We start from the raw sequence: 57671 nt of genomic DNA on the forward strand, positions 1-57671 counted from the left end.
ACTTCGTTCGATTCGAGCGCTGCGGCCGGTTCGCAAGGCGGCCCGCTGCTCGGCGACTCGATGCTCGACGCGATCCAGAACGGCCTGGGCAATATCGTCAGTGGCGGTATTAAGGGAGCCGCGGCCGGCACGACGCTCGCCTCGCTCGGCATCACGCTGAATCAGGACGGCACAATGTCGGTCGACACTACCGCGCTGACCGCCGCCGTGCAGTACAACCCGAACCAGGTGGCGGCCGTGTTCAACACGAGCACTGGGATCGCGGCGCAGTTGAACAGCACCATCAGCGCGTACACGACCACGGGCGGCATCATCGATGTACGCACCGACGCAATCACGACCGACCTGGACAGTATCAAGGACCAGTCGAACACGTTGACGGCGTACCAGGCGCAGCTTACCTCGCAGTACAACAACGAATTCACCGCGCTGAACACACTGATGGCAACCACCACCAGCAACTCGAACTATCTGACGCAGTTGTTCGGCGGCACGAACAGCTCGGGTTCGATGTCGGACAACAAGGCTTGATAGAAGCAAGGAATCCGGAAGATGACTGAAGCACGTCCCGAAATTGATCAGAACCGGCTTGTCGAGCAGGTGCTTGCACTGACCGAGGAAATCGACCATGCCGCGCGTATCGCCGACTGGCAACGGGCGGCGCTTCTGTCGGAGCAGCGTTCTCCGTTGCTGATGTCGTTCGCGCCGCAGCAATCACCTGAAGCGCTCGCACTGATCCGCCGGATTCAGGCACTCGACGACGTCACGCTGCGCGGGGCACAAACCGCGCAGTCGGAACTGGTGACCGACTACCGCTCCGCAATGGACCGCACCAACGCCGCGAACCGCTACAACAGCGTCGCGCTGATGCGATAAATGCAGCTACGAGCGAAATAACGCAATTTCGAGCAAACATAAGAAGAACAGGCCGGCCAAGCCGGAGCGGTTGTTCACAAGGCCCGCCATGCGCGGGCTTTTTTTCGTGCGACGGATTCGTGCCGGCCGCTACACCACCGCCCAGCCGCTGAAATACGGGGCAATCCGCCCTCTACTCCGCCAATCGTCCGCCCCGCGCGTCCGTAAACTAATCACAGCGCATTGCGTCTGCGTCGAGCCCGTGTGGACCCGACCATCGTTCAACGGCATTCGCGGGCTGAACGCGGACGCCGTGCAGCCCCTAACCCACTCGATTGACTCGACGCAGTTGCGAATCACAACCGTCGCCGCCCGAGCACACACAGCGGCGCGTCGTTCCGGGCTCGATCGGTGCGAAGCACCCTGTTTTGGCCGATGCGGTCCGAACGATTCCACCGACGCCCCATTACGCTAGAGCTCAAGCATAGAAGGGAATTCATGACTACCGATGCCGATCTGCAACAGGCCCTGACTCACCACCGCGCGAAGCGTCTGCCCCAAGCGGAGCGCCTGTACCGCGACGTCCTGCAGGCTCGCCCGGATCATCCTGTCGCGAATCATAACCTCGGCGTCATGGCCATCCAGACCGGGCAGCCCGGTGCGGGGCTGCCGTTCCTCAAAGCCGCCGTAGAAGCCGCGCCAAAGCGCGCGGAATTCTGGTCGCTTTATCTCGACGCACTGGTCATGACCGGCCGCGACGACGAGGCGCAACAGGTTGCCGAACTGGGACGGCAACGCGGTCTGCCGTTGCACGCCGTACGAATCGAACCCGTCGATGCGCCGGCGACCACGCCCCGCAGCGATGCCGATCTGCTCGCGGACGAATTCATCCTGACGATCGAAACGCTCGACAAGCAGAACATGCACGCCGACGCTGAAACGCTCGCAAGGCAAATGACAGGGCTGTTGCCGACTCATGGCTACGGCTGGAAGGCGCTTGCGTATGCACATCTACGGCGTGGCGACCTGGCCAGCGCGTTGCACCCGCTCGGGCAGGCCGCTGCATGCCTGCCCGCCGACGCCGACCTCGGGTGCCACCTGCATGCGGCAAGGGCGATGCAGGACGCGCTGGCACTTGAGCAGCGCGGCGAGCTTCGCGAGGCAGGCAAGCGCTTCGAGGCCGTGCATGCGATTTATCCCGAGCATCCGCTGGTCAATCACCGGCTCGGCGTGATTTCGATCCGGCTGAACCAGTCATCGGCTGCGGTCGAGTACATGGAGCGGGCTATCGGCGGCGATCCAAACAACTGCCAGTACTGGGCGAACTACATCGACGCGCTGCTTCAGACCGGAGAATTGAAAGCGGCGTGGATGGCGCTGGAAATGGGCCAGCAACGCGGTCTCAAAGGCCCGGAAATCGACAAATTGATCGGGGTGATGACGATGATGTCTACGCCGGCCACCTACACGGTGCAGAGGATGGTCGATAACGACGCCCCGTCCAACGCACGGTTGTCGCCAGCGTTCGAAACCCAACCCGCAGCGGCGAATACGCCCGCCGCGTCCCGGCGCAGCAACGGCAAAAACGAACCTAGCAAGGCCGAGATCGCCGCAATTGCCGAGATGTACAACACCGACCGCACCGAAGAAGCGATTGCGGCGGCCCGCAACCTCGTCGACGTTTATCCGTCGCACGGTTTCGGCTGGAAACTGATGGCGATTTCACTGCACCGTCTTGGTCGCTATGACCAAGCGATGGACTATTGCGCGACCGCCCGTGAACTGTGCCTGAACGATATCGACCTGCTGCAGGTCTCGGCAAGCGTCCTGGAATCGAAGGGGGAACACGACCAAGCGGAAGCGGATTGCCGGAAGATTCTCGAAATCAACCCGAACCACCAGGAAGGTCTGCGAATTCTCGGTATCGTGCTGATCTCGCTGGGCCGGCTCGAAGAAGCCGAACGCGTCTGTCTGAGGGCCGTCGACGTCGACCCGAACGCCCCGCTGCCGTACAGCACGCTCGGCGTGACATATATGAAGCTCGGCAACCTCGACAAGGCCGCCACGCAGTTCCGCCGCGCGATCGAACTCAACCCGAACGGCGACCTCGCGTACGACAATCTCGCGTTCTGCATGACGCACAGCGAAAATACCGATCCCGCCGAACTGTTTGCCACGCACCGCATGTTCGGCGAGCAGTTCGAGACGCTTTTCAAGCCGAACTGGCCGCAGCACAGCAACTCAAAAGATCCGGAGCGCCGGCTGCGTATCGGTTTCACGTCAGGCGACTTCTGCCGCCATGCAGTGGCCAGCTTCTTCGAGCCGATTCTGGATCACCTTGCCCTCAATCCTCGTCTGTCGCTGCATGCGTATTCGAATACCTCGATCAACGATCAGGTGACCGAGCGCATGCGCGGCAAGTTCGAGCGCTGGCATCACGTGTTCGGCATGAAAGACGATGCGGTCGCCAAACTGATCGCAGCCGACGAGATTGACATTCTGATCGATCTGGCCGGCCACACCGCGAACAACTGCCTGCTTTCGCTCGCGCGCAAACCCGCACCGATCCAGGCCTCCTGGATCGGCTATCCGGGCACCACCGGTCTGAGCGCCGTCGATTATTTTCTTGCCGACCGCCACTGGGTGCCGTCAGACCAGTTCCGCGACCAGTTCACCGAAAAGATCGTCTACCTGCCCGCGCTGGCACCGTTCAAGGCCGACTCTTTGAGTCCACCGGTCAATCTGCTGCCCGCTCAACGCAACGGCTATATCACGTTCGGCAGCTTCAACCGGATGGACAAGCTGCGTCGCGAAGTGATCGCGCTGTGGTCGCGCCTGATGCACGCCGTGCCCAACTCTCGCATGCTCATCGGCGCGATGCCGGGTGACGGCAGTCTCGGCGATCTGGTCGAATGGTTCGCGGAAGAAGGCATCGCTCGTGAACGGCTCGACTTCCGCTCGCGAGCAAGTGTGCCGGTCTATCTCCAGCAGCACTATCACGTGGACATCTGCCTCGACACGTTCCCGTTCTCGGGTCTCACCACCGCGCTACATTCTCTATGGATGGGTGTGCCGACGCTTACGCTACCGGGCAAGACGGTGCCGGGACGCAGCGGCCTGACCGCGATGTCGCACGCCGGACTGGATATGTTCATCACAACCGACAAGGACGATTTCGTGCGGCGTGGCGTAGCCCTGACCTCCGATATCCCGGCGCTCGCAGCACTGCGCGCCGGTATGCGCGAGCGCTGCGAACGTTCGCCAATGTTCCGTCCGGCGCAGATCGCCGAGAGTGTGTCCGAAGCACTTCGCGCAATGTGGCGCCGCTGGTGCGTGGGCTTGTCGGCGGAATCGTTCGAGGTGAAGGAAGCGGCCGCGGAAGAGGTTGCGTAAAGCAGGCGCCATGAGCCAGCGCGGCCCACAACAATAATCCATCGATATCAATGAAACCGATCCGACTCGTATGCGGCACGCGCCGCAGCCGTGAGCAGTTCTCCAACGAAACGGCGCTTGGCCGGTCGTTGACGCTCTACAAGCATTTGATCCAACCACAATTGCATCTGTTCGACAACAACTCGCTGGGACTGTCGACGATCTATAACAGCGCAATCCAGTTCGCGCAGCAGCATCCGGCGATTCTTGTGTTCGTTCACGACGACGTCTGGCTAAGCGATCTCTTCTGGACCGAGCGGATCGCGGAGGCCGTCGCAAAGTTCGACGTGGTCGGCATTGCGGGCAACAAGCGGCGCATCGCCCGACAACCCGCGTGGGCATTCGTCACGCCCGACTACAAGTGGGATGAAAGACAGTACCTGAGCGGCACGGTCGGACACGGCAAGGGTTTTCCATGCGAGATCGTGTCGTCGTTCGGCCCGTCGGGCGTCGAAGTGAAGCTGCTGGACGGCGTGCTGCTCGCGGCCGACAGCACGACGCTGGTCAACAGCGGCCTGCGTTTTGACGAGCAGTTTGCGTTTCACTTTTACGATATGGATTTCTGCCGGCAGGCCGAGTTGAAAGGCCTGCGGATGGGCACCTGGCCGCTTAGCGTGGTGCATGAAAGCACCGGAGCGTTCGGCAGTCCGGGATGGCGCGACGGGTATGCGCGGTATCTGCAGAAATATGGCAGTTGAGCTTCAGCGGGCGCTGGCGGAGATCGCTGCGCCAGGCGGCGGTTGCGATCCGGACGATCGCGACGCCGCCTGGCGATCAGAAGCAGGGAAGCGCTCGACACAGCAGGGTTATCGCCGGACCCGCGACGTGCATCACGCTGCACGAGAGCGAGTTCGCGAAAGCGACATGCTAGGGTTCGTCACTATGCGTTTGTGCGAGCCGCTATCATTTTCTGAACGTTCGCTATTCCGTCGAGGAAACGCGGCGAATCAAACAAGCCGCCTGCGGGCGATTCTGTAATCTCGTCAAGGTTGCTGCTCAGGATCTGGAGTTCTCGGATCCCGCGTATCTCGACACCGTGCGTGTAGATCTCCTTCAGACGCTCTTTTGCACGGGCGAAAGCGGCACCAGGAAAGCGGCCGGCCGCAGCCTCGCCACGAATCATGACTTCCCATTCGTAATATCCCGCAGCGATCATCGGACTCGCTCCGCTAGAGTTCTGTGCCTCGTGCTTGCGAAAACAGCTGTGATAGCCGCCGGCCAGAACCAGTGGCGCCCGCTCGGCAAGATTCAGGTACATCGCGACATCGTTGAGGAACTTGACTCCCCATGAGCGGTAACGCATCACGGTCGAGATGTCGACCTTGTCGCGAGCCAGCATCACGTTACTCGGTTCGCCGATAAAGTTGTTCGCATCTACCACCATGTTCTGCACAAGAAAGTCGCGGTCGATGCGAGCGCCCTGGCCAGCCGGAATCAGTGGTGACGGCACGTGGACGACCTTGTCGTTCCCGTCGATAAACACGCGCTCATGAAACGCCATCAGGGCGTCCGGATTGCTAACCAGTGCATCCAGCAGCGTCTGGACCGAACTGGGCATCAGGATATCGTCGTCGTACAACCATTTCACGTACTTACCCGTGCAACGCTCCCACAGCCGCCGGGAGTTTTGCAGGCCATCCTGAAAGCCATGGTGAAAATACCTGATGCGTGAATCATCGAAGCACGCGACAACGTCCCGTAGCCTGCCGTCTGCATTGTCGTCCCCGACAAGTATTTCGATGTCCCTGAAACTCTGTGTTTGCGCACTAATAATTGCCTTCTGCAAATACTCGGGCTTGTAGGCGGGAACGAGAATGCTGACTGTGGTCATTAAAGCGAGTCCTTTTGAAATACGTCAGCATCTCCGTCCCCAGTTGGACTCGGCCAAAGGGCCTGAAACTGGCGTCAGATAGAGCGTACGGGCATGCCGCAGCATATCAGCACACGCCCGCTGGCCGATCTGCAGAACAGCGGGCTGTTTCCCTGCCAATTTGTGTCAGTCGCTTCTGCCTCGCCGCGCTCATCAAAGGAATTAGCCGTCATTGGGGCATTTGATCGATGAATCGAAGTGAAACATCGAGGGTTACGATAGGAACATCGATAGTCCGTCGCATGCCCCTATTCCGTAACCGCCGCCCACCATGGATAAACTGATACCCGTTACGCAGCCGTTCCTGCCGCCGCTGGAGGCGTTCCTGCCGTATCTCGAGCAGATATGGGAAAGCAAGCAGGTTACGAATGGTGGCCCGTTTCATACACAACTCGAAGCGGCACTGTGCGACTACCTAGGCGTTGAGTATCTCTCACTGTTCTCCAACGGAACCCTCGCGCTGATCACCGCATTGCAGGCGATGAAAGTCACCGGCGAAGTGATCACCACGCCATTCAGTTTCGTCGCCACGACCCATGCGCTCCATTGGAACGGCATCCGTCCCGTGTTCGCCGATATCGATCCCGTTAGCTTGAACCTCGATCCGCAGAAGATCGAGGCAGCCATTACTCCGCAGACGACGGCAATCCTGCCGGTGCACGTTTATGGCAATCCATGCGAAGTCGAAGCTATCGAGCGAATCGCCGACATCTACGGCCTGCGGGTACTTTACGACGCAGCGCATGCGTTCGGGGTGCGCAAGAACGGCCAATCGGTGCTGAACTTCGGCGATATGTCGGTACTCAGCTTCCACGGCACAAAAATCTTCAATACCTTCGAAGGCGGCGCCATCATTTGCCGCGATGCGAAGACGAAGCGTCATATCGACCATCTGAAGAACTTCGGTTTTGCCGATGAAGTCACGGTGGTCAGGCCCGGTATCAACGCCAAGATGAACGAAGTACAGTCTGCGTTCGGGATGTTGCAATTGCAGTACGTGGATCAGATTGCACTGGCTCGCGCGCAAATTGCCGACCGTTACCGTTCTGCGTTCCGGGGCGTCGAAGGTCTGCTGATGCATGAGGTTCCCGCGCACAGCACGCGAAATAACTCTTACTTTCCGGTTCGCATCACAGACGACTTTCCTGTCACGCGCGACGAGCTCTATGACCGGTTGCGAACGGCGAGCATTCTCGCGCGTCGTTATTTCTACCCGCTCATCAGCGAATTTCCGAGCTATCGCGGATTGCCGTCTGCCGGTGCGGCGAATTTGCCTATCGCCACCGAGATTTCCCGACAGATTCTTTGTTTGCCGATCTATCCGGCGCTCGATATCCAGTCGCAACAGCGGGTCATCGACGTCGTGCTGGCAGCCTCCGGCGTCGCGCAGGCGTCCGCAGCATTGACGCAGACGGCCGAATTTCCCCCGGTCGAGGCCGTATGACCGGTATGGAGCAGCTCGGCGCCGCCCGGCTACTGCGCGACAAGGTGGCCATCGTGACCGGCTCCAATCGAGGTATCGGTCACGCAGTGATCCGTACGTTCGCAGCACATGGTGCACGGGTGTTTGCCTGTATGCGCGAGATCGGCCCCGAGACGTTGGACCGTTTGCAAGAAATCGAGAACGCGCACGGAGTCAGCGTGCAGGCGTTGAGTCTCGATCTGGCCGACGAGCGGTCCATCAAGAGCGCAATCAAGGAAATCGCCGGCGGGTCCACGCGGATCGACGTGCTGGTGAACAACGCGGGGACCGCGAGCGGGTCGTTGTTCCAGATGACCACGATGGCCGAGATGCGGCGCGTATTCGAGGTCAATTTCTTCGGCCAGATGTTGTTGACTCAAGGGCTTGCGCGCCTGATGGCCCGCAACAAGTCGGGTTCCATTATCAACATCTCGTCTACGGCGGCGCAGATTGCCGATCCAGGCACGTTGACCTACGGTTCGAGCAAGGCCGCCTTTGCACGTGCGACACAAAGCATGGCCACGGAGTTCGGCACGTCGGGGATCCGCGTCAATGCGATCGCGCCGGGGGTGACGCGTACCGACATGTACGACAAGATGGCGCCGGCGGCCCGCGAAAAACTGATCGCCGCTTCCGCGCTAAAGCGGGCTGCGGAGCCGCAAGACATCGCCAACGTCGCGCTGTTTCTCGCGTCAGAGCTATCCGCGTTCGTCACCGGGCAGACGGTGCGCGTAGATGGCGGAATGGTTTAACTAACGAACGAGCGATGCTTTCCATGTTTGATCTTTCGATTTTTATTCCCACGCACTACGCGGGCCCCCGGCACTACGCCGTCATCATGCAGGCCTGCGAACTCGCCCGGACTAACCCGAACATTGAAGTCGTCGTGTCGGATAACTCGGAGAACCCCGAAAAGTTTGCGTTTTTGAGTTCTTTTGCCAGCGATAATTTCCGCCTGGTAAAAGGGCCCTCAATGGAAAATCACGTCTTCGCACTCGGCCAAACCACCGGACGCTACCTGATGGTGGTAGGGGACGACGATACGCTTTTGCCTGCAAGCATCCCCACCATGATGCGGGATTTGACGGGTTCAAACGGCTTTGTCGGGGCGATCGGGCAGTTCGGGCGCGAGCTCGACAGCGGCTATGACTTCCACAATTTGCGTGGGATAGACGCCCAGTCGTTCGACGGCAGAGTTGCCGGTATCGCAGGAACTGTCGGGCTGGGTAATCCTCTTTTTCACGCGATCGTCGCCCGGGACATCTTGCTAAAAGGTTACAAGCTGTGGGTCTCCTTGCCAAACATCATGTCGCATCATGATCAGCTCGCAACGCTTTTCGTCGCGTGCTCTGGCCCGTTGAAGATCATGGCTCAGCCCTGGTTCATCTACAACATCCAAAATCATCTGCGCACGGCGACGGTCGATACGGAACTTCGTCATGCAAAGACGCTTGGCCATCCCGTCTCACTCTGGATCCTGTCCCGTTTGATGCTGGCGGTTGAGGGCTCCTTCCTGATTGGGTCCCCGGATTTTTTGGCGCCTGAAGATCAGAAACGCGCTGCAATAAGCGCCTGGTTCAGGGGCTGGCATGCCGCCTGGCAACACTCGATTCACGACAACTACTATGCGCGTCCCGAGTTTGCCGAGTGCCCGGCCGCCCCTCATGTCGTTGCGTTGGCGCAAAAATACGTTGCATCGAATCAGCTTGATCCAAACGTACTGCTCGGTGAGATTGCGGGTATGTACGAAAAAATCAACGGCAGCGGCGAAGGTTATCGCCGGTTCTGGACCCGAATGGCATCAGAAGGTCTGGCTGCGGCAACTGCCGGCTAACCTTCTTCCGGAAAAGCAGCGGATTTGATATGCCGGGACTCCGCCGCATCACAATCAGTGACAAACGCCGACTCCGTTTATCTGAACCTTCTGCTGACCTGATAGCGCAAATATGAAAGCAGTCATTCTCGCTGGCGGTCTCGGTACGCGTATTTCCGAGGAAACCACCACGCGCCCAAAGCCGATGATCGAAATCGGTGGCAAGCCCATCTTGTGGCACATCATGAAGACCTATTCCGCCCACGGCGTGAACGACTTCATCATTTGCTGCGGCTACAAGGGCTACATGATCAAGGAATATTTTGCCAACTATTTCTTGCACATGTCAGACGTGACCTTCGACATGGCCTCTAATCGTATGGAAGTCCATCAACGTCACGCGGAGTCCTGGCGGGTGACGCTGGTGGATACGGGAGAAAGCACACTGACGGGCGGGCGACTCAAGCGCGTGGCTTCCTATCTTCAGGATGAGCGGGCCTTCTGTTTTACTTATGGCGATGGCGTGGCGGACGTCGATATCGGCGCGCTGATCAAATCTCATCACGCCCATGGCAAGGCCGCCACCATAACCGCCGTGCAACCGCCCGGCCGCTACGGCGCCCTGAGTATGGACGGAAACCGCGTGGCCGGCTTTACCGAAAAGCCAGCGGGAGATGGCGGAATGATCAACGGTGGCTTTTTCGTGCTTTCGCCTGAAGTGCTGCCGCTCATCAAGTCCGATGACACTCCGTGGGAGGGCGAGCCGTTAGAAACCCTCAGCCGCAACGGGGAACTGCACGCGTTCGAGCATTGTGGCTTCTGGCAGCCCATGGACACGCTGCGTGAAAAAAATCTGCTCGAATCGCTGTGGGCTAGCGGGCAGGCCCCCTGGAAGGTCTGGTGATCCCAATGCGCCCCGACTCTACATTCTGGAACGGCAAACGGGTCGTGTTGACCGGTCACACTGGCTTCAAGGGCAGTTGGCTCGCACTATGGTTGCAGCGCCTGGGCGCCCGCGTGACCGGCATCGCGCTTTATCCGGATACCGCGCCGTCCCTATTCGATGCCGCAAAAGTCACGAACGGCATGGATAGCCATTTCTGCGATATCCGCGATAGAGAGGCACTCGCTGCTCACATCAAACGAGCAGAACCGGAAATCGTCCTGCATCTGGCTGCGCAGCCTCTCGTTCGCGCGAGCTACCAGTATCCGGTGGAAACCTTCGCCACCAACATGATGGGTACCGTTCATCTGCTCGAAGCCCTGCGCAATCTGAACAGTGTGCGCGTCGCGCTGATGGTGACAACCGACAAGGTCTACCGTAACCAGGAAAGACCCGTTCCCTACGACGAAGACGCGCCGTTGGGCGGACACGATCCCTACAGCGCCAGCAAGGCCGCCAGCGAACTGGTCATTACCAGCTACCGTGACGCATTTCTCGCCGCTCAAGGAGTCGCTGTTGCCAGCGCCAGGGCCGGCAACGTGATCGGCGGCGGCGATTGGTCTGCCGATCGCATTATTCCTGACGCCGTACGTGCGTGGGACAGCAACCACGTATTGCAGGTACGCCGCCCCGATGCCGTGCGTCCGTGGCAGCACGTGCTGGAACCGCTAGCTGGCTATTTGCGACTGGCCCATGCGCTATGGGATGCCCCCGCACTCGCAGGTTCCTGGAACTTCGGACCCGACGCGGCGGACGCGGTTTCTGTGCGGCACGTTGTGGACATCGCCCGCAGCGCTTACGGTCGAGGTGAGGTCGCTTACGGTCAGGGCGACACCGGCCCTCATGAAGCCGGGCTGCTGATGCTGGACAGCGCGAAGAGCCGCGCCATGCTCGGCATCTCGTCCAGATGGAATTTGAACGAGATGGTCGGGCGCACCATGCGTTGGTACGGTGCATTCGCGCAGGGAACAAACGTTCGCTCGCTGTGTGAGGCAGACATTGACGCTTTCGAATCCTGACCAGTCATGAAAACGCTGTCCACCCACATCGAAGGCGTGATCGTCGCGGAAACTACGCCGGTCGCGGACCGGCGCGGTGCTTTCACGCGCCTGTTTTGTCAGAAGGAGCTGGCGGCCGTCCTCGGCACACGTCAGATCGTGCAGATCAATCAGTCCCGCACGACCCAGCTCGGCGCTGTCCGCGGGTTGCATTTCCAGCATGCGCCCCATGCAGAAATGAAACTGGTGCGCTGCATCCGTGGGAAGGTCTGGGATGTGGTCGTGGATCTGCGCGCAGGTTCGCCCACTTTTCTGCAATGGCACGCCGAAGTACTCAGCGCTGACAACACCCGGATGATGGCCATCCCTGAAGGATGCGCTCACGGCTTCCAGGTCCTCGAGACGGATAGTGAGTTGCTCTACCTTCACACAGCCTTTTACACGCCCACCGCCGAAGGGGGGCTGCGCCACGATGATCCGCGCGTCGGCATATCCTGGCTCATTCCGGTAACCGATATGTCCGAGCGCGACCGTGCTCATCCGCTGATTACTGAAGATTTTCCCGGACTCATTCCATGAAATGCCGTCACTGCGGTCAGGCCGTTCAACAGACCTTCGTCGACCTTGGAACCGCCCCTCCTTCCAATGCTTATCTGCGAGAGGAGGATCTGCATCGTCCTGAGGTCTATTTCCCGCTTAAAGTGGGCGTCTGCGAAACCTGCTGGCTAGTCCAAACCGAAGACTATGCAGAGGCCGAGGCGCTGTTCACGAGCGACTACGCCTATTTTTCGTCGACCTCAACCAGTTGGCTGGAACATGCGTCCCGATATGCCGGGATGATCACCGAGCGCCTCTCACTCGACCAGAACAGCCTTGTGATCGAACTCGCGTCCAACGATGGCTATCTGCTCAAGAACTTTGTGTCATCGGGCATTCCTTGTCTTGGGATAGAACCGACGGACAGCACTGCGGATGCGGCGGAGAAATTGGGCGTCCCCGTATTGCGTGAATTCTTCGGCGAATCCGTGGGCCAGCAGCTCTGCCGGGATAACAGGCAGGCCGACCTCATCATCGGCAACAACGTGTATGCCCACGTGCCGGATATCAACGACTTCACCAAGGGGATGAGAGTTGCGTTGAAGGCCGGCGGCACAATCACGCTCGAATTTCCTCATCTGCTGCGCCTGATCGAACAGACCCAGTTCGACACCATCTACCACGAGCACTTCTCCTATCTGTCGCTCTACACCGTCAGCCGGATTTTGTCGACCTGCGGACTGCGCATAACGGACGTTGAAGAGCTTCCGACTCACGGCGGTAGCCTCAGGGTCTTCGGATGCCATGCCGACGATTCCCGCGTTGACAGCACCGCGGTGGCGCGGGTTCTGCAACTGGAAAAAGCCGCCGGCCTGCAAACGTTGGAAACCTATCGGGCTTTCCAGCAACGGGTCGATAGCATCAGGAACAACTTCGTGGCGTTTCTGATCGAGCAGAAAAAAGCGGGCAAAAGGGTGGCTGCCTATGGTGCGGCAGCAAAGGGCAACACGTTGCTCAACTACGCCGGAATCAAACCCGATCTGCTGTCCTTTGTCTGTGACGCTGCTGTGTACAAACAGAACAAATACCTACCGGGTAGTCGCATTCCCATTTTTGCGCCGAGCGAGCTGATGAAAGCACGGCCCGACTTCGTAGTGATATTCCCTTGGAATATTGCAGACGAAGTCATGAATCAAACTGCCTGCATCAGGCAATGGGACGGCAAGTTTGTCACGGCTGTGCCTGTTCTGGAAATACGATGAGCGAACGCATCTACTACACCAAACCGTCGATTACCGACCTCGAAGTCGGGTACGCAACGGACGCCGCCCGCAACGGCTGGGGCGACAAATGCTATGAATACATCACTCGCTTCGAAAACGCTTTCAAGGAACATCTGGGCGTGAAGTATGCGATAGCGACTTCGAGCTGCACGGGGGCGCTTCACATTGGCATGGCGGCGCTGGGCATAGGGCCAGGCGACGAGGTCATCATGGCCGATACCAACTGGATCGCCTCCGCGGCACCCATCGTCCACCTGGGCGCGACGCCGGTCTTTGTGGATATCCGCCCGGACACGTGGTGTATCGATCCCGAGCGAGTCGAAGCCGCTATCACGCCTCGCACCAAAGCTATTTTGGCAGTCCATCTGTACGGCAACCTCTGCGAACTGGACAAACTATTGGAAATAGGCGAGACACACGGCATTCCGGTGATCGAAGATGCTGCTGAAGCTATAGGGTCGGTGTATTTCGGCAAGCGCGCCGGTAGCGTCGGCGCGTTCGGCGCCTTCTCATTTCACGGTACCAAGACGGTGACCACGGGAGAAGGCGGCATGTGGGTAACTAACGACCCGGCGCTGTATGAAACCGCGTTGACGCTGTCAAATCATGGGCGCGATCCGAAACAGGTCCGGCAGTTCTGGCCTGATTTGCTCGGTTTCAAATACAAGATGTCGAATATTCAGGCCGCCATCGGCTGCGCTCAAATCGAACGTATCGACGAACTGATCGCTGGCAAGCGCCGTGTGTTCGAGGCTTATAAACAGGGATGCGAGGGGCTGGAGGGTGTGACGTTGAATCCCGAGCCCAGAGGCATCAGGAATGGGTATTGGATGCCGACTGCGGTATTCGATCGATCGATCGGTATCACTCGTGAAGCGCTGCAAGCGGCGTTCCGCGTGGACGGAATCGACGCGCGAGTCTTTTTTCATCCCCTTTCCAGTCTCCCCATGTTCACCCCTTGCGCCGGAAACACGCTGGCATGGGACATCTCGGCTCGTGCGATCAATTTGCCCAGTTACCACGATCTGAGCAGTGAAGACACGCAGCGCGTTATCGGAGTGATCAGGCGATTGCACGACGAGGCCATCAATGGGTAATGAACCCACATGCGACAATTGCATCGTCGTGTCGCAGCCAATGTATTTTCCGTGGTTCGGCATGTTGGAGCAGATACGGTTGTGCGATACATACGTGTATTACGACGACGTACAGTTCACACGCGGCTTCTTTAACCGCGTGCAGATCAAGACGGCGCACGGCATCCGCTGGCTCACGGTGCCTCTGCAAAACTGGAAGCGCGGGCAGTTAATCAACGAAGTCCGCATCGATAACAGCGAAGACTGGATGACCCGCCATCGCCAGCAGCTTGAACAGGCGTACGCGCATGCGCCGTTCAAACAGGACATGCTGGAGCTGGTGGATGCGGTATTCGCTCGCGATTACGAATGGATCGGGGAACTGGCCCAGGCTTCCACCGATGCACTGGTTAGCTATTTTCCGGAGATCGGCCTCGACAAGCGTTTTCTGGTTTCCTCGCAGCTCGACGTCGACGGGTCAAGCAGCCAACGTTTAATCAACATCTGCACGGCACTGGGAGGAAAGACCTATCTCACGGGGCATGGTGCAAAAAGTTATCTGGCGCACGAAGCGTTCGAAGAACGCGGCATCGATGTTGACTATATCGACTACGAACTCAATGCCTATGCGCAGGCGCACGGGGATTTCACCCCCTACGTCACGAGCTTGGACCTGATCGCTCATGTTGGACGGGCCGGAGTCGCTCACATTCGTGGAAAATCGAGCCCATGGCGCGACTTCCTCACTCACACCACGCCTGCAACGCTGGAAAAATGAAACAACATCCGAACCAGGTTTCCTGCGGATATCGCCGTCGCGCAGTGACGGGTCCCGGCATCGTTGCTCACGAGCTATGTGCCGCGCCGTCTATTGAACTGGACGCGCAATGAACACCGGTAAATTGACCATCGCGGTTACGGGCGTCGGCGCGATCATTGGACAGGGCATCGTCAAAAGTCTGCGACAGTCCAAGTACAACGTTCGCGTCGTTGGGATCGATCGCAGCGACAATTCGCCCGGTCCTCGCCTCGTCGACATCTTCGAGAAAAAGCCCGACGGCGCAGAGGATAGCCAGACCTACCTTGAGTATTGGGAACGGATTATCCGCGTTCACGGTATTGAGCTAGTCCTGCCCGGGCTCGAGCTGGATATGCTCTTTTTTAACGCGCACCGGGACTTCTTCTCCAGGCTCGGCGTGAAGGTGGCGCTTAACAATCCTCAATTGATCGAGCAAACCGCCGATAAATGGGCGTTCGGGCAAGCACTCACGGCAAGCGGCTACCGGGCCATTCCGGCAGCCCGGCCGCAATCGTGGAGCGAGGCCATCAGCGCATTGGGGCCCGCCCCTCTCCTGCTCAAACCGCTACGCGGCAACGGTTCGCGCGGCATTGTGCTGCTGCACGACGAAGCTGATTTCGACTACTGGAAAAGCAAGTCGCTCTCAGAATGGATGGTACAGCGCGTGGTCGGCACGATCGAAACCGAGTACACCGTCGGCGTATTCGGCATGGGCAAAAGCGGCACACTGGGTCCGCTGATCTTTCGCCGTCGTTTGTCTTCCGCCGGCAACACGCTCACGGCCGAGGTCGTCAGCGCGCATCCGGTGATCGAGGCGGCAGTCGCCACGCTCATGCAGACCTTCGACCCGATCGGGCCGACGAATTTTCAGTTCCGCCTGGAGAGCGATCATGCATACCTGCTCGAGATCAATCCGCGCTTCTCGAGCAGCAACTCACTGCGCACGGCATTCGGTTTCAATGAAGCTGAAATGGCCGTCGACTTCTATCTGTACGGTAAAACACCTGCCATGCCGCGAATTACCACGGGAATCGCATGGCGCTACACCGAGGATTTCGTGACCCATGCTAGCGATTCTGTCTGACATCCATGGCAATCTCGCCGCGCTGGAAGCGGTCGTCGCAAACGCCAGATCACGCGGCTGCACCCGCTTCATATCGTTAGGCGACGTGGTCGGCTACTACTCGAAACCAGGCGAGTGCATCGACCTGCTGCGCTCTCTTGGTGCGACGAACATACTGGGCAATCATGACAGCTACATCACGATGAATGAAAGCTGCCCCCGCTCCCGCGTGGTAACGGAAATCATTCAGTATCAGAAAGGGATATTGAGCGCGGCGCAGGTTGCCTGGCTAGGCGAATCGTTGGACATGCTGCGCGAAAGCGATTATCTATTTGTGCACGGCGGCCCCGAAAATACCCGCGATCAGTATCTCTATTCAGTCTCACCGGCAATCATCCCCGACGGGGTGCGCATACTCTTTTCCGGGCATACGCACGTACAAACTCTCGCCAGATTCGGCGATCGGGCCTATTGCAACCCTGGCTCAATTGGTCAGCCGCGCGACGGAGATAACCGGGCAGCGTACGCGATTGTCGACGATAGCGAAGTATCGCTGCACCGCGTGACCTACGACATCCAGCAAACTGCCGACGCGATGAAGTCGGCGGGATTCGAACCTTTCACCTATCAAAATCTCTTCCACGGCACCCAGATTGGCGGACGCGTGGATCAGATCCGAATCATACAAAGCAAGGAGGATTGACTATATGAACCCTATTCAGCAATTCGAGCGCGAAGTCCAAGACAACATCCAGCGTCTGGGAGAAGACACTTCTCTGGCGAAAGACACGCTGGACTGGATGATCAAGTCGGACACAGTTGGGTCCTATACATACAATTTTCGTTGGCTTGGCCGCCCTATTATTCAATATCCGCAAGATATCCAGGCCATGCAGGAAATCATATGGGAAACCCGGCCGGATCTGATCATCGAAACCGGTATCGCCCACGGCGGCTCGATCATTTTGAGCGCCTCCATGCTTGCGCTGCTCGACTATTGCGATGCGCAAACCAACCAGACACCGCTGATCCCAGATGTTTCAGCACGCCGCGTGATTGGTATCGATATTGACATCCGCGCTCACAACCGGGCGGCTATCGAGCAGCATCCGCTCAATCACCTGATCACGATGGTCCAGGGATCGAGCATCGCCGCCGAGACCATCGACAAGGTGCATGAACTGGCCAGCGGCGCAAAGCGAGTCCTCGTGTTTCTTGATTCGAACCACACTCACGATCACGTCCTGGCGGAGCTGGAAGCGTATGGCCCGCTGGTATCTCCTGGTAGCTACTGCGTGGTGTTCGACACCGTGGTCGAAGACATGCCGCTTCATCTCTGTGCAAACAAACCCTGGCATCCGGGCAATAGTCCGAGAACGGCAGCACGTGCGTGGCTCGAAAACCATCCCGATTTCGAAATAGATCACGACATCCATCGCAAGCTGCAAATTACCGTAGCGCGTGATGGATATCTGAAAAGAAAAGCAATCTGATTTCTGTCGGCGAGAAACCCAAAAGGCACCAGCATGGCCCAATTCCAGTTAGCCGACACGGACAAGGTAACGTTCGATCGCGACGGCGTGATCGTACTTCGCGGCTTCCATGATCCCGAAAGAGACATTCTCCCCATCCAGAGAGCCATCTACGAAATCATCGGATTGGTCATCGAACGGCATGGGCTGAACATTCTCCGCGAAAGTTTTTCACCGTTGTCTTTCGATGCAGGATTTACGGAACTCATTCGGATCAACCGCGGCTATGGCGGTGAGGTCTACGACCTCGTCAAGCAGATTCCGGCATTCCTACGCCTGATTTCAAGCCAACACAGTGAAGCGCTGTTTTGCAGCCTCCGCGGGACCGATCTCGCCGGTATCGGGACAGCGAGCTACGGCATCCGCATCGACAATCCCGGGGAGGAGAAATTCCGCAGCCAGTGGCACCAGGAATATCTGTATCAGCCCCAGAGCGTCGACGGTATTGTGTTGTGGACACCGTTGGTACCCATTCTTCCGGAGACCGGCCCGGTTATGTATTGCGTCGGCTCGCACCGGGACGGGCTGCGTAAATACGTGAAGGATGACGTCTACTCCGGTAAGAGCGGTGCTTACAAGATTTCGATGCTAGACGAAGAGACGATTGCAAATCAATATCCGCAATCATCGCCTTTAACTCAACCCGGCGACGTGATCGTGATGGATTACCTGACTATCCACCAATCCGGCTACAACAGATCAGCGCGGTCCAGATGGTCTATCCAGTCGCGCTTTTTCAATTTCAAAGATCCCAGTGGAATGAAAATCGGTTGGAAGGCCTCGGTTACCGCCGGCACCGAGATAGAAGCAATTTTTTCCGACTACTTCGTTAAAGGTGCCGCATGAGCCTGACTTGCAACGTCTGTCGTGCGACTTTGACACAGCCGGTCTATGAGTCACCGGAAAATCATTCGATCACCACGATGAACACCCTGGTCCAGGGTCGCACGCATGTTTATTTCTGTGATGATTGTAGTCATCTGCAAACCGATGAACTTCCCAATCTCGCCGAATACTATTCGACCGAATACACGATAAACGCGAATAGCGAAGACGACGACCAAGTATACAAGATAATCGACGGTCGGCCCGTGTTTCGAGCCGATCATCAAGCCGCGGTCTTGCAATCCAAGCTGACGCTCCCGGAAGGTTGCCGCATACTCGATTACGGCTGCGCGAAAGCACCCACGCTGCGTAAAGTCCTGGCGTTGCATCCGGGAATCGAACCATATCTTTTCGACCTGACCGACAAGTATCGGACTTTCTGGCAGCAGTTTCCCAAGCCTCCACATACCGCCGTGGGCGAACCGAACCGCGAGTGGGACGGGACATTGGATGTGGTCCTGTCGTTCTATGCGCTGGAGCATGTCAGCGATCTCGACACCGCAATCCGCAATATCAGACGCTTGCTAAAGCCGGGCGGTTTTTTTTATTTTATCGTCCCGAATGCCTATCAGAATATCGCGGACTTTATAGTGGCTGACCATATCAACCACTTTAGTGAAACGTCGATTCAGGTCTTACTGGAACGGCTTGGATTCGATCAGGTTTCCATAGACACCTCGGCGCACGAGGCAGCCTATGTCGTCATGGCGCGTAATGCCGGCGTGGAACGCGCCCCATCTTTACCAGCGAATTCGATCATTGCGGATTTGGGAAAACGGGCGGCAGAGATGTCTTCGTACTGGAAGGGTATCGTTGAAAAAATCCAGCATTTCGAAGATGCACTCCCGGAGGATGCTCGTGTCGCGATATATGGTGCCGGCTTCTACGCCAACTTCATCGCGCTTTCTTTGCGAGATGTCTCACGAGTGGGGGTATTTATCGATCAGAATCCGCACTTGCAGAATACCTACTTGTACGATCGACCGGTTATCGCGCCGTCAGCATTACCGGGCAATACTTCGCATGTCATTGTTGGTCTGAATCCGCGTACTGCACAATTTAGTATCAATGCGATCGGTGTACTGCAGTTGCGACCGATCGAATTCCTGTTTCTTTAAAGACAGTCAGGACCCCGCGTTGAAGTTTTAGCGCGGAGCCCCATCATCGTCGATCCCTAGCCCAACGCACCAATAATCCTGGCCGCAATTCTCTCCGCAACCAGTCCGTGCGTTTGAAGGAGATATCGGTACTCGCCCGCCTTTTCAAAAGCATCTGGCAGGCCAATGATCAATTGCGGCACGCTCGATCGCTTCGTCGTCTTGTATTCGGCAACGGCGCTGCCCAGTCCACCGATCACCGAATGCTCCTCCACGGTGACCAGCAGCTTTGAGCCTTCCATGGCTGCGTCAACGGCATTTTTATCGAGCGGTTTGATCGTGTGCATGTTGATCACGCCAGTCGATACGCCCTGCGCGTCGAGCAACTTTGCGGCCTCGATAGACTCGTACACCATCGAACCGTTGGCGATGATGTTCACATCGGTCCCTCGCCTCAACGTAATCGCCTCGCCAATCTGGAACTCGTAGTCTTCGGTGTACACCGGTGGGTTGTTGACCGCGCCGGTCAGTCGGATATACATAGGCCCGTTAAATTCCGCGGCGGCCTCCACGGTCTTGATGATTTCCGCGCAATCCGCGGGGCCAATCACGGTGATGCCTGGAATCGCCCGCATGACGGCCAGATCTTCGATGCCGTAGTGCGAATTGCCCAGGAAGCCCATCGACACACCGCTGCCAATCGCGACCGCCTTCACGTTCATTGCCATGTAGCCGAGGTTCATGCGAACCTGCTCGGCCGCGCGCATTGAAATGAACGGCGCAAATGACGTCGCAAAAACGTTGTGACCTTCCTTTGCGAGTCCTGCGGCGACTCCGATCATGTTCTGCTCGGCGATCCCGATATTGAGAAACTGGTCCGGATATGTCTTCTTGAAACGGTCTAACCCCGACGAATTGCCAAGGTCCGCGGACATGACCATCAGGTCCGGGTATCTGTCCGCTACGGACAAAACAGCCTGACCAAACACGCCGCGCGATCCCAATCGCGACCATTGCCGGGCATTGCTTGCAGTGATTTCCATTATTTTCAGCTCCCCACCACCACAGTCTCTTTATCGACCAGTTCAGAGAGCGCCAGCTCATAGCTATTTCTGGTCAGTCTGTTGTGGTGCCATTCGTTATTGTTTTCCATAAAGGAGATCCCCTTGCCCTTCACGGTATTCGCCACGATCGCCCTCGGTTGGCCATGCACAGGAGGTTGTTCGAAAGCCCCGGCCAACTGACCAATGTGGTGACCGTCGACTTCGCACGTGTCCCACCCAAAGCTGCGAAATTTGGCGCCGAGGTCCGCGAGATCAACGATTTGCCGCGCATCGCCGTCACTCTGCAACTTGTTGTAGTCGATCACGATCACGAGGTTGTCAAGCTTCAACTGGGCCGCCGACATGACGGCCTCCCAGACGGAGCCCTCGTTGCATTCACCATCTCCAAGCAACACATAGGTCTTGAACGATTGCCCCTTCTTTCTGGCTGCGAGAGCTATCCCGACTGCCATGGAAAGACCTTGACCCAAACTGCCATTGGATGACTCAATACCCAGATCGAGATTCATCACGGGGTGCGCGATCAGATCGCTGCCGTTGGTCTGAAAGGTGTTGTAGGTGTCTTCGTCGATAATGCCCGCGGCTAATAGCGCGGAGAAATACCCGAGCACGCCGTGACCTTTGCTCAGGATGAAACGATCACGCCCGGACCAGCGCGGATCTGCTTTGTCGTAGCGAAGCACCTGCGCGTAAAGCGTCGCCATGATCTCGACCATTGACAGCCCTCCGCCGAGGTGCGTGCTCAAATTGCAATGATGGCTGATATCGAGAATTTTCCGGCGCATGAAAGAAGCCATGCGCTCGATATCGGGGTAATTCATCCTCAGTCTCCTGGGTTCATATCAATGCAGCCGCCGAACCGTTCGGCTCGTCCGCGAAATCACGTCGGCAGCTGCGGCACGGCTAAGCCGAGCCGTCGTCGCGGTAAATCGGTCCGCGCTCGTACACGGGTTCCAATATCGTCCAATCGTCGACGCCGAGTTCGTTGCCGGCTGGAAAAGGTGGAATGGCGCCCACCGACAGGCGATAGAGTACGCGTCGGTCGGTATAGTAGGCGCGCAGCGCATGCGTGATAAAAGTCGAAAAAAGACGAACGTCCACGACCTTGCAACCATTGATGGCTACGAGGCGTTGACTCTCATCAAGCTGCTCGAATTCCTTGTTGAATTTTTTCCGGGCCACATCCGCAACAAGCTCGACAAACTTGTCAACCGGACCAGAAATTCCATGGCGTATCTGGTAAAGCTCGAAATCCACCGACGATGCTGGAGGCATGCCGAGCTCCGTATCACCCGGCAAGATGGTGTCGCGAATGAGCTCGATCATGCTTCGCCTATCAGTTCACTCATGTTCCGGTGAAGAAAATCGCACGCCATCAACGTCAGTGCCTGGGCCGTCGCTACCGGGTTGACGGCGCCCGCCGTGACAAAAATGCTGCTGTCTACGATGAACAGATTCTTGACCGCATGCGCCTGTCCATACCGGTTGACTACCGACGTAGCCGGATCTTCGCCCATCCGGGCTGTGCCCATCAGGTGCCAACCAGTATGTTTCACGGGCGCGAACGCAGAAACGACCCGGGCGCCGGCTGCGTCGAACACCTGCTTGCTGGCCTCGAGACCATGCTTGAGCATGCGTTTCGTGTTCTCGCCGAGCGTATAGAAGACCTTCACGCCAGGCATGCCGCTACTGTCGCAGTGTTCCAGGTCGAGTTCGACGCGGTTATGCGCTTCCGGTAAATCTTCGGTGATCACCGCAATGCCTGCGGTATGGTTGAATTGCCTTGCAAACCGCTTGTGATGATCAGGGCCAAGCGGAACCTGCCGCATGAAGTAGCCAGACACTGCCGTCTCGACAGGCGGCGCTCCCCGCAATACCTGCATCGTGTAACCGCGCACGAAATCGCGATCGGGGGCGGTCTCGTAGAACTGCTGACTCAGAATGCAGCAGCCATGTGGCCCGATGCTCGAACGAAGGTTGTCTTCGAAGACGCCTTCGGTATAGGCAAGCGGGTGAAGCATCAGATTGCGCCCGACAAGACCATGCTCGTTCAGCAAGCCATCGGGAAACGCGCTCGATTTCGAGTTGAGCAGCAGACGCGGCGTACCGATTCCGCTGCAGGCCACCACCACGATTTTCGCGTTAATGCGATTTTCGCGGCCCTTGGCGTCGACATAGATCACGCCACTGGCTCGCCCTCGAGCGTCCAGCGTTATTTCGCGCACCCGGCACTCGATCCTGACTTCTACACCCTGTTGCCGCGCGGCGGGCCAGTACGTCACGTCCACACTCGCCTTGGCCCCCTGAGTGCAGCCTGAGTTGCAAGGTCCGAGATTGACACATGCAGCCCTTGCGCCGTGCTTGTGCGTATTGATCGCGCTGTAAGACGGCCACCAGTGCCATCCCAGACTGTTAAAGCCGCGTGCCATCTCCCGTCCAACGTCGCCCAGCGGCACAGGTGGTAACAGGCTGTCGTAATCCGGACTGGCCGGATCTCCGACAAGGCCAGCGACACCCATCATGCGTTCATTCTCGCGAAAGAACGGCTGGAGGTCGTCGTAATCGAGCGGCCAGTCGTCGCCTACCCCATCAAGGCTTCGAGTCCGGAAATCCGATGGATGAAAACGCGGAAAATGCGCGGAGTACAGAATCGTGCTGCCGCCAAAACCGTTGAAATTTGCGATCGATATCGGTGAAGCAGAGTCGTCGATCGGATAATCGGCAGGATTTGCGCGCATTGCGGGATTGGAACTGTACTTACCGGCGCGAGCCAGCTCCCAGTCGACGGTGGACGACGGGTAATCAGACGCACGCGTGACGGAGCCCTGCTCGAAACACACGATGCGTAGCGAGCGATTGCGGCTCAGGCTCCAGGCGGCAGCCGCGCCGCTCGCTCCGGAACCCACGATCACAATGTCTGCCACATCCGTCATGCGGAGTCACTTCCTTTTCGGCAGATATTGTTCGAGGATCTGTGGAATGGTGATCAGCATGTCGGCTTCACAGGCGACTTCACCATCGACCTTCGCCACCCCGCGCCCTTTGCAGATGCCCCGGTTCCACGACAGAACCTGCGTATCGATTTCAAATTTCTTGCCGGGCAGCACTTCTTTGCGATAACGCACCGTATGTTGCAACGCATGCGTCACCATGCCTTTCAAGCCTGGTAGCGTGGTGATGGCAACGGTCAGCATCTGCGCAAGCGCTTCGAGTTGCAATGCTCCAGGCATGTTGGGTCCTCCTGGGAAATGCACGGGGAAGTACCACTCATTCATGGTCAGATTCTTGTAGCCGCGAGCGAATTTCCCCGGCATGACCTCGTCAACGTGATCAATCATCAGGAACGGATACCTGTTGGGTTGATATTCCTGAAGCTCGATGCAGTTGAGACTGAATGCGTCCATCCTTTCCTCGTATATCTGAAGTGTCATTGAATATCGATCACACGCGACAGGCTCCCGACAATGTCGAAGCCGTCCCAAACGATATCCATATTCAAAGCCCGTCCGACCGGCACGAGCCGGTCGATGCCACGCAACCGCTGCGAGACGACGAAGTCTCGTAATTGCACCTGTTCGAGTCCGAAGTAGGTCAGGGTCTGATAGCGCTCATTGACGATCGGTGCGAGTTCACTGAGCGATGTGAGCGTGACCTCATGAATGGTCCCTCCATACCCTCGACGAACATGCTGGTGCGTTGCGAGGGCAGATTGTTCGATCCGGTAAAGCAGATTGCCGTGGCGCTCGATTGAGACGATCTGTTCGTTGCCAAGCGCCTGAAGGCACGCTTCGACGTATTTGTCCATCACTCGCACCGGTTCGGGTGTGTAGCGCGGGTTGACGTGATCGACCAATGCCGGCCAAAGCCGGGCTTTTGCCGCTTCAACAACAGACGCATCCCCGATCCACGCAAGCAACTGTGGCGATGAGCAGGCGGCCTGATCCATCAGATACAGATCGTTGTACAAGTCGTTGCAAAGCGCGCGCAGGCCTGCTTCGTCCAGTTCAAGGACGGCCTCGGGTGCGATCGCACACAACGAGTAGCGATCGGCAAAGGCCACCTCACGCGAGCGCGGCGGACAAGGCAGGCTGCGCATGTGTTGCACGGTTTGGTCTCCGCCCCACACGACGCGCGCATCGGCTACCGACAACCAGAAACGGGTGATGGCATCATCTCTTTCGAAACGGGTCAGCAGCATGCAATCGGCCAGCGACGCATATTGCTCACGTTTCAGAAGCGCGGCCACAGAGCGCACAATCAGATCCGCCGTTTCCGACGCTTTCGACGGCAGGCGCAGAATGCTGACATTGCCCGCGAGCAAGCCGAAGGCAAGCGAGAAGGCAAAGTTCACCGGCACGTTCGACGGGCAAATATGGAATGACAGACCAAGCCCCAATCGAGTCTCACCGCGAGCCCGGTTCTGGTCGGCCAGTCGGTTCAGGTTGGCACGGCGGCACCAATACGCAAAGCTCACGACGTCGGGCAGCCTTCGCACTTCGGGGTGACCAAGAAGATCCCGCGACAGGTCGGCGAGAAAATCAATACGCGCTCCGTCGAACACCGGGGCGGGCGCATTAGATACGAAGTCCGATCGGCCGACCAGCACCGCCATCTTCAACTGAATTTTAGCGGGAATACGTATCACTGCATCCCCTTGTTTCGGCATTCTGAATCCGGCCATGTACGTTGAAATACGTGCCCATTCGCCCACAGGCACAGTCGTCAACACCGACGATTTCGCCCAGGTCCTCGCTCAACAACGAATGTCCCGGATAACTGCGCGGAATGACCGACAGCAGTTGAATGAGGCCACGTTTGCCAGCAGGCAACGGGCTGAAATCGACTGGATCGCGGACGATTACATCGGACCACGAGGACGTGTGCAGATGGCCGTGCTCGCATTCCATAAAAATGGACCCCGTCTGCTCCACCATGCCGTAGTAGTTGTGCACGCGTTTGAGACCCGCCACTGCATCCAGCCGACGCCTGAATTCCGCGTGACTGACTGCGTGAGTCTGGAGTTGCTTCCAGCCTCCCCCGTGAATCAGCAGGCCACGCCCGAGCGGCAAAGTGATGTCGAGCGCTTCCAGCGCCTGCACGAAGTGCTGCCAGACGATGAAGGTAAAACCGAACAGCAGGATGTTCTGGTCACGGTACTTGTCGAGAAAGCGCTGGATGCGTTCCACGTCGAGCGTCATGTCGTCGTTCAGCGCGAATTCGACTTCGCGGCCGAAAATGGAGAATCCCAGCACACCGGCCGTGCGCGCAGAAAAGCGATCGCGGTCGGCCACGGTCGCACGGCAGTCGATGACCAACAACGGTAACCGCTGCGGACCAATGAATTCGCCCACAATACGGGAGAGCACTCTGACCTGAAGGGCCGACGTTTCCTTATCGAGGAAGATCTGCGACACGCTCTGACCGCTCGTACCCGAGGAAGTCATTGTCTTTACGATATCTGCCTGCGGCACGCTTAACAGCCGCTCATGCTTGAACAGCCGCACCGGTAGAAACGGCACTTCATCCAGTCGGCGAACGGTACGGCGGAATCCGAAGCGATCGACAATCGTGCGGTACTGCGGGCAAGCGCCGTGATGCCAGTCACTCAGGCGCTGAAGTTCGTCGAGCAGATTTTGCTCCTTGTCCTGTCTGCGCATGCCGAACACCGGCCATTCCTTTACGTTGCTCATCACTGCTGGCTCAAACGTTGGTAGTCGATTTTCCCCGTCGACAGGCGCGGTAACGCCTGCAGCGGATTCACGGCGATCGACGTGGGATGAATACCGAGCGCCGTCGCCATGTGAGTACGAATCTCATCGGCACGAACTTGCGGGCTTTCGACCACATGCATGATCAGGTGATCATCGCGGCCATGCGCCGCACAAACAAATCCCTTCTCGGCGGCCAGTTGCTCTACCGCATCCAGTGAAATCCGGATTCCGAATATTTTCAGAAACCGTTTGAGGCGACCGCAGATTAAAAGAAAGCCTTCTTCGTCGTAAGCCGCCAGATCGCCGGTACGCAAAATGCCCTGGTTAATATCGCCGAGCGCCAGGTCATCGGCCGTTTCCGCGTAGCCCATCGACACATTGGGTCCGGCATAGATCAACTCCCCCACGTGGTCCGCAGCGGTAATCACTTGTCCCGCTTCGTCTTCCAGCCATATACGCCCACCCGGAATCGCCCCGCCAATGCTCTGCGGCCGGCGCGACACTTCGTCGTGCGGAAGCCAGGCGATACGGGCTGTGGCCTCCGTCTGGCCATACATGGGTATAAAGCGGATACCGCGGTTCCGGCAGATATCGCTTATCTGCAGCACTCTGACCGGATCCAAGCGACCTCCGGCCAACGTCAATGTGCGGATGGTCGGCATATTGATTCGATCGAGCCGCAGCTTGAGCAGCATGTCGTAGCTATACGGCACGCCAGCAATACTTGTGACCTGATGATCGTTGACGAGGCGCCAGAAACGTCCGTCGATCAACGAGCGTTTCGTTAGAACGATCGAAGCGCCAGCATGGAGATGACTGTTGAGAACAGACAGTCCATACGAATAGTTGAACGGAAGCGAGGTAATGCTGCGCTCGTCGGCCGTCAACTCCAGGTATTGGGCGATCGAGGCCGCGTTGGCCGCGATGTTTTCCACAGAAAGACGTACCAGCTTCGGAGAGCCTGTGGATCCCGAGGTTGCCAGCAGTAGCGCAAGACGCGCATCGGGCTCGGCGGTCGCGACGCCTGCACGGCGGTACAACCCATAGTCGCCCTCCAGTCGAATCAGCTCGCAGCCAGGCGTCGACCAGTTCGATCCGATCGCGACGAACACCAGCGCCGGGTTGTACGTGCGTACGAGGCGGTTTAACTGAGTCTCTTCGATGCCCGCCCGAAGCAATAGCGGCACCGCCCCGCTTGCAAGCGAAGCCAGATAGCAGAGGATGCTCGGCAGGTCGTTATCGCCAACAATGAAGATCAGTTGCCTCGACGGCAGGTACGCGGCGAGGCTGTCGACGGCTTCGTGCAGTTCGGCATAGCCGAGCGTCGCTCCGTCTTCGACGATGAGTGCAGGACGCCCGGGATGCCGACGACTGACGAAGTCGAGGTTCATACTTCTACTGCGTACTTTTTGAGTTTTTCAATACCGATCGGATAGGACCCGAACTCAATGATGTCCTCAGTCTCCATCATGATGTCGAACGTTTCCTCGAGGGCGGCGATCATGCCCATATGACCCACCGAATCCCACGCTGGAACGCATTGGTACACGAACTGGTCATTCAGCGCGTCCTGTGGCACCGAAAAGCAGTCCATGAAGACCTTGTCGTACTTTTCCTTGTTTGTCATCTTCTTTACCGGATTTTCACTTGAAGACCTTGCGGTCGGTGTTGGGGCGGGCGACCCTAGCCGGATTGCCCACGACGATTACATCATCGGGAACGTCGGTGTACACAACCGAGCCCATTCCGATGATCACATTCGAACCAATACGAACGCCTTCCTTGATAAGGGCGCCCATCCCGATGTAACTGCCATTGCCGATCACGCAACTGCCCCCTATGTTGACCATTGAGGAAATCACGGTGTAATCGCCTACATGGACGTCGTGGCCGACAATGGACATCGTGTTGACGCAGACGTGAAGCCCGAGGCGGGCATCGCTGGAAATAGAGCAAAGCGGCGCAACGACGCTCCCCCCTTGCAAGAGGGCACTCCCGGATATCAGGGCGCTCGTATCGATTACCGTGGCCAGTTCTGCGCCTGCTTCAGATAGACGTTTGCCCAGCTTTTCCCGACTGGACGGCTCGCCGAGCGCTATCACGAAGGTCGCGCCGTCCAGCTGATCCTGTATCTCGCGGGATTCGAATGGAAACAGTCGCACACCATAGCGCGTTGGCTCGGGACGAACATCGTCGACGAAACACAGTTCGGTCCATCGACCAGAGGCCGCATTCTGACGTCTGGCAATGTCCATCACCTCTTTGCCAAAGCCGCCCGCGCCATAAACGAAAAGTCCAGCTGTCACGATAAAGTCGCCAAGAAGTTAGCCATGCAAACCCCATGCCCAACGCCAGGAAGCCGCGCCGGTCAGTGCACGAGGACAGATCGCATCTGCTCGCCGGCATGACGTTGACGGGAAGCGTTCCAACGCGATGCCTGGAACACTATTTTGGGGAAATTGTATCCGCGGGGTAGCGGTATCAAACCGTGAAGATAAGACAGAAATGCCCGCTAATTTGAGGCATGGTTGCGTCGAGCAGAACCTTGTTCGCTGGATCGAATCCCGTGGATCCCCATGTAAAGGGCATTGCGAGCGCTGGGACCACGCTGTTGAGGGCCCGAATCTTATGGCTTTAGTCGACAAACACGCATTGGACGAAATTGCAGGCTGCAGCGTGGCAAACGTATAGGATATGAAATCACGCCGTAGCGATGAGCCGGCACGAACGGAGGGATTGCAGCGGCTTGCCGACGTGACCCAGTGGCCGAAATAACAAAAGGACGGTGGTCGCGGCAGAATGACCACGAAAAAAACGGAGAATTGAAGCGACGCGGCGGGGAGGGATGCAGAACAAAAGCCGTGATTTAGCAGCGATGCTTGGTGCGCCCGGCTGGGATCGAACCAGCAACCCCTGCCTTCGGAGGGCAGTACTCTATCCATTGAGCTACGGGCGCTTGACTTGAAAGCGCGGCAACCGGAACGGATGCGACGCCAAAGCAAGACCGCAAGAATACCCGGTTTCGGCTCTACCGTCCACCGGACGGCCTATATGACACGATCCAGCGCCTTTCAGCTGCGCTTCGCGATGCGGGTAAACGCCTGCTGAACACCCCGCCGCGCGCCTCGCCGCGGCTGAAATCTTGCGTCTATAATCGTCCTGGCTGATCAAAAACAAGAAGTTGCCGTCACGCTGTACCGCTCACATACCCACGGAGACGAGACAAGCATGAGCGAAGCACCCCACGGAGCCCCGATCAAAACCCCAGGACAGCTCATTGCCGCGATCATCGCCGGGTTTGCTGTGCCGATCGTCATCATTGTTCTGCTGGCCGTCTACGTCGACAATTCGACACGCACCGGCGCCGGCACCGATTCTCTCTCCGAAGCCGAAGTCACCGCCCGTATCAAGCCGCTGGCGCAGGTCGACATTCGCGACGCCAATGCGCCACGCGTCTACAAGAGCGGCGAAGAAGTTTACAAGGCGGTTTGCTCGGCGTGTCACGCGTCGGGCGCCGCTGGCGCGCCGAAATTCACCAATACCGCCGATTGGGCACCGCGTATCGCGCAAGGCTTCGACACGCTGTGGCACACCGCGCTCTCGGGCAAAGGCGCGATGCCCCCGCGCGGCGGCACCAGCCCGGACGACTATAGCGACTTCGAAATCGCCCGCGCGGTGGCTTATATGGCGAACAATTCCGGCGGCAGCTTCCCCGAACCGGCACAGCCGGCAGCGGGCGCGGCGGCCGCCTCCGGCGCGGCCGCTGCTGCACCGGCAGGCGCGTCGGATGCAGGTGCGGCACAAGCGGCCGCCGCCATGGCGGCGATGGCAAGCGTGCCTCAAGCAGCCGCTCCGGCGGCGGCCGGCACGCAAAGCGCGGACGCGTCGCAAGCCGGCAAGGCGCTGTATCAGCAGGTTTGCCAGGCCTGTCACGCGGCCGGCGTGCTGAACGCCCCGAAATTCGGCGATAAGGACGCTTGGGCCCCTCGTCTGAAAGATCCGATGGACACGGTCTATAACTACGCATTGCACGGCAAGGGCGCGATGCCGCCGAAGGGTGGCTCGACCGCCTCCGACGCCGACGTCAAGGCTGCGGTCGACTATATGGTCAGTGCGGTGAAATAAAACGATGCGGCTTCGTTAGCCGCAGACAAAAAAATCCCTGCTTCGCACGAACGCAAGCAGGGATTTTTTTATGCGCGCTGATTATCCGGCGCGCTGAAACTCTGAGAAACCGCATCGAGCACTCGCCGAAAGCCGAACGCATACGAACGAATTGCGGCCTCCTAAAGACCGCCGTCCACTCACTCACACAGCCTCGCCAACGCCCCAATCTGGCCGCTTCTGCAGCCGAACCCCCATCCGTCCACTCAAGGCTTCTGCAACAACGCCTTCAAACTCGCCAACCGGTCTTTTGGCGACATCGGTGCTTCCTCGGGCGTCGGCGGTGGCGCATCGTCCAGCAGCATTTCGGGGATAAACCGCGACGGCTCGCACACCACCGTCTCCCGCGCGCGCTTGCGTTTCTTGCACCAGTTCAGATGCAGACTGCGCTGCGCCCGCGTAATCGCGACGTACATCAGGCGACGCTCTTCCTCAATCCGCGCGTCGTCGATCGGCTCGTCGTCGGGGCCGCCGCGATGCGGCATGATGCCTTCCTCGACGCCCACCAGGAACACGTGCGGATACTCCAACCCCTTCGACGCATGGACCGTCGAGAGCCGCACCGCATCCGGATCTTCCTCGCGGCCTTCGAGCATCGACATCAGCGCAACAGTCTGAATCAGGCCGAGCAGGCTCTTGCCGGTGTCGCCAAAACCGTCGGCGGTGTCGTAGCCGGTCGCCTCGCTGTTCGCGGCATCAGCAACCTCCGCCTTGGTGCCCTTGCGCTTGAGCCACTCCATGAACTCCAGCACGTTCTGCCATTTGGCCTGCGCCTGACGCTCGTCGAACGCGTCGTACAGGTACGCCTCGTAGTGGATCGCGTCCATCAGTTCGTCGAGCAGCGTGCCGGCCGCGTCCTTCTCCGCGCGGTCGGTGAGGCGTTGCATGAAGTCGCAGAACACGCGCATCGGCTCGATCTGACGCGGCGACAGGCGCGCCTCGATCCCGCCCATGTACACCGCCTCGAACAGCGACACCTTCGCCTGCCCCGCAAACGAGCCGAGCGCCTCGAGCGTCGTATTGCCGACGCCCCGGCGCGGCGTGGTGATCGCGCGGATAAACGCGGGGTCGTCGTTTGCGTTGGCGATCAGGCGCAGATATGCGCAGATGTCCTTGATCTCGGCTTTATCGAAGAACGACTGGCCGCCGGACAGTACATACGGAATCCGCTCGCGACGCAGCACCTGTTCGAAGATGCGCGCCTGAAAATTGCCGCGATACAGGATCGCGTAATCGCGGAAATTCGCGCGCCGCTCGAACTTGTGCGCGGACAGACGGAACACGACCGACTCCGCCTCGTGCTCTTCGTCGTTACACCCGGTGACGGTGATCGTGTCGCCCATCCCGTGTTCGGACCACAGCTTCTTTTCGAACAGCTTCGGGTTGTTCGCGATCACGTTGTTCGCGGCGGTCAGAATGCGCACCGTCGAGCGGTAATTCTGTTCGAGCTTGATCAGATGCAGCTTCGGAAAATCCTTGCTGAGCTGGCCGAGATTTTCGAGCGTGGCGCCGCGCCAGCCGTAAATGGCCTGATCGTCGTCGCCAACCGCCGTGAACGCCGCGCGCTTGCCGGCCAGCAGCTTCACCAGTTCGTACTGGCACGCGTTGGTGTCCTGATACTCGTCGATCAGCAGATAGCGCAGCTTGTTCTGCCAACGGTCGCGCACCTGCTCGTTCTTCTCGAACAACTCGGCGGGCAGCCGGATCAGATCGTCGAAATCGACCGCCTGATACGCGTGCAGCGTCGCCACGTAGTTGCGGTAGACGATCGCGGCCTGATGCTCGTCCTCGTTGGCCGCAATCGCGATCGCCTGCTCCGGCATGATCATGCCGTTCTTCCACAGCGAGATGATCGACTGGATCTTGCGGATAAAGCCCTTGTCCGTCGAGCCGACCTGCTCCTGGATCATGCCGAAGCAATCGTCGGAATCCATGATCGAGAACTGCGGCTTGAGGCCGACGTGTTCCGCCTCCTGGCGCAAAATCTGCACGCCGAGCGAGTGGAATGTGCACACCGTCAACTGATTGACCGGTACTTTGCGGCCTTCCTTGCCGGGCGTGGTGAGCGTCTTGCCTTCGAGCAGCTTGCCCACGCGCTCGCGCATTTCCAGAGCGGCCTTGTTCGTAAACGTGACGGCGGCGATGTGGCGGGGTTCGAAGCCTTTGGCTTCGATCAGGTGCGCGATTTTTTGCGTGATCACACGCGTCTTGCCGCTGCCTGCGCCGGCGAGCACGAGACACGGACCGTCGAGATAACGGACCGCTTCATTTTGAGCGGGATTCAGGCCTGCGGACATCGTCTGTGGATGGGTGATGCGGTTGAAACTGCGGTTGTGGGCGCGTCGGCTCGACAACACCGGCCGAAGGCCCGGGGGCATGCTGCGCGCCGCCGGCTGGAACGGCTGCCCCGCACTGCTGCGAAGCGGATCCGGCCCGCTGCGTGTTCGCGCGAGAGGAGCGATGTTAACACGGATGCCAGGGCGGGACGCTGGCGCCGCGGGATCGCAAAGCATGCGCTGCGCAGACTCCTGGCATGGGCGAGCCGGCCGATTCACGCGACGCTTCCACCAGCTAGCCCGACGGCGACTGTCTGCCACGATTTCTTCAAAAGATAGCCAGACGCAGCGGCGCCAGACGCGCCCCACGCGATAGAGGCCAGCCATCGTGGCCCGCAAGCGTTCACATGCTCGTGACGTCTCGCCACCCGATACCGCCGCGCCAGTCTCTCTCTCGTCAGGCTCGCTCAAACGTCCGCACGTCAATCACCCGCCACATGGCTCCCGTTCCCGCTTCAGGACATGCCACAATTACGGTGTTGCGCGCCGCCGCCGCGGTGGCAAAGCGGCGCGACGTTTTTTGCAGGAAGACACGCATGTCCGCATCGCTGAAGATTGGATTGATGGGTTACGGTTTTGCTGGCGCGACCTTCCATGCGCCGGTGATCGCACATTGCGGACGCGCAAGCGTCGCCGCCATCGCGACCGGTCAGCCCGAGCGCGCGCTGGCCGACTATCCGCACGCGAAAATCGTGGCCGATCTCGACGCACTGCTGGCGCTCGACGATATCGACTGCGTCGTAATCGCCACGCCAAACGACACGCACTTCGACCTCGCGCGCCGCACCCTGGAAGCCGGCAAGCACGTGGTGGTCGACAAACCGGTCACGCTGACGGCGGCCGAGGCACACACGCTCGCGAACATCGCGCTCGCCCGCAGCAAACTGTTCGTGCCCTTTCACAACCGGCGCTGGGATGGCGACTTCCTGACCGTCCGCGATCTTCTCGCACGCGTGGAACTGGGGCGCATCACGCAATATGAATCGCATTTCGACCGCTTCCGGCCGGAAGTGCGGCAACGCTGGCGCGAAGAGGCCTCGCGAGGCGGCGGCTTGCTGTTCGACCTGGGCCCGCATCTGATCGACCAGGCGCTGGCGTTGTTCGGCGCCCCGCAAACCGTGTCGGCGACGGTGCGCACGCATCGCGACAACGCTGGCGCGCCGGATTACGTGCACATTCAACTCGGCTACGGCGAGTTCGAAGTGGTCTTGCACGCGAGCGCATTGACTGCCTGGGTGGCGCCGCGATTTGTCATCCACGGAACTCGCGGGAGCTACGTGAAATACGGGCTCGACACCCAGGAAGACCAACTGAAAGCAGGCCTGCGGCCCGGCGATGAAGGTTTTGGCGCCGGCAACACGGCAGGCACGCTGCGCGTACTGGAAGGCGATCAGGAAGTGGAGCGCGAGGTCCCCACGCGCAATGGTGACTACGCGGGCTTTTACATTGCGCTGGCTGATGCGATTCAGAATGGCATCGCCTTCCCCGTCACGGCTCAGGATGCCGTTGACGTCATGACCATCATCGAACTGGCCGCGCGCAGTTCCGAAGAAGGCGTCCGGCTACCCTTCGAGCGGATTCGCTGATGCATTTGTCTGGGCGGCGCAACGGTCTGTGTACCTAAAAATCACCCCTGCCAATGCGCCGCTCAAGCGATGGACCCGACACCCTAACGGGAACATAACGTTACAAATCAGGTCATCTCCCGGGTCGGCGCGAACCTGCCGCCATCCGTTGCTACACAGGTAGCACAATCAACGATAACGACTTCCGGAGAGTCCATGCCTCGTGTCACCCACGCAATCGCCGCGTGCGCCTTGCTCAGTTCCCTCGCCGCCTGCGTCGTTCAGCAACCCGCACCGGCACCGCGCCCCAGCCCGCAGCAAATCGAAGACCGGCGTCTGCATCAGGTCGAAGGCCGTGTCGATAATCTTGGCCGCCGGATCGACAATCACGTGAATCAGGGTGCTTACCCGCCGCCGCAAGGCGCTGCTTTGCACCATCGGCTGGAAGTGATTCGTCAGGAAGCGCACGACATGGCCGCGCAACACGGCGGCGGTCTCTCCGCCGACGAGCAGCGTGTGCTGAACCAGGAACTGGATAACGCGGCGCACGCCATCGGCGAGTGAGCGCACTCGCGTTTCCATAACCTCTGCAGCAATAGCGCGGGCAGCCTGTCCCGCGCTTTTTTTGACGCGTGAAAGCCCCTGTGTCAACGCCCACACGGCGCGCGGGCCTTCAATTGACAAGCCTCCGGCCGTCGCGTACATTCGCCGCACGCGTCGGGAGAGCGCGCTGGCCGCTGAATTTCGCAGGCCGCGCCGCCGAAGGGGCATACCCGCAAACTCTCAGGCAAAAGGACCGACCGCGTCGAGAGACCCGCTTCAAGGCAGCATCGAGGCACCCGGTTTTTCGCACTCTGGAGAGCGGCAGTAGCCGTCTGCGTCGTTTAAACAACGAGCAGATTCAGGCAAGCTGCCCACCGAAGGGGCGCGCGTCTCACCGTGACGAATCACATTTTCACGGCGGCGCAATCTCTCAGGTATCGAGGACAGAGGGGTCATGCAGAACCACGCTCGCAGGCATCAGGCCGCGAGGCGTTGCGCCGCATGGCCTTTTTTGTTTCGCGAGATGCCCGAGGCCCCATGACCGAACTCAAACACACCCCGCTCAACGCCACCCATCGTGCGCTCAATGCCCGCATGGTCGATTTCGGCGGCTGGGACATGCCCGTCAACTACGGCTCGCAGATCGAGGAACACCGCGCCGTGCGCACCGACGCCGGCATGTTCGACGTCTCGCACATGTGCGTCGTCGACTTCACCGGCGAGCGCGTGCGTGCGTTCTTCGAATACGCGCTGGCGAACAACGTCGGCAAGCTGCAGACCCCGGGCCGTGCGCTCTACTCCTGCCTGCTGAATCCTAATGGCGGCGTGATCGACGATCTGATCGTCTATTACTTCGGCGAAGATCATTTCCGCGTGGTCGTGAATGCCGGTACCGCCGATAAAGACATCGCGTGGTTCGGCCAGCTCAACGCCGAAGGCGGCTTCGGCCTGACCATCACGCCGCGTCGCGATTACGCGATCGTCGCCGTGCAAGGTCCGAATGCGCGCGAAAAAGTCTGGCAAACCGTGCCGGCCGCCCGCGCCAGTACCGAAACACTTAAGCCGTTCAACGCAACCCGCATCGAAGCAACGCCGTTCGGCGAATTGACCGTGGCGCGCACCGGCTACACCGGCGAAGACGGCTTCGAAATCATCGTCCCGGCGGATCATGTCGAAGCGCTCTGGCAAGCATTGGAGGCTCAAGGCGTACGCCCTGCCGGTCTCGGCGCACGCGACACATTGCGCCTCGAAGCCGGCATGAACCTGTACGGCCAGGACATGGACGACAACGTGTCACCGCTCGACGCCGGCCTCGCATGGACCGTCGACCTGACCTCGCCGCGCGACTTCGTCGGCAAGGGCAAGCTGGAAGCAAACGGTTCTCAGGCCGCGTTCGTCGGCCTGATCCTGCTGAAAGAAAATGGCAAGGCGGCGGGCGTGCTGCGTGCTCATCAGAAAGTCGTCACGCCGCACGGCGAAGGCGAAATCACCAGCGGCACGTTTTCTCCGACGATGCAGGAATCGATCGCCTTCGCGCGCGTGCCCAAAGGCGTGCAAGCAGGCGACACGGTCCACGTTCAGATTCGCGATAAAGCCGTACCCGCAAGCGTGGTAAAACTGCCATTCGTGCGCAACGGCAAAGTGCTGGCGGTTTAAGCGGCCCGCGCGTGCGTCCCTCAGAAAAACGACTGAAGTTTTTTTGCCTCTTACATGAGGAGCCTGGCAAGTCAAAACGCCAGGCTTGGGACCTTCCCCCATTAAGTCACTACTGAATCACCGCATAGGAGCATCCGATGAGCATCCCGGCCGATCTGAAATACACCGAATCGCACGAGTGGGTCCGCACCGAAGCGGACGGCACGCTGACGGTCGGCATTACCGACCACGCGCAGGAAGCGCTCGGCGATATCGTCTTCTTCGAAGTCCAGGAACTGGGCAAGACCGTGACCGCTGGCGACACCGTCGCCGTGATCGAATCGGTGAAAGCGGCTTCCGATATCTACGCGCCGGTGTCGGGCGAGATCATCGAAGCGAACACGGCCGTGGCCGATACGCCGGATTCGGTCAACACCACGCCGTATGAAAGCTGGCTCTTCAAGATCAAGCCGGCCGACGGCGCCGCGCAAGATCGTCTGATCGACGCCGACGCGTACTCGAAGTCGATCGGCGCCTGATTCACCTTTACGTTTAACCCGTCAGGTGCGGCGGGTTCATCCTGAAACAGGATGGGCAGCCGCACCGCCAGGAACACCCATGAAGCTCGAACACCCGGATCGTCTGATGAACCGCACTCCTCTCTCGCTCGCCGCGCTCGAAGTGCACGACGCCTTCGCCGAACGGCACATCGGCCCGGATTCGGCCGACCAGCAAGCGATGCTCGAAGCCCTCGGCTTCGCGTCGCGCGCCGCACTGATCGACGCCGTGATTCCGAAGACGATCCGCCGCACCGAAACGCTGCCGCTCGGTCCCTTCGCGCAACCCAAAAGCGAAGCCGAAGCGCTCGCCGCGCTGCGCGAACTCGCGGACAAGAACCAGGTGTTCCGCTCGTACATCGGGCAGGGCTATTACAACGCGCACACCCCGACGGTGATCCTGCGTAACGTGCTGGAAAATCCGGCGTGGTACACCGCGTACACGCCGTATCAGCCGGAAATCTCGCAAGGCCGTCTGGAGGCGCTGCTGAATTTCCAGCAGATGATCGTCGACCTGACGGGTCTCGCCATCTCCAACGCGTCGCTGCTCGACGAGGCGACGGCTGCCGCTGAAGCCATGACGCTGCTGCAACGCGTCGGCAAGTCGAAATCGAACGTGTTCTTTATCGCCGACGACGTGCTGCCGCAAACCATCGAAGTGGTGAAGACGCGCGCAACGCCGGTCGGCATCGAAGTGAAAGTCGGTCCCGCAGCGCAAGCCGCGAACGCGAATGCGTTCGGCGTGCTGCTGCAATATCCCGGCGTGAACGGCGACGTGCGCGACTACCGCGCGCTGACCGAAGCGATCCACGCAACAGGCGGGCACGTGGTCGCCGCCGCCGATCTGCTCGCGTTGACCGTGCTCACGCCGCCGGGCGAATGGGGCGCGGACGTGGCCGTCGGCAATACGCAGCGCTTTGGCGTGCCGGTCGGTTTCGGCGGCCCGCATGCGGCTTACCTCGCCGTGCGCGACGAATTCAAGCGTCAGATGCCGGGCCGTCTGGTCGGCGTCACAGTCGATGCGCAAGGCAACCCCGCGCTACGTCTCGCGCTGCAAACGCGTGAACAACATATCCGTCGCGAGAAGGCGACCTCGAACGTGTGTACCGCGCAGGCGCTGCTCGCGATCATGGCCAGCATGTACGCGGTCTATCACGGCCCGCACGGCCTGAAGACCATCGCACTGCGCGTGAACCGCATTGCCGCGTTGCTCGCCGAAGGCGCGAAGCAACTCGGCTACACGCTCGTCAACGAAACCTTCTTCGACACGCTCACATTCGACACCGGCGCACGCACGCAGGCGCTGCTCGACGCAGCGACCGCGAAGCGCATCAACCTGCGCCGCGTGAGCGCGACGCAAGTCGGCCTGTCGATCGACGAAACCACGACGCGACGCGATCTGGCCGATCTGCTCGCCGTGTTCGCGCAAGCGGCTTTTTCGAACGACGTGCCGCAAGTCGACGCACTCGACGCAAAGCTCGCGGCTTCGAATACCGCTTCAGTGCCGGCCGCGCTCGAACGTACCAGCGCGTACCTCACGCATCACGTGTTCAACCGTCACCATTCCGAAACAGAAATGTTGCGCTATCTGCGCAGCCTGTCGGACAAGGACCTCGCGCTCGACCGTTCGATGATCCCGCTCGGCTCGTGCACGATGAAGCTGAACGCGACATCGGAAATGCTGCCGGTCACGTGGCCCGAATTCGGTCAGATCCATCCGTTCGCGCCGGCTGAGCAAACCGTCGGCTACCGCGAAATGATCGATCAGCTCGAAGAAATGCTGGTCGCGGCAACCGGCTACGCCGCCGTGTCGCTGCAACCGAATGCCGGCTCGCAAGGCGAGTACGCGGGTTTGTTGATCATTCACGCATATCACGCGTCGCGCGGCGAAGGTCATCGCAATGTCTGCCTGATTCCCGCTTCGGCGCACGGCACCAACCCGGCGTCCGCGCAAATGGCCGGCATGCAGGTCGTGGTCGTTGCGTGCGACGCGCAAGGCAACGTCGATATCGAAGACCTGAAGAAGAAGGCCGAACAGCACGCCGACAAGCTCGCGGCAATCATGATCACGTATCCGTCCACGCACGGCGTGTTCGAGGCGAACGTGCGCGAAATCTGCGAGATCGTGCATGCGCACGGCGGCCAGGTTTACGTGGACGGCGCGAACATGAACGCAATGGTCGGTTTGTGCGCGCCGGGCCAGTTCGGCGGCGACGTCTCGCACCTGAATCTGCACAAGACGTTCTGCATTCCGCACGGCGGCGGCGGACCGGGCGTCGGTCCGGTCGCGGTCGGCGCGCACCTCGCGCCATTCCTGCCGAACCAGATCTCGTCGGGTTATGAACGCGCGGCGAACGGTATCGGCGCAGTATCGGGCGCGCCGTACGGCTCCGCGTCGATCCTGCCGATCTCGTGGATGTACATCGCGATGATGGGCGCGAAGAACCTGACCGCCGCCACCGAAACCGCGATCCTCAACGCGAACTACGTCGCGAACAAACTCGCGCCGCATTACCCGGTGTTGTACTCGGGCCCCGGCGGTCTGGTCGCGCACGAGTGCATTCTCGATCTGCGTCCGATCAAGGAAACCAGCGGCATCACCGTCGACGACGTCGCCAAGCGCCTCGCCGACTACGGCTTCCACGCGCCGACCATGAGCTTCCCGGTGCCGGGCACGCTGATGGTCGAACCGACCGAATCGGAATCGAAGGAAGAACTCGACCGTTTCATCGAAGCGATGATCGCGATCCGCGACGAAATCCGCGCGGTGGAAGAAGGCCGCCTGGACCGTGAGGACAATCCGCTGAAGCACGCACCGCACACGGCCGCGGTCGTGATCGCCGACGACTGGAAGCATGCGTATGCGCGCGAAACCGCCGCGTATCCGCTGAAAACGCTGATCGCGAAGAAGTACTGGCCGCCGGTCGGCCGCGCGGACAACGTGTACGGCGACCGCAATCTGTTCTGCTCCTGCGTGCCGATGTCCGACTACGAGTAAGCACCACGCGCCGCCGCGCATCGTCCGCTGCCGTGAAAGCGGTAAAAAAGGACCATGCGCGGCGCCGCCTCGATCCTGTCGCTGACGACCGCAAACGGCTAACATCACACACCGAATCAGCCAAACTAGGAGTTTCGCATGGCGCGAAAGGTGCGATTGATGCAAAGCCGGGCCGACGCAACGCAAGCCCGAACGTGGCGGCCAACCTGCACATTGCTGATGGCTGGCGCGGCGCTGCTGCTGCCGTTAACGCAAGCGCAAGCCGCAATGAATTTCTGCGCGGCGCCCGCGCTGCAAACCAGCGAGCGCACTAACGCCGATCCCGGCGTGAAATTACTGGTGAGTAACGTGCAGGCACATCTGAACGAGCAGCCGCATGCGCTCGCGAGGCTGCACACCGAAGGCACGCTGCCACATGAAGGCATTTACGATCAGAGCAACGAGGCGGAGCAGGATCTCGATCTGCTGCGCGACGCCGCGCTCGCGTGGCGTGCAACCAGCGACGACCGGTATCTGAAGCTCGTCGACCGTTTGCTGTATGCGTGGGTCACGACGTATCAGCCGAGCTTCAATCCCATCGACGAAACGCGCTTTGAAGGGCTGATTCTCGCGTACGACATGACCGCGAGCGCACTGCCGGTGAAAACGCGCAACGCTGCAATGGCGTTTCTGACGAAGCTGGCGAATGGCTACATCGCGCAGATCGACGCGCAGCCGCGTCCACTGAAAGGCACGTTCCGCAACAACTGGCAGAGCCACCGTATCAAGCTGATCGCGATGGCCGCGTTCACGCTCGATAACCGCAAGATGATCAACGCGGCGCAGCGTCTGTTCGTCGAGCATATCGGCGACAACATCAATCCGGATGGTTCGACCATCGACTTCAGCGAACGCGACGCGCTGCATTACGTCACCTACGATCTGCAACCGCTCGTCACGGCCGCGCTGGCGGCGCGCCGCCACAATCGCAACTGGCTGCAGGAGAAGGGACCGAACGGCGCCACGCTACTCGCCGCGCTCAACTGGCTCGCGCCGTTCGCGACCGGCAAAGCGACGCATGAAGAATTCGTGCATTCGAGTGTTCCGTTCGATGCAAAACGTCGCGAAGCCGGCTTGCCCGGCTATTCGGGTCAATGGGATCCGAAGAACGCGACTGAACTGTTTCACCTGGCCGCGCGTCTCGATGGACGCTTTACGCCAATCGCGCTGCAACTCGCACCCACGCCGCCTGCCTGGCTCGCCGTGTGTTTGCCGTTGCCCGCGCGCTAAACCAACTTTTTATCAGCAGGGAGCAGTCAATGGCAGTTAGCGTGTTCGATCTCTTCAAAATCGGCATTGGGCCGTCCAGTTCGCATACGGTGGGACCGATGCGCGCGGCGCTGATGTTCGTGCAAGGGCTTGAGCGTGACGGGCTGCTGGCTGCGACTGCATCCGTGAAAGTGGATTTGTACGGATCGCTCGGCGCGACGGGCAAGGGCCACGGCACGGATCGCGGCGTGATGCTCGGCCTGCTGGGCGACGCACCCGACACCGTCGATCCCGACACCATCGCGCAACGGCTCGAAGCCGTGCGAGTGACGCGCAAGCTGGCGCTACTCGGCGCGCACGAGGTGCCGTTCGTGCAGAAGGAGCACATTTCGTTTTATCGACAGGCATTGCCCGAGCATCCGAACGGCCTGAAGCTGCGCGCGTTCGACGCGCAAGGCGAGACCTTGCGTGAGACGACGTACTTGTCGGTAGGCGGCGGTTTCGTGGTGACGGCCGGCGCGCCGAACACGAAGGTGCTGAGTGCTGCCGACCAACTCCCCTACCCGTTTCGCACCGGCAACGAGTTGCTCGCACTGTGTGAGTCGAGCGGGAAAAGCATCGCTCAGTTGATGTGGGAAAACGAGCGCGTCTGGAATAGCGAAGAAGATACTCGTAGCGGTTTGCTGAAAATCTGGGACGTGATGCAGTCGTGCGTATCGCGCGGTTGCGGCATCAACAATCCGGCTGCCGATGGCAATTTGCCTGGCCCGTTCCAGGTGAAGCGCCGCGCGCCGCAGTTGTATCGCGCGTTGTCGGGCAATCCGGAGTTGGCGCTGCGCGATCCGTTGTCGATGATCGACTGGATCAATCTCTACGCGATCGCCGTCAACGAAGAAAACGCTGCGGGCGGTCGCGTCGTGACCGCGCCGACTAACGGCGCGGCCGGCATCATCCCGGCGGTGCTGCATTACTATTACTACACGCGCTTCATGCCCGGTTCGAACCAGCAGGGCGTGATTGATTTTCTGATGACAGCGGCAGCAATCGGCATTCTGTACAAGCTGAACGCTTCGATTTCAGGCGCAGAGGTGGGATGCCAGGGTGAAGTGGGCGTCGCGTGTTCGATGGCGGCGGGTGCGCTGGCTGCGGTGATGGGCGGTACGCCGAGACAGGTCGAAAACGCTGCTGAAATCGGCATGGAACACAACCTCGGGCTGACCTGCGATCCGGTTGGCGGGATGGTGCAGATTCCGTGTATCGAACGAAATGCAATGGCATCGGTGAAGGCGGTGAATGCGGCGCGTATGGCGTTGCGCGGCGACGGCAGCCACTATGTGTCGCTCGATTCGGTGATCAAGACCATGCGCGAAACCGGCGCGGATATGAAGACGAAGTACAAGGAAACGTCGCGCGGTGGGTTGGCGGTGAATATCGTGGAATGCTGAGAATCGTATTTCACGCTGCGCTTGCTGGTGAATAAAAAACGCGGACCTTGCAGGTCCGCGTTTTTATTGGTGCGCCAGTTCATCACACTCAGCCGCGACATAGGTGCGCTGCGCCGTGACAGCACCTGCACCCTCAGCGTAAGCTGTCGAAGCGCCCATCGCCTGCGAGCCTCACCTATGGACGATGCGGCATCTCACATCGCTCTCACGCACTGCCAGGAGGTTTCTTCGCAATGTCGCTGCCGAATGCTCCCGTTTCTGATTCCAACGCCACCCAAACCACCGGCGCGCGTCTCGTTGTCGATGCCTTGCTCACGCATGGCGTCGAACGGGTTTTCTGTGTCCCCGGCGAAAGCTTTCTCGCCGTGCTCGATTCGCTGCACGACGAACCCGAACGCATCCAGACGATTGTCTGCCGGCATGAAGCCGCCGCCGCGAACATGGCGGAAGCGGTCGGCAAACTGACCGGCCGCCCAGGCGTCGCGATCGTCACGCGCGGACCGGGCGCGACGCACGCATCGATCGGCGTGCACACCGCGTTTCAGGATTCCACGCCGATGATTTTGCTGATCGGCCAGTGCGCACGCGAACATCTGGACCGCGAGGCGTTTCAGGAAATCGACTATCGACGCATGTTCGGCCAGATGGCGAAGTGGGTCGCGCAGATCGACGATCCGAAGCGCATTCCCGAATATCTGAGCCATGCATTTCACACGGCGACATCGGGACGACCTGGGCCCGTCGTGCTGTCGTTGCCGGAAGATGTATTGAGCGATGCATGCGATATCGTTGCCGGGGCGCCCGCTTATCAACGGGTGGCCGCATCACCGTCCGGCGCGCAGATCGACAAGCTTCGTGACTTGCTCGAAAGCGCGCAGCGGCCGATGGTGATCGCAGGCGGCAGTGGCTGGACGCCGGCCGCATGCGCGGATCTGCAGCGCTTTGTCGAAAACTGGCAGTTGCCCATTGGCCTCGCGTTCCGCTTCCAGGACACGCTCGACAACGAGCATCCGAACTACGCGGGCGATGTCGGTCTCGGCATCAATCCTGCGCTGGGAAAGCGCATCCACGATGCCGATCTGCTGCTCGTACTCGGCCCGCGCATGGGCGAAGCGACGACCAACGGCTACACGCTGCTCGATGTGCCGAAAACAAAGCAGACCCTAGTGCACGTGCATCAGGGCGCCGACGAGTTGGGGCGCGTCTACTCCGCCGATCTGCCGATCGTGTCCGGCATGCCCGAGATGGCGGCGTTGCTCGCGGCGCTGAAGCCTTCATCCGATAAACCCGCGTGGACCGGTGCTGCCGACGACGCACATCGCGCCTATCTGGAATGGCGCAAGCCGCGCCCGATTCCCGGCGACGTGCAGATGGGCGAAGTGATCCAGCAATTGCGTGCGCATCTGCCTGACGATGCGATTCTGACGAACGGTGCGGGCAACTACGCGACGTGGCTGCATCGGCATTTTTCGTATCGGCACTATCGCTCGCAACTCGCGCCGACGAGTGGTGCGATGGGATACGGCGTGCCCGCGGCGATTGCAGCCAAGTCGCTGTATCCGCAGCGCGCGGTCGTTGCGCTCGCCGGTGATGGCTGTTTCATGATGGCCGCGCAGGAACTCTCGACGGCGATGCAATACGACCTTCACGTGCTGTTTATCGTCGTGAACAACAGTCAGTTCGGGACCATCCGGATGCATCAGGAGCGGCACTATCCGAACCGTGTCTATGGCACCCAAACCACGAATCCGGACTTCGCGGCGTTCGCCCGGTCTTTCGGCGCGCATGGCGAAACGGTCGAGCGAACCGAAGATTTTCTACCCGCATTGCAACGCGCGATGGATGCGAAACGCCCAGCGTTGATCGAGATACGGATGCCGCAGGACGCGAGTACGCCCGGCGCGACGCTTGAGCAGATTCGTGAGCAGGGCCGCAAGTTGCGCGGAGAGTAAGCAAGCGCTGCCCCATGAAAAAACCCCGCCGAAGCGGGGTTTTGTATTCAACCCATGCAGCGATAGCAACGATAGCAACGAGAACGGCTTACTTGCCGCCCACGCTCTGCAGCGTCGTCCACTTACCGTCGACGACCTTATACAGCGTGATACCGCCGTTCTTCAGATCACCGCGCGCGTCATACGCGAGGTTCGACGACGTCACAGCCGGCATCGACGTCTTCGCCAGCACCGGCAGATACTTCGCCGGATCGGTCGAGTTCGCGGTCTTCATTGCGGTGAACATCGCCATTGCGCCGTCGTACGCGTACGGCGAGTACGTTTGCACGTCCTCGTTGAAACGCTTCTTGTACTTCGCGACGTATTCCTTGCCGCCCGGCATTTCTTCCAGCGGCAAGCCAGCCAGCGATGCCACCGTGCCATTCGCCGCGTCGCCCGCGAGCTTGATGAAGGTCGGCGTGTGAACCATTTCGCCGCCCATCAACGGAGCCTTGATGCCCAGTTGCTTCATCTGCTTGGCCATCGGCGCCGCTTGCGAATCCGCGCCGCCGTAATAGATCAGATCCGGGTTGTTCGACTTCAGCTTCGTCAGGATCGACTTGAAGTCGACAGCCTTGTCGTTCGTGTATTCACGATCGACGATCGTGCCGCCCGCTGCCTTCGCTGCTTTTTCGAACTGATCCGCCAGACCCTGGCCGTAAGCCGTGCGGTCGTCGACGATCACGATCTTCTTCATGCCCAGCGTCTTCACCGCGAACGTGCCGGCGACCGAACCTTGCTGCGTGTCGGACGTCATCATCCGGAACGTGGTCTTGAAGCCTTGCTGCGTGTATTCCGGCGCGGTTGCCATCGCGATCTGCGGAATGCCCGCGTTCGCGTAGATGCGCGAAGCCGGGATCGTGGTGCCCGAGTTGAAGTGGCCGAGCATGCCCTTGATGCCGTCGTCCACCAGCTTCTGCGCGACGGTCGTGCCGGTGCGCGGGTCAGCCTGGTCGTCGGCTGCATCCAGCACGAAGTGAACCTTCTTGCCGCCGATCACCGGATTGGTCGCGTTCATGTCTTCCACAGCCAGCGTGATGCCGTTCTGGAAGTCTTTGCCGTAGTGAGCCTGCGCGCCCGTCATCGGACCGGCGAAACCCACCTTCACGTCTTCGGTCGATTGAGCGTGTGCCGTCCCCGCAACCGACATCGCAGCAACCAGCGCCGCGCCTGCCAGCTTTGTCATCTTGTGTTGCATAGCTTCTCCTTGGTACCAGGTGAGTGTGGAGCGGTATCGGGGTCGCCGTACCGCTTCCGTTTTAATTGAGTGATCAGAGAGGTTCGCTCAGCCGATCGTCATCAAATTCGCATTACCGCCGGCTGCTGCCGTATTCACGCTGACCGAGCGTTCCGTCAGCAGACGCTCGAGTGCGTAGTCTTCATCGCCGCTTTCCAGCGCGCGTGCCGCCACGCCCTGCACCGAGACGATCGGTCCCGAACGCTTCGCGACTTCCTTCACCAGCGCGAGCAGTTCGTCGCTATCGCCTTCGAACAGCACCGCGTCGAATGGCGTGTCAGCGCTCTTCTTCACGCTCGCATGCGACTTCAGCGACGCGGGCAACTGCGCCACCAATTGTTCACCGGCTGCGCCTTCGAACAGCGCACGATTTCCCGTAGCCAACGCGGCGGCGAACTGCACACGCGCGCCGCTAGCCGTCGACGCAATGCACAGCACCGTGCCGCGTGCGCCCAGCGTGTACGTGTTGCGCTCGCCGGTCGGCCCCGACAACACCGCCGTCGCGCCCGCCGGCACATGCGACAGATAACCGTCGCAACGCGCAGCCAGCTCGGGCTGACGCTCGGAGATCAACCAGTCGCGCAGCGCGGTCAGCGCGGCGGTCGGATTGTCGCCGTTTTCGGCAGAACGCGGGGGTTCTGCGACCAGCGTCTCGGCCAGCGATTTCGGCAAACCGGCCGGACGCGTGGCCAGCAGACGCTGCAGATACAACGCGCCACCCGCTTTCGGCCCCGTGCCCGACAGGCCTTCGCCGCCGAACGGCTGCACACCCACCACTGCGCCGATCACGTTGCGGTTCACATAAATGTTGCCGACGTGCGCACGGCTGATCACGTGAGCGATCGTTTCGTCGATTCGCGTGTGAATGCCGAGCGTCAGCCCGTAACCGGTCGAGCGAATCTGTTCGAGCAGCTTGTCGAGCTGGCTACGGCGATAACGCACCACGTGCAGCACCGGGCCAAACACCTCACGCTTCAGTTCGTCGATGCTGTCGAGTTCGATCAGCGTCGGCGGAACGAAGGTGCCTTGTGCGCAACCTTCCGGCATCGGCAGTTGCTCGACCTTGCGGCCCTTGTCGCGCATCGCCGCGACGTGCGCGTCGATGCCACGTTTGGCGTCGAGGTCGATCACCGGGCCAACGTCGATCGACAGACGATCCGGATTGCCCACCGCCAGTTCGCGCATCGCGCCGGTCAGCATTTCGAGCGTGCGGTCCGCGACGTCGTCCTGTAGACAAAGAACGCGCAGCGCGGAACACCGTTGACCGGCGGAGTCGAACGACGATTGCAGCACGTCCGCGACCACCTGTTCGGCCAGCGCCGACGAATCGACGATCATCGCGTTCTGGCCGCCCGTTTCGGCGATCAGCGGAATCGGCTTGCCGTCCGGGTCGAGCCGGTTCGACAGCGTCTTGTTGATCAGGCGCGCGACTTCGGTTGAGCCGGTGAACATCACCGCACGGGTGCGCGGATCGGCGACCAATGCAGCGCCGACCGTTTCGCCATTGCCCGGCAGCAGTTGCACGGCGCCCGCCGGCACGCCGGCTTCGCGCAGAATGCGCACAGCTTGCGCGGCGATCAGCGGGGTCTGTTCAGCGGGCTTCGCGAGCACGGTGTTGCCGGCTGCAAGCGCGGCGGCCACCTGGCCCATGAAAATTGCCAGTGGGAAATTCCACGGGCTGATACACACCACCGGACCGAGCGGGCGATGGGTGTCGTTCGAAAACTCTGCGCGGATCTGCGTCGAGTAATAGCGCAGGAAGTCGATTGCTTCACGGATTTCCGCGACCGCGTTCGCCAGCGATTTACCGGCCTCACGCACCACCAGACCCATCAGCGTGTGCATCTGCGCTTCGAGCAGGTCGGCGGCACGGGCGAGGCAATCAGCGCGCGCGTCGACCGGTGTCGCTTGCCAGATCGGCGCGGCGGCCACCGCATGCGCGAGCGCGGCGCTCACGTGTTCCGGCGTCGCTTCGACCACCGTGCCGACGAGGTCGCGATGATCGGCAGGATTGCGTACATCGCGCGCGGTGCCGACGGCGATCTCGTTGTCCTCAAGCATTGGCGCGGCACGCCACGGATGATGCGCGCTAGCCAGCAACGCCGACGACAGCGACGCGAGCCGATGCTCGTTCGACAGATCCAGCCCCATCGAATTGAGACGCTCGCCGCCAAACAGATTGCGTGGCAGCGGAATCTTCGCGTGAGGCGCGCCGAGCGGGACGATCTTCGACGCTTCGTCGACCGGATCGGCGATCAGGTCTTTGATCGCGACGCTTTCATCGGCGATGCGGTTCACGAACGACGTGTTTGCGCCGTTCTCAAGCAGACGGCGCACGAGATACGCGAGCAGCGTTTCGTGCGTGCCGACCGGCGCGTATACGCGGCACGGGCGGTTCAGCTTGTCGCGGCCGGTGACTTCTTCGTACAACGGCTCACCCATGCCGTGCAGGCACTGGAACTCGTACTGGCCAGGATAGTAGTTGTTGCCCGCAAGGTGATAGATCGCCGACAGCGTGTGCGCGTTGTGCGTGGCGAACTGTGGATAAACCGCGTCCGGCGCGCCGAGCAGCTTTTTCGCGCAGGCAACATACGACACGTCCGTATAAATCTTGCGCGTGTAGACCGGATAGCCTTCGAGGCCGTCCACTTGTGCGCGCTTGATTTCGGTATCCCAGTACGCGCCCTTCACGAGACGAACCATGATCCGGTGACGGCTGCGGCGCGCGAGATCGATGATGTACTCGATCACGAACGGGCAACGCTTCTGATACGCCTGCACGACGAAACCGATGCCATTCCAGCCCGCCAGCTCCGGATCGAAACACAGCGCTTCGAGCAGATCGAGCGAGATTTCGAGGCGGTCGGCTTCTTCGGCGTCGATATTCAGGCCGATGTCGTAGCGGCGCGCGAGGATCGCGAGCGAGCGCACGCGCGGCAGCAGTTCGCTCATCGTGCGTTCCTGTTGCGAGCGCGAGTAGCGGGCGTGCAGCGCGGAGAGCTTGATCGAAATGCCGGGGCCTTCGTAGATACCACGGCCGCCGGCGGCCTTGCCGATCGCGTGAATCGCCTGTTCGTACGACGCGTAGTAGCGCAGCGCGTCGGCTTCGGTGGTCGCCGCTTCGCCGAGCATGTCGTACGAGTAGCGGAAACCACGCGCTTCGTATTTGCGGCTGTTGGCCAGCGCCTCGGAAATGTTTTCGCCGGTGACGAACTGCTCGCCCATCAGGCGCATCGCCATGTCCACGCCCTTGCGGATCAGCGGTTCGCCGCCCTTGCCGATCAGCCGCGTGAGCGCCGACGACAGGCTCGTCTCGCTATTGGTCGTGATCAACTTGCCGGTGATCATCAAGCCCCAGGTCGCGGCGTTGACGAACATCGACGGCGCCTGGCCCATGTGCGATTTCCAGTCGCCCTTGCTGATCTTGTCGCGGATCAGCGCGTCGCGGGTGGCGCGATCGGGAATGCGCAGCAGCGCTTCGGCGAGGCACATCAGCGCGACGCCTTCCTGACTCGACAGCGAGAATTCGTGGATCAACCCCTCGACGCCGCCGCCCTTGCTCTTCGAGCGCAGCGTTTCGACCAGCTTGCCGGCCATCGCCTGAACGTCGCCAGCAAGGTTCGCGGGCAAACGCGCCTGGCCGAGCAGGAACGGCAGGCACTCGGGCTCGGGGCGGCGGTAAGCCGCCGTAATCGCCGCGCGCAGCACCGACTGCGGTTGCACGTTCTGTGCGAAATCGAGGAACGGGTGCGACGCCCCGTCTTCTTCGTTTTCGACCGCGGCGCCGTCGGCCAGATCGGCCGAACCCGTCGCCCCCGACAGTTCAGGCGGCAATTGCCCATGCTCGATTTTTTCGAGGTAGGCAAAGATCGCCTGCTTGATCAGCCAGTGCGGGGTGCGTTCGAGACGGGTGGCGGCATCTTTGAGCCGCGTGCGCAGGAGGTCGTCGACCTTGACGCCAAGGGTGGTGCTAGCCATGTTTCCTTCTTCGGAGACCAGACGAATGCCTGGCGAAAGACTAAAAGTTGGGCGAATCGTACGCTTCTCAATAAAAAGGTGCAACCGCCAAAAACGCGTGGTTGCACCCTGCTAGAAGCCTTACCCAACAAGGCTTTTCAGCCGATGGCGCCAGACATGGGGACGCCCTGTGGGATCAGTGTTTTCCCTGGGCCGATTCTTTTTGCATTTCACCCTTATCAAACCGTCGGACGCGCCGTTATAGAGCCATAGCGGTAAGCGGCCTCACGGCACGCAAAAAAACGATACGGGGTTTTTGAGGACGATTGAAATGGAAAAGTGGCTGGTGGTAGCGGGCATCTGGGCGATGTGCGCGGCTTGCGCCGTGCTGTTCATTCGCGGCGCAACGGGTCGGTCTGACCGGCGCGCAATCGCCGATGGACACGCGCGCGCGGCGTCCCGTGCATCGGCGGGCGATAGGCGGGCGGCGTTGAACGATTGATTGATTCAGCGTGCGAGGCGCTCGCTAGCAGGTTGTGTGCGAGCCTGATCGCTGATTGACCTGGCGACGCCAACGCGAGTTCTTCGTCGAAGACGTTTACCGATAAGACCGTGCGCGATCCGATTCCACCTCGGCCGCGCATCGGACCGGCGCGTCAATGCGAAACAGCAGCGAAGCCGGGCGGCGAGAACTGCGCGCATGAATCGTCGGGAGAGACGAGCTGGTCATGCAGACGACACAGGCGGCTCTCCGCGACGCTCGCGCCGAATCCAGAACTGAACACCGTGAGGCCCGGAATGCTTTGCTCCAGTGAATGCCGATCGTCGGCGCGATACCGGCAGCTTGCGCAACGCGGCGCGCACGCTTCGTCGCGTGCGTCCGCGGTGCTGGCCACCCGGACGGCAAGATCCGTCACGAGCCCTGCCCCAAGCTATTCCAGTACGGTGCGAACACGTGCGCGGACAGCGCGTAGCCGATGGCGATATTGACCACCACCCCCGCCGTGAAGGCGAGGAATGGCTTCAGACCGGTCGCCGTGAGCGAGCGCAGCCGGGTGGTCAAACCGATGCTCAGGAAGCAGAAAGTGAACGCCCACGTACGCAGCGCGGTAATCGGCGCAACGAATTCGGGCGTGACGATCTTGCGGTAATCGGCCAGCGAATAGTGACTCGCGATCCACGTCACCAGCGCGGACGCAATCACGAACCCGATGACGAACTTCGGAAAGCGCGCCCAGATTTCACCCGCGTTCGGCTTTGCTTTCACACCGCTATCCTGCGATTCCCAGCGCGTCGTCGCGACAATGGCCAGCACGAAGGCCCAGATGCCGATCCAGATATCGCGGCCGACCACCTTCATCAGCGTGAAGGCCTGCAGCGACGCTTCCGGAGCGCCGGCGATTGCACTGCCCGCATGTTTCGCGAAATCGCCGTAGGCTTGCGCGGCGGCAATGCCGGCGGCGTCGGCGAACTCGGAGGTGCCGATCCATGCGCCCGCCACTGCGGTTGACAGTCCCAGTGAACGCGACGCGAACGGCAACACGAAGATCATCACGATCGCCCACAGCACGACCAGCGTGATCGCCACCGAAGCCTGTTCACGTTTGGCGCGCACCGCACCCGCAATCGCAATCGCCGCCGAGACACCGCAGACTGCCCCGCCGACGCCGAGCACGGCGGCAAAACGTCGATCGAGCCCGAACGCTTTGGCGGTAAAGAAAATCACGAAGAAGGTCACGAGCGACACGATACTCGCTTGCACGACCGCCACCGGACCCGCCCACACGAGCAGCGTGAACGGCAGCGTTGCGCCAAGCAGCACAATGCCGACCTTGATATAAAACTCGACACGCAAGCCCGCCGAAAACCATTCGGGCAGCGTGAACACATTCGACACCAGCAAGCCAAGCGCGAGCGCGACCAGCGGCGGCTCCAGGTTGTACTTCGATGCATTGACCCACGCGCCGACCGTGAAAATCAGCGCCGACGCAATGAACAGAACCAGGAACGACGCGAGGAAAGCGCCGACCCGCTGTTTCAGCGCCGCGAGGCTCACGCCGAACAACAGCGCGAACACGACGAATAGTGCGACGTAATTCGGCAGATGCTTGCCGAGGTCCTGAGCAGCCTGGCCAACGCTTGTCCATTTAGCCGGCGCGACCGCGAGCCACTTGATACTGCTGCCCGACGCGAACAGCGCCCATGCGATCACGATCACCAGCAGGCCGACCCACACGGCCCACCAGTCTTCAGTCGAGAAAAGTCCGCCGCCCTGCGCGGTCTGCCGGTTGGTGGGCGCAGCGCCCGTCGGCAGAGTTTGATTGGTATCGCTCATCGCAATGCCCCGAGGAAGTTAAGTGCATCGGCGCGGGATTGTTGGAGTTTTGCCTGAAATATGCGCCGATCCGGCGAAATATAGGCGAGCGGCGCGTTAAAGCGAAACGACCATTCGCTCTATGAATATGACTGGAAGGAGTAAGGCCGCTGAAGGCTGACGGTTGGCGTCAGATGTCGAGTGGATCGACTTCGAGGTTCCAGCGCAGCACGCCTTTCAGGCCGCGCAGCAACGGTTGCCATGCGCGTAGTGTGGCCTGCAATGCAGCCCGCGACGCGCTTTCAATCAGCAATTGCGCGCGATGCACGTGCATCACCTTGACTATGGTCAGCGGCACGGCATCGTAGACGGTGACGCGTTCGGCGGCGGGAATGCCGGTCAATTCCGCGGCGGCTTGCTGGAGAAACGCGAGCGCGGCTTCCAGCGTGCGCCCCTCGGCGCGCAGCAACGCCTGATAGACGAACGGCGGCAGATGCGCATCGCGCCGCTCGGCCAAAGTCGAACCGGCAAAGCCGACATAATCCTGGCGACCCAGCGCGTGATAAAGCGCGTGGCGCGGATAGCGCGTCTGCACCAGCACCTCGCCCGGCAAACCCGAGCGACCCGCACGACCGCTCACTTGCATTAACTGCGCGAAGAGGCGCTCGCTGGCGCGAAAGTCGTGGGAAAACAGCGCGGTGTCGGCATTCAGCACCCCGACCAGCGATACGCGCTGGAAGTCGTGCCCCTTCGCGATCATCTGTGTACCAACGAGGATGTCGATCTCGCCGGCGTGGACATCGGAAAACAGCGCCTGTGCGCTGCCTTTGCGGCGCGTGCTATCGGCATCGATACGCAGCACCCGCGCGCCGGGTACGGCGCTCGCCAGCGTTTCTTCGACCCGTTGCGTGCCGCGTCCCATTGGCTCGATATCGACGTTGCCGCACTCCGGGCACGAGCGCGGAATGCGGGCTTCCCAGCCGCAATGGTGGCAACGCAGCGCGCGCTCGGGCTTATGCAGAACGACATAGGCCGAACAGCGCGGACAACCGGCGACCCAGCCGCAGGCATCGCAGGCCAGTTGCGGCGCGTAGCCACGGCGGTTCAGGAAGATCAGGCTTTGCTCGCCGCGCTCGACGCGCAACTTAAGCGCAGCAATCAGCGGCCCCGACAAGCCCTCCACCGATGCGCGGCCGCGTCGACGCTCTTCCTCCAGATCGATCAGCCTCACCGTGGGCAGCACGGCGTCGGCAACGGCGCGACGCGACAACGTGAGCCGCTTGTAGCGCCCCTGGTCGGCCTGCCACCAACTTTCCAGCGACGGCGTCGCCGAGCCGAGCACGACCGGCAAGCCGAGTTGCTTGGCGCGGTAAATGGCCAGATCGCGTGCCGAATAGCGCAAGCCTTCCTGCTGCTTGTAGGCCGGATCGTGTTCCTCATCGACGACGATGATCGCGAGCTTGGGTAGCGACGCCAGCACCGCGAGCCGCGTGCCGAGTACGATGCGGGCGCGGCCGGTATGCGCGGCGAACCAGTTGCGGGCACGCTCGCCTTCTGCGAGACCGCTGTGCAACGTGACGATGGCGGTGCCGTCCAGCGCGGCGAAGCGCGCACGGAAGGCCGCTTCGAATTGCGGCGTCAGATTGATTTCGGGTACCAGCACGAGCGCCTGTGCGTCGGGCCGCTCGGCCAGAATTTCGGCGAGCGCGCGCAGATAGACTTCTGTCTTGCCGCTACCCGTCACGCCATGCAGCAGGAACGGAGCGAAGCCGTCCGCGTCGCGAATCGCTTCGACAGCGGCTGCCTGCTCGTCGGTGAGCGTGGGGAGGACCGGCGGCGCCGGCAAGTTCTGGCTCGCCGGCGAGCCGACTACGGCGGCGGCTTCGATCACGTCCAGTGCGACCCAGCCTTCGTCCTGCCACGCGGCAAGGCTCGCCAGCGCTTTAGGGTGAAGCGCGCGGGCGTCGGCGGCGAGCAGGAAGTCTGATTCGGCCAATGCCTGCGCGAGCTTCCTCAACGCACTCGCCCGCGCAGGTAATGCGTCGGGCAATGCGATCCGTCCTTGGGGCGTCAAGCTGTAGCGCTCTTCAGGCGCGAACAGGCGCGACCAGCGCGAGGCGTCGCGTAACGCCTGCGGCAAAGCAGGCAACGCCACTTCGCCAAGACCGCGCTGGTAATAGTCCGCGGCAAATGCGGTCAATTTCAACCATTCTGCCGACACCGGCGGACAGGCCGTGCACAAATCGCTCACCGATCGCAGCCGGTCAGCCGGCACGTCGCTGTGAGCGGTCACTTCGCATACGAGTCCCACCACGTGCCGCTTGCCGAACGGCACGCTGACCAGCATGCCCGGCACGGCGAGTATGGACGTGTCGCAACGGTAGTCGAACAGGGTCGGCAACGGATGGTCCAGCGCGACACGGACAAAGACGGCGCTCACGCGGCGGGGCTTAAAAGAGGGATGAACGTGGCGCGAAGTCGCGGCGGCGGCGCGGATATGCGAATTGAATCGAAGATGAAGCGCGCGAAGTTAAAGTAACACTTCAATTTCGGCGCTAAGTTTTGGATTCCGCTGAACAATTGCAAACGTCCGCCAGCCTGTGGATAACTTTGTTGAGAACTTCGGTCGGAAGAGCCGGAAACCGCGCCGTAGCGGCGTTCTGTGGGGTTCCGAACATTTCGCTCCGTTGCCCGGAAACCCTTGCCAGACAAGGCTTAGATCAAATGCGCCCGCACTGTGCAAGGGTCAGGACACGACGAAAGCTTCTACCGCGCCGCAGCGTGACAAATGTGCATAAGTCAAGTCTTGACAATCGCGAGACCCCCATCTGACGGCCCCTTCCGTACAAACTTCGCCTTAGGCCGAGAGCCCACTTCGCCGCAATGCAGCAAAAGTGGTAACGATTACGGCATCACGCTGGTGCATGTGAACCGCTGCGAATCGCCCGGCTGTGACGATGCACTTCGTCGACGAGTTCGGCGACATTCTCGGGCGGCGTGAACTGTGAAATGCCATGGCCGAGGTTGAATACGTGGCCCGGATGATTGCCGAAACTATCGAGCACCGCGCGTGCTTCCATGCGGATCGCGGCCGGCGGCGCAAACAATACCGACGGGTCGATATTGCCCTGGAGCGCCACTTTGCTGCCCACGCGTTCGCGCGCGTTACGCAGATTGACCGTCCAGTCGAGGCCGACGGCATCCACGCCGATCTCGGCGATCTCATCGAGCCACAGACCGCCACCCTTCGTGAAGGTGATGACCGGCACTTTTTCGCCGTCGTGCTCGCGCTTCAACTGGCTGACCACCTGCTGAATGTAGTGCAGCGAAAAGCGTTGATAGATGCCGTCTGCGAGCGCCCCGCCCCACGTGTCGAAAATCATCACGGCTTGCGCGCCGGCTTCGATCTGTGCGTTCAGATAGGCCGCGACCGAGCGCGCGTTGATCTCGAGAATGCGATGCATCAGGTCCGGACGCGCATAAAGCATCGACTTGACGGTACGGTGGTCCGGCGAACCGCCGCCTTCGACCATATAGCACGCCAACGTCCATGGGCTACCCGAAAAGCCGATTAACGGCACGCGCTGACGGCCTTGCGCATCGGTGAGCGCAGTGCGGATTTCGCGTACGGCGTCGGTGACATAGCGCAGCGTGGCGTCGATGTCAGGTACCGCGAGCCGCGCGACGTCGTCTTCCGTGCGCACGGGGCGCGCGAACTTGGGACCTTCGCCAGCGACGAACTCGAGGCCGAGTCCCATGGCGTCGGGCACCGTCAGGATGTCGGAGAACAGAATTGCGGCGTCGAGCGGATAGCGCTCGAGCGGTTGCAACGTGACTTCCGCTGCGAACGACGGGTTCGTCGCCAGGCCCATGAAGCTGCCCGCGCGACCTCGCGTGGCGTTGTATTCCGGCAGATAGCGGCCGGCTTGGCGCATCAGCCAGATCGGCGTGTAGTCGGTCGGCTGGCGCAGCAGCGCGCGCAGAAAAGTGTCGTTCAGGAGTTTATGGGCCACGTTGCGTACGACTCAGGGCAAAGGGGCATTTTACCGGACCCGGCTCGCGCCATTGCGCCTGATGCGGGCAATAACTGTTGCCCGCACGGCCTGCGTCAAGCTTTCGAGCCCGCCGACGGGGCCGATCCGGCGCAACGGCACCTGGCTGAACGGCCAATGTTCAAGCGGGAATTGCTGGGCTATGATCCGACGGCCTTACCGGACAATGACACACCAACAAGGAGACTCGATGAACAAGGCAGCCCTCGCACTGCTCGGCGCGCTCGCCGGAATCCTGATGCACACCGGCGTGGCCAGCGCGCAGACCGCCGCCGGTGCGCCTTCGAGGCTCGACGAAATTCTCGCCCGCGGTACGCTGCGCGCCTGCACGACCGGCGACTACAAACCTTATTCGTTCTATAAGGCGGACGGCCAGTTTGAAGGCATCGATATCGACATGACGGAGTCGCTGGCGAAATCACTTGGCGTCAAGGTGGAGTACATCAAGACGTCGTGGTCGAATCTGATGAACGACTTCGTCGACAAATGCGATATCGGCATGGGCGGCGTGTCGCCCACGTTGGAGCGGCAGAAGCGTGCGTTCTTCACGCAGGCTTATATGGTCGACGGCAAGACGCCAATTACCCGATGCGACGACGTGAACAAATACCAGACGGTAGCGCAGATCGACCAGCCTGCCACTCGTGTGATCGTCAATCCGGGCGGCACTAACGAGCGTTTTGCCAAACAGTACTTTCCGCACGCGACCCTGACGGTCTATCCGGACAATGTGACGATCTTCAAACAGATCCTCGCCGGAAAAGCGGACGTCATGGTGACAGACGCGTCGGAAACCCTGCTTCAGCAAAAATTGAATCCGGGCCTTTGCTCAGTTCACCCGGACAAACCATTCCAGTATGGCGAGAAGGCATGGCTGCTGCCGCGCGGCGACGTGGTGTTCCAGCAGTACGTGGACCAGTGGTTGCACCTCGCCCGCGCGACCGGGGAGTATCAGGCAATCTCGGATAAGTGGCTCAAATAGCGACCGCGGCGCCACCTGCAGCCGCTTCCTATCGACCGAAAGTGGGTGGTTTCGTGCATTCGGAACAACTTACTCGATTACTCAAATCATGTAACCAGCCCGGCGGTATTAGGCAAATACGGAATCGTGCCAGGCAAAAAATGATTTCTAGACGGGCCCCCTTTTTTTTCGCGGAAATGTACGGACTCGATGCTGCAGGGCAACATGCCGTTCTTGTGCCGGAAAGC

General features: G+C 60.4%; 47 protein-coding genes, 1 tRNA gene and 2 riboswitches (1 of these 50 running past the window's edge). Of the genes, 29 read left to right on the forward strand and 19 right to left on the reverse strand.

Annotation, left to right across the window (positions count from 1 at the left end; genetic code table 11):
- The 4 genes from fliD to LMG28727_RS17095 all read left to right on the forward strand — a co-directional run.
- A protein-coding gene (gene fliD, locus LMG28727_RS17080; RefSeq protein ID WP_201643491.1) for a flagellar filament capping protein FliD crosses the window boundary here: on the forward strand, positions 1 to 531 show its end. 1044 nt of this gene lie to the left of the window's left edge; only the last 531 of its 1575 coding nucleotides appear in the window; its start codon lies beyond the left edge, outside the window; its stop codon occupies positions 529 to 531.
- A gap of 21 nt (positions 532 to 552) precedes the next feature.
- Positions 553 to 876, forward strand: a complete 324-nt coding sequence (locus tag LMG28727_RS17085) for a flagellar protein FliT (RefSeq protein WP_201643492.1) — start codon at positions 553 to 555, stop codon at positions 874 to 876.
- Positions 877 to 1353: 477 nt separating this feature from the next.
- On the forward strand, positions 1354 to 4248 hold the full coding sequence (locus LMG28727_RS17090; protein ID WP_201643493.1) for an O-linked N-acetylglucosamine transferase family protein: 2895 nt from the start codon (positions 1354 to 1356) through the stop codon (positions 4246 to 4248).
- 50 nt (positions 4249 to 4298) lie between these two features.
- Positions 4299 to 4985 (forward strand): glycosyltransferase family 2 protein, encoded by a 687-nt coding sequence (locus tag LMG28727_RS17095; RefSeq protein WP_201643494.1) that lies wholly within the window; start codon positions 4299 to 4301, stop codon positions 4983 to 4985.
- Positions 4986 to 5167: 182 nt separating this feature from the next.
- Here LMG28727_RS17095 and LMG28727_RS17100 read toward each other — a convergent pair whose 3' ends face one another.
- Entirely contained in the window at positions 5168 to 6118 is a 951-nt protein-coding gene (locus LMG28727_RS17100; RefSeq protein ID WP_201643495.1) for a glycosyltransferase family 2 protein, read from the reverse strand.
- Positions 6119 to 6428: 310 nt separating this feature from the next.
- On the opposite strand from LMG28727_RS17100, the gene LMG28727_RS17105 reads away from it, so the two are divergent.
- From LMG28727_RS17105 to LMG28727_RS17170, 14 genes are all read left to right on the forward strand, one after another.
- Complete coding sequence (locus tag LMG28727_RS17105) at positions 6429 to 7601, forward strand: DegT/DnrJ/EryC1/StrS family aminotransferase (RefSeq protein ID WP_201643496.1); 1173 nt, start codon at positions 6429 to 6431, stop codon at positions 7599 to 7601.
- Complete coding sequence (locus tag LMG28727_RS17110; RefSeq protein ID WP_236592017.1) at positions 7598 to 8371, forward strand: SDR family NAD(P)-dependent oxidoreductase; 774 nt, start codon at positions 7598 to 7600, stop codon at positions 8369 to 8371. The genes LMG28727_RS17105 and LMG28727_RS17110 overlap by 4 nt, the downstream gene beginning before the upstream one ends.
- A 23-nt stretch (positions 8372 to 8394) precedes the next feature.
- Complete coding sequence (locus LMG28727_RS17115; protein WP_201643497.1) at positions 8395 to 9453, forward strand: glycosyltransferase family 2 protein; 1059 nt, start codon at positions 8395 to 8397, stop codon at positions 9451 to 9453.
- 112 nt (positions 9454 to 9565) lie between these two features.
- Positions 9566 to 10336: a glucose-1-phosphate cytidylyltransferase gene (gene rfbF / locus LMG28727_RS17120; RefSeq protein WP_201643498.1), complete on the forward strand. Its 771-nt coding sequence runs from the start codon at positions 9566 to 9568 to the stop codon at positions 10334 to 10336.
- Positions 10337 to 10341: 5 nt separating this feature from the next.
- A complete protein-coding gene (rfbG, locus tag LMG28727_RS17125; RefSeq protein WP_201643499.1) occupies positions 10342 to 11394 on the forward strand; it encodes a CDP-glucose 4,6-dehydratase in 1053 nt (350 codons plus the stop codon).
- Between the two features lie 6 nt (positions 11395 to 11400).
- Positions 11401 to 11952, forward strand: coding sequence for a dTDP-4-dehydrorhamnose 3,5-epimerase family protein (locus LMG28727_RS17130; RefSeq protein ID WP_201643500.1), 552 nt, complete (start codon positions 11401 to 11403; stop codon positions 11950 to 11952).
- Positions 11949 to 13172, forward strand: coding sequence for a class I SAM-dependent methyltransferase (locus LMG28727_RS17135; RefSeq protein ID WP_201643501.1), 1224 nt, complete (start codon positions 11949 to 11951; stop codon positions 13170 to 13172). Before LMG28727_RS17130 ends, LMG28727_RS17135 begins: the two co-directional genes overlap by 4 nt.
- Complete coding sequence (locus tag LMG28727_RS17140; protein WP_201643502.1) at positions 13169 to 14290, forward strand: DegT/DnrJ/EryC1/StrS family aminotransferase; 1122 nt, start codon at positions 13169 to 13171, stop codon at positions 14288 to 14290. Before LMG28727_RS17135 ends, LMG28727_RS17140 begins: the two co-directional genes overlap by 4 nt.
- The gene (locus LMG28727_RS17145; protein WP_201643503.1) at positions 14283 to 15047 is read left to right on the forward strand and encodes a WbqC family protein; all 765 of its coding nucleotides are present in this window, start codon (positions 14283 to 14285) and stop codon (positions 15045 to 15047) included. Before LMG28727_RS17140 ends, LMG28727_RS17145 begins: the two co-directional genes overlap by 8 nt.
- A 109-nt stretch (positions 15048 to 15156) precedes the next feature.
- A complete protein-coding gene (locus LMG28727_RS17150; protein ID WP_201643504.1) occupies positions 15157 to 16152 on the forward strand; it encodes an ATP-grasp domain-containing protein in 996 nt (331 codons plus the stop codon).
- The gene (locus LMG28727_RS17155; RefSeq protein WP_201643505.1) at positions 16133 to 16834 is read left to right on the forward strand and encodes a metallophosphoesterase family protein; all 702 of its coding nucleotides are present in this window, start codon (positions 16133 to 16135) and stop codon (positions 16832 to 16834) included. The genes LMG28727_RS17150 and LMG28727_RS17155 overlap by 20 nt, the downstream gene beginning before the upstream one ends.
- A 4-nt stretch (positions 16835 to 16838) precedes the next feature.
- Positions 16839 to 17624 carry a cephalosporin hydroxylase family protein gene (locus LMG28727_RS17160; RefSeq protein WP_201643506.1) on the forward strand — a complete coding sequence of 262 codons (786 nt, stop codon included), beginning with the start codon at positions 16839 to 16841 and terminating at the stop codon, positions 17622 to 17624.
- 33 nt (positions 17625 to 17657) lie between these two features.
- Positions 17658 to 18509, forward strand: a complete 852-nt coding sequence (locus LMG28727_RS17165; RefSeq protein WP_201643507.1) for a phytanoyl-CoA dioxygenase family protein — start codon at positions 17658 to 17660, stop codon at positions 18507 to 18509.
- 77 nt (positions 18510 to 18586) lie between these two features.
- The gene (locus LMG28727_RS17170; protein ID WP_201643508.1) at positions 18587 to 19666 is read left to right on the forward strand and encodes a class I SAM-dependent methyltransferase; all 1080 of its coding nucleotides are present in this window, start codon (positions 18587 to 18589) and stop codon (positions 19664 to 19666) included.
- A gap of 56 nt (positions 19667 to 19722) precedes the next feature.
- On the opposite strand, the gene LMG28727_RS17175 is transcribed toward LMG28727_RS17170, so the two are convergent.
- The 11 genes from LMG28727_RS17175 to LMG28727_RS17225 form a co-directional block, all read right to left on the reverse strand.
- Entirely contained in the window at positions 19723 to 20688 is a 966-nt protein-coding gene (locus LMG28727_RS17175) for a transketolase family protein (RefSeq protein WP_268960499.1), read from the reverse strand.
- 5 nt (positions 20689 to 20693) lie between these two features.
- Positions 20694 to 21530, reverse strand: a complete 837-nt coding sequence (locus tag LMG28727_RS17180) for a transketolase (RefSeq protein WP_201643509.1) — start codon at positions 21528 to 21530, stop codon at positions 20694 to 20696.
- An 82-nt stretch (positions 21531 to 21612) separates the two neighbouring features.
- Positions 21613 to 22035: a hypothetical protein gene (locus LMG28727_RS17185; RefSeq protein WP_201643510.1), complete on the reverse strand. Its 423-nt coding sequence runs from the start codon at positions 22033 to 22035 to the stop codon at positions 21613 to 21615.
- Positions 22032 to 23642 (reverse strand): GMC family oxidoreductase, encoded by a 1611-nt coding sequence (locus tag LMG28727_RS17190; RefSeq protein WP_201643511.1) that lies wholly within the window; start codon positions 23640 to 23642, stop codon positions 22032 to 22034. Before LMG28727_RS17190 ends, LMG28727_RS17185 begins: the two co-directional genes overlap by 4 nt.
- A gap of 6 nt (positions 23643 to 23648) precedes the next feature.
- Positions 23649 to 24113: a 3-hydroxyacyl-ACP dehydratase FabZ gene (gene fabZ / locus LMG28727_RS17195; RefSeq protein WP_201643512.1), complete on the reverse strand. Its 465-nt coding sequence runs from the start codon at positions 24111 to 24113 to the stop codon at positions 23649 to 23651.
- A gap of 23 nt (positions 24114 to 24136) precedes the next feature.
- Positions 24137 to 25420, reverse strand: a complete 1284-nt coding sequence (locus tag LMG28727_RS17200; RefSeq protein ID WP_236592023.1) for an acyl-CoA reductase — start codon at positions 25418 to 25420, stop codon at positions 24137 to 24139.
- Positions 25335 to 26399, reverse strand: a complete 1065-nt coding sequence (locus LMG28727_RS17205) for a LuxE/PaaK family acyltransferase (protein ID WP_201643513.1) — start codon at positions 26397 to 26399, stop codon at positions 25335 to 25337. The genes LMG28727_RS17200 and LMG28727_RS17205 overlap by 86 nt, the downstream gene beginning before the upstream one ends.
- Positions 26399 to 27811, reverse strand: coding sequence for an AMP-binding protein (locus LMG28727_RS17210; RefSeq protein WP_201643514.1), 1413 nt, complete (start codon positions 27809 to 27811; stop codon positions 26399 to 26401). Before LMG28727_RS17210 ends, LMG28727_RS17205 begins: the two co-directional genes overlap by 1 nt.
- Positions 27808 to 28047, reverse strand: a complete 240-nt coding sequence (locus LMG28727_RS17215; protein ID WP_201643515.1) for an acyl carrier protein — start codon at positions 28045 to 28047, stop codon at positions 27808 to 27810. The genes LMG28727_RS17210 and LMG28727_RS17215 overlap by 4 nt, the downstream gene beginning before the upstream one ends.
- 16 nt (positions 28048 to 28063) lie before the next feature.
- The gene (locus tag LMG28727_RS17220) at positions 28064 to 28726 is read right to left on the reverse strand and encodes an acetyltransferase (protein ID WP_201643516.1); all 663 of its coding nucleotides are present in this window, start codon (positions 28724 to 28726) and stop codon (positions 28064 to 28066) included.
- 574 nt (positions 28727 to 29300) lie between these two features.
- Positions 29301 to 29376 (reverse strand) — tRNA-Arg (locus tag LMG28727_RS17225).
- Between the two features lie 272 nt (positions 29377 to 29648).
- Here LMG28727_RS17225 and LMG28727_RS17230 point away from each other — a divergent pair.
- Positions 29649 to 30545: a c-type cytochrome gene (locus tag LMG28727_RS17230; RefSeq protein WP_201643517.1), complete on the forward strand. Its 897-nt coding sequence runs from the start codon at positions 29649 to 29651 to the stop codon at positions 30543 to 30545.
- A gap of 245 nt (positions 30546 to 30790) precedes the next feature.
- Here the strand turns inward: LMG28727_RS17230 and LMG28727_RS17235 are convergent, their stop codons facing one another.
- On the reverse strand, positions 30791 to 32881 hold the full coding sequence (locus LMG28727_RS17235; RefSeq protein ID WP_201643736.1) for a UvrD-helicase domain-containing protein: 2091 nt from the start codon (positions 32879 to 32881) through the stop codon (positions 30791 to 30793).
- Positions 32882 to 33456: 575 nt separating this feature from the next.
- Here LMG28727_RS17235 and LMG28727_RS17240 point away from each other — a divergent pair.
- From LMG28727_RS17240 to LMG28727_RS17275, 8 genes are all read left to right on the forward strand, one after another.
- Positions 33457 to 34506, forward strand: a complete 1050-nt coding sequence (locus LMG28727_RS17240) for an oxidoreductase (protein WP_201643518.1) — start codon at positions 33457 to 33459, stop codon at positions 34504 to 34506.
- 195 nt (positions 34507 to 34701) lie between these two features.
- Positions 34702 to 35049 (forward strand): hypothetical protein, encoded by a 348-nt coding sequence (locus tag LMG28727_RS17245; protein WP_201643519.1) that lies wholly within the window; start codon positions 34702 to 34704, stop codon positions 35047 to 35049.
- A 144-nt stretch (positions 35050 to 35193) separates the two neighbouring features.
- Positions 35194 to 35294, forward strand: a riboswitch (glycine riboswitch).
- 35 nt (positions 35295 to 35329) lie between these two features.
- Positions 35330 to 35485: riboswitch (glycine riboswitch) on the forward strand.
- 80 nt (positions 35486 to 35565) lie between these two features.
- Positions 35566 to 36684 (forward strand): glycine cleavage system aminomethyltransferase GcvT, encoded by a 1119-nt coding sequence (gcvT, locus tag LMG28727_RS17250; RefSeq protein ID WP_201643520.1) that lies wholly within the window; start codon positions 35566 to 35568, stop codon positions 36682 to 36684.
- Between the two features lie 137 nt (positions 36685 to 36821).
- Positions 36822 to 37202 carry a glycine cleavage system protein GcvH gene (gene gcvH, locus LMG28727_RS17255; RefSeq protein ID WP_201643521.1) on the forward strand — a complete coding sequence of 127 codons (381 nt, stop codon included), beginning with the start codon at positions 36822 to 36824 and terminating at the stop codon, positions 37200 to 37202.
- A 79-nt stretch (positions 37203 to 37281) separates the two neighbouring features.
- A complete protein-coding gene (gene gcvP / locus LMG28727_RS17260; protein ID WP_201643522.1) occupies positions 37282 to 40218 on the forward strand; it encodes an aminomethyl-transferring glycine dehydrogenase in 2937 nt (978 codons plus the stop codon).
- Positions 40219 to 40356: 138 nt separating this feature from the next.
- Positions 40357 to 41487: an alginate lyase family protein gene (locus tag LMG28727_RS17265; RefSeq protein WP_201643523.1), complete on the forward strand. Its 1131-nt coding sequence runs from the start codon at positions 40357 to 40359 to the stop codon at positions 41485 to 41487.
- Between the two features lie 29 nt (positions 41488 to 41516).
- The gene (locus LMG28727_RS17270; RefSeq protein WP_201643524.1) at positions 41517 to 42911 is read left to right on the forward strand and encodes an L-serine ammonia-lyase; all 1395 of its coding nucleotides are present in this window, start codon (positions 41517 to 41519) and stop codon (positions 42909 to 42911) included.
- A 233-nt stretch (positions 42912 to 43144) separates the two neighbouring features.
- The gene (locus tag LMG28727_RS17275) at positions 43145 to 44863 is read left to right on the forward strand and encodes a thiamine pyrophosphate-binding protein (RefSeq protein ID WP_201643525.1); all 1719 of its coding nucleotides are present in this window, start codon (positions 43145 to 43147) and stop codon (positions 44861 to 44863) included.
- A gap of 88 nt (positions 44864 to 44951) precedes the next feature.
- Here the strand turns inward: LMG28727_RS17275 and LMG28727_RS17280 are convergent, their stop codons facing one another.
- A complete protein-coding gene (locus LMG28727_RS17280) occupies positions 44952 to 46100 on the reverse strand; it encodes a branched-chain amino acid ABC transporter substrate-binding protein (protein ID WP_201643526.1) in 1149 nt (382 codons plus the stop codon).
- Between the two features lie 87 nt (positions 46101 to 46187).
- Positions 46188 to 50117, reverse strand: coding sequence for a trifunctional transcriptional regulator/proline dehydrogenase/L-glutamate gamma-semialdehyde dehydrogenase (putA, locus tag LMG28727_RS17285; RefSeq protein WP_201643527.1), 3930 nt, complete (start codon positions 50115 to 50117; stop codon positions 46188 to 46190).
- Between the two features lie 310 nt (positions 50118 to 50427).
- On the opposite strand from putA, the gene LMG28727_RS17290 reads away from it, so the two are divergent.
- The gene (locus tag LMG28727_RS17290) at positions 50428 to 50598 is read left to right on the forward strand and encodes a hypothetical protein (RefSeq protein ID WP_201643528.1); all 171 of its coding nucleotides are present in this window, start codon (positions 50428 to 50430) and stop codon (positions 50596 to 50598) included.
- Positions 50599 to 50752: 154 nt separating this feature from the next.
- On the opposite strand, the gene LMG28727_RS17295 is transcribed toward LMG28727_RS17290, so the two are convergent.
- The 4 genes from LMG28727_RS17295 to hemE all read right to left on the reverse strand — a co-directional run bounded on the left by LMG28727_RS17295 (position 50753) and on the right by hemE (position 56423).
- Entirely contained in the window at positions 50753 to 51013 is a 261-nt protein-coding gene (locus LMG28727_RS17295; protein ID WP_236592026.1) for a hypothetical protein, read from the reverse strand.
- Positions 51010 to 52431 carry a YeiH family protein gene (locus LMG28727_RS17300; RefSeq protein ID WP_201643529.1) on the reverse strand — a complete coding sequence of 474 codons (1422 nt, stop codon included), beginning with the start codon at positions 52429 to 52431 and terminating at the stop codon, positions 51010 to 51012. Before LMG28727_RS17300 ends, LMG28727_RS17295 begins: the two co-directional genes overlap by 4 nt.
- 169 nt (positions 52432 to 52600) lie before the next feature.
- Complete coding sequence (locus tag LMG28727_RS17305) at positions 52601 to 54850, reverse strand: primosomal protein N' (protein WP_201643530.1); 2250 nt, start codon at positions 54848 to 54850, stop codon at positions 52601 to 52603.
- 472 nt (positions 54851 to 55322) lie between these two features.
- Positions 55323 to 56423 (reverse strand): uroporphyrinogen decarboxylase, encoded by a 1101-nt coding sequence (gene hemE, locus LMG28727_RS17310; protein ID WP_201643531.1) that lies wholly within the window; start codon positions 56421 to 56423, stop codon positions 55323 to 55325.
- 229 nt (positions 56424 to 56652) lie between these two features.
- Here hemE and LMG28727_RS17315 point away from each other — a divergent pair, with 229 nt between their 5' ends.
- Positions 56653 to 57444: a transporter substrate-binding domain-containing protein gene (locus LMG28727_RS17315; RefSeq protein ID WP_201643532.1), complete on the forward strand. Its 792-nt coding sequence runs from the start codon at positions 56653 to 56655 to the stop codon at positions 57442 to 57444.
- The last annotated feature ends 227 nt before the right edge of the window (positions 57445 to 57671 follow it).

The sequence above is a fragment of the Paraburkholderia metrosideri genome, assembly GCF_904848625.1.
In the GTDB taxonomy this organism is placed as follows: domain Bacteria; phylum Pseudomonadota; class Gammaproteobacteria; order Burkholderiales; family Burkholderiaceae; genus Paraburkholderia; species Paraburkholderia metrosideri.

What these genes read in the sequence shown, in the direction of transcription:
- LMG28727_RS17150 (WP_201643504.1), top strand. Translation starts at nt 15,157, where the DNA reads ATGAACACCGGTAAATTGACCATCGCGGTTACGGGCGTCGGCGCGATC.
- LMG28727_RS17270 (WP_201643524.1), top strand. Translation starts at nt 41,517, where the DNA reads ATGGCAGTTAGCGTGTTCGATCTCTTCAAAATCGGCATTGGGCCGTCC.
- LMG28727_RS17210 (WP_201643514.1), bottom strand. Translation starts at nt 27,811, where the DNA reads ATGAACCTCGACTTCGTCAGTCGTCGGCATCCCGGGCGTCCTGCACTC.
- LMG28727_RS17180 (WP_201643509.1), bottom strand. Translation starts at nt 21,530, where the DNA reads ATGAATTACCCCGATATCGAGCGCATGGCTTCTTTCATGCGCCGGAAA.
- LMG28727_RS17190 (WP_201643511.1), bottom strand. Translation starts at nt 23,642, where the DNA reads ATGACGGATGTGGCAGACATTGTGATCGTGGGTTCCGGAGCGAGCGGC.
- LMG28727_RS17115 (WP_201643497.1), top strand. Translation starts at nt 8,395, where the DNA reads ATGTTTGATCTTTCGATTTTTATTCCCACGCACTACGCGGGCCCCCGG.
- LMG28727_RS17230 (WP_201643517.1), top strand. Translation starts at nt 29,649, where the DNA reads ATGAGCGAAGCACCCCACGGAGCCCCGATCAAAACCCCAGGACAGCTC.
- LMG28727_RS17175 (WP_268960499.1), bottom strand. Translation starts at nt 20,688, where the DNA reads ATGGAAATCACTGCAAGCAATGCCCGGCAATGGTCGCGATTGGGATCG.
- LMG28727_RS17145 (WP_201643503.1), top strand. Translation starts at nt 14,283, where the DNA reads ATGGGTAATGAACCCACATGCGACAATTGCATCGTCGTGTCGCAGCCA.
- LMG28727_RS17290 (WP_201643528.1), top strand. Translation starts at nt 50,428, where the DNA reads ATGGAAAAGTGGCTGGTGGTAGCGGGCATCTGGGCGATGTGCGCGGCT.
- rfbG (WP_201643499.1), top strand. Translation starts at nt 10,342, where the DNA reads ATGCGCCCCGACTCTACATTCTGGAACGGCAAACGGGTCGTGTTGACC.
- LMG28727_RS17090 (WP_201643493.1), top strand. Translation starts at nt 1,354, where the DNA reads ATGACTACCGATGCCGATCTGCAACAGGCCCTGACTCACCACCGCGCG.
- putA (WP_201643527.1), bottom strand. Translation starts at nt 50,117, where the DNA reads ATGGCTAGCACCACCCTTGGCGTCAAGGTCGACGACCTCCTGCGCACG.
- LMG28727_RS17275 (WP_201643525.1), top strand. Translation starts at nt 43,145, where the DNA reads ATGTCGCTGCCGAATGCTCCCGTTTCTGATTCCAACGCCACCCAAACC.
- LMG28727_RS17135 (WP_201643501.1), top strand. Translation starts at nt 11,949, where the DNA reads ATGAAATGCCGTCACTGCGGTCAGGCCGTTCAACAGACCTTCGTCGAC.
- LMG28727_RS17110 (WP_236592017.1), top strand. Translation starts at nt 7,598, where the DNA reads ATGACCGGTATGGAGCAGCTCGGCGCCGCCCGGCTACTGCGCGACAAG.
- LMG28727_RS17300 (WP_201643529.1), bottom strand. Translation starts at nt 52,431, where the DNA reads ATGAGCGATACCAATCAAACTCTGCCGACGGGCGCTGCGCCCACCAAC.
- LMG28727_RS17105 (WP_201643496.1), top strand. Translation starts at nt 6,429, where the DNA reads ATGGATAAACTGATACCCGTTACGCAGCCGTTCCTGCCGCCGCTGGAG.
- fabZ (WP_201643512.1), bottom strand. Translation starts at nt 24,113, where the DNA reads ATGGACGCATTCAGTCTCAACTGCATCGAGCTTCAGGAATATCAACCC.
- LMG28727_RS17100 (WP_201643495.1), bottom strand. Translation starts at nt 6,118, where the DNA reads ATGACCACAGTCAGCATTCTCGTTCCCGCCTACAAGCCCGAGTATTTG.
- LMG28727_RS17140 (WP_201643502.1), top strand. Translation starts at nt 13,169, where the DNA reads ATGAGCGAACGCATCTACTACACCAAACCGTCGATTACCGACCTCGAA.
- LMG28727_RS17245 (WP_201643519.1), top strand. Translation starts at nt 34,702, where the DNA reads ATGCCTCGTGTCACCCACGCAATCGCCGCGTGCGCCTTGCTCAGTTCC.
- LMG28727_RS17205 (WP_201643513.1), bottom strand. Translation starts at nt 26,399, where the DNA reads ATGAGCAACGTAAAGGAATGGCCGGTGTTCGGCATGCGCAGACAGGAC.
- LMG28727_RS17185 (WP_201643510.1), bottom strand. Translation starts at nt 22,035, where the DNA reads ATGATCGAGCTCATTCGCGACACCATCTTGCCGGGTGATACGGAGCTC.
- LMG28727_RS17240 (WP_201643518.1), top strand. Translation starts at nt 33,457, where the DNA reads ATGTCCGCATCGCTGAAGATTGGATTGATGGGTTACGGTTTTGCTGGC.
- LMG28727_RS17085 (WP_201643492.1), top strand. Translation starts at nt 553, where the DNA reads ATGACTGAAGCACGTCCCGAAATTGATCAGAACCGGCTTGTCGAGCAG.
- gcvP (WP_201643522.1), top strand. Translation starts at nt 37,282, where the DNA reads ATGAAGCTCGAACACCCGGATCGTCTGATGAACCGCACTCCTCTCTCG.
- LMG28727_RS17160 (WP_201643506.1), top strand. Translation starts at nt 16,839, where the DNA reads ATGAACCCTATTCAGCAATTCGAGCGCGAAGTCCAAGACAACATCCAG.
- LMG28727_RS17265 (WP_201643523.1), top strand. Translation starts at nt 40,357, where the DNA reads ATGGCGCGAAAGGTGCGATTGATGCAAAGCCGGGCCGACGCAACGCAA.
- LMG28727_RS17095 (WP_201643494.1), top strand. Translation starts at nt 4,299, where the DNA reads ATGAAACCGATCCGACTCGTATGCGGCACGCGCCGCAGCCGTGAGCAG.
- LMG28727_RS17280 (WP_201643526.1), bottom strand. Translation starts at nt 46,100, where the DNA reads ATGCAACACAAGATGACAAAGCTGGCAGGCGCGGCGCTGGTTGCTGCG.
- LMG28727_RS17170 (WP_201643508.1), top strand. Translation starts at nt 18,587, where the DNA reads ATGAACACCCTGGTCCAGGGTCGCACGCATGTTTATTTCTGTGATGAT.
- gcvT (WP_201643520.1), top strand. Translation starts at nt 35,566, where the DNA reads ATGACCGAACTCAAACACACCCCGCTCAACGCCACCCATCGTGCGCTC.
- rfbF (WP_201643498.1), top strand. Translation starts at nt 9,566, where the DNA reads ATGAAAGCAGTCATTCTCGCTGGCGGTCTCGGTACGCGTATTTCCGAG.
- LMG28727_RS17315 (WP_201643532.1), top strand. Translation starts at nt 56,653, where the DNA reads ATGAACAAGGCAGCCCTCGCACTGCTCGGCGCGCTCGCCGGAATCCTG.
- LMG28727_RS17155 (WP_201643505.1), top strand. Translation starts at nt 16,133, where the DNA reads ATGCTAGCGATTCTGTCTGACATCCATGGCAATCTCGCCGCGCTGGAA.
- LMG28727_RS17235 (WP_201643736.1), bottom strand. Translation starts at nt 32,881, where the DNA reads ATGTCCGCAGGCCTGAATCCCGCTCAAAATGAAGCGGTCCGTTATCTC.
- LMG28727_RS17215 (WP_201643515.1), bottom strand. Translation starts at nt 28,047, where the DNA reads ATGACAAACAAGGAAAAGTACGACAAGGTCTTCATGGACTGCTTTTCG.
- gcvH (WP_201643521.1), top strand. Translation starts at nt 36,822, where the DNA reads ATGAGCATCCCGGCCGATCTGAAATACACCGAATCGCACGAGTGGGTC.
- LMG28727_RS17130 (WP_201643500.1), top strand. Translation starts at nt 11,401, where the DNA reads ATGAAAACGCTGTCCACCCACATCGAAGGCGTGATCGTCGCGGAAACT.
- LMG28727_RS17165 (WP_201643507.1), top strand. Translation starts at nt 17,658, where the DNA reads ATGGCCCAATTCCAGTTAGCCGACACGGACAAGGTAACGTTCGATCGC.